Below are 57,671 nucleotides of genomic sequence, written 5' to 3'. Positions count from 1 at the left end.
ACATCATTCAATTCTTGAGATTGAGGGTGAGTGGTACCTGTTCTATCATGACTGTGAATTGTCAGGAGGAATCAACCACAGAAGGTGTGTTAAGTATACAAAGCTTAACATCGCAGAGGATGGAACTATAGAGACAATCCATCCCTATGATCATAAAAAATAATTATCCTTGAATAACCGGATGATATGAAAATGTAATAATTTTAAAAAACAGCCCGGGGATTTAAGTATATAGATTTCAAGCGATTATGCGTAAGCAACGAGATTGAAATCTATATACTTAAATCCCCGGGCGTCATTTTATCAGTTTTCTACATTTGTCATATCGAGTCCGGACATTTGATCCAGAAGTTTCATCTTGGTGTCATACAAACGACGGGACAGATCCACATGTACCTCGTGAGGATTGAAGAGACGTCTTGTCTCCTCCCAGAGTGTATCCTGCTCCTTGAGGCAGTAATCACGAATTTCCATCGTCTTAGGTGAAGTGTAGACACATTCGCCGTTTTTGAATATAGGAACCATGATCTCTCTTAAAGTGAAGCTTCCTGCGGGAAGAAGAGTCTTCTTCCAGGGCTCTAAGGGATCGAAGAGCAGAAGCTGTTTATCCTCAGTAAAGGTCTCGTTTTCGAGACAGATGAGGTCGGCCTTAACCTTGCCGCTTGCCTTTTCATAAACTCTGTAGATCTTCTTGTTTCCGGGGTTGGTGACCTTCTCGGAATTCTCGGAGAGCTTGATCTTGGGAATAAACTCACCGTCTTCGCCCATAACCGCTGCGAGCTTGTAAACGCCTCCGAAGGACGGATTGTCCTTGGCTGTGATGAGGTGTGTACCAACGCCCCAGGAAGTGATGGCAGCGCCCTGTGACTTAAGGGATGAGATAAGGTACTCATCAAGATCGTTGGAAGCTGAAATAATAGCATCCGGGAATCCGGCGTCATCGAGCATCTTGCGGGCCTCTTTTGAAAGATAAGCAAGGTCGCCGCTGTCGAGACGGATGCCGAAGAAGCTAAGGTCGATGCCTTCTTCCTTCATCTCCTTGAAAACACGGATTGCATTTGGTACACCTGACTTAAGGGTGTCATAGGTGTCGACAAGAAGGATGCATGCGGAAGGATACAATTTTGCATAGGTCTTAAAAGCTGTGTACTCATCCGGGAAACTCATGATCCAGCTGTGAGCATGTGTGCCCTTTACAGGGATATCGAAGAGCTGTCCGCAGAGAACATTACTGGTGCCGACACATCCGCCGATAACTGCGGCTCTTGCACCGTAGGTTCCGGCATCAGGACCCTGAGCACGGCGAAGACCGAACTCCATAATTCCGTCGCCCTCAGCGGCATAGCAGATTCTTGCTGCCTTGGTTGCGATAAGCGACTGATGGTTGATGATATTTAAAATCGCGGTTTCAATAAGCTGAGCTTCCATGATGGGTGCGATGACCTTAACAAGGGGCTCTCTGGGGAAAATGAGTGTTCCTTCGGGGATGGAATAGATGTCCCCGCTGAATTTGAAGTCGCGAAGATAATCAAGGAAATCCTCGTCAAAGATACCAATGCTTCTGAGATAATCGATATCTTCCTCGTCAAAATGCAGCTCTTTAATATAGTTGATAAGCTGCTCAAGTCCGGCCATAATCGAGTAGCCGCCGCCAAACGGATTATTTCTGAAAAAAGCATCAAAAATTACGGTCTCGTTCTGGGACTTGTTCTTGAAGTAGCCCTGCATCATCGTAAGTTCATACAGGTCTGTCAGCAGTGTCAGATTTTGTCTGTCCATACAATTTTACCTTCTTATAATATAAAGTTTTTGGAAAAAAGTAACTCCACGGTCAATAATAACACAATTTTTCACTTTAAGGTACCAAAGTAAACCAATTAAAGCCCTTGAATTTACGCGGTCTGAGATTGTTTTTTGATGGATAATATTATAAAATGGAAAAGATTTCAATCAGTTGTTTTATTGAGGATGGAAGAGTTATGGGAGATTACGATAACATCTATAACGCTGGTAACAAGATATTAAAAGAGGTTACCAAGGCGGTCGAGACAGGAAATTATGATAATCTTAGTGTTTCACTGAAGGTTTCAATAGAGGATGCGGTCAGGGCAGCAAAAGCTAATCCCTCACAGAATTTCAGAGGCAAGGCTTCGACAGGCAGGACCGTAAATTATGCAAGCGGCGCCAAAAGGATACCGTTTTTTACAAGAAAAGTCAGCATGAATCACGGAATGGGCAAGGTAGTTGGAGGCATAGTAGGTGCTGCAATTTTCGGACTTGCAACCCTTGGGGCCATATCAACCGGTGTGTGGGCGCAAGCCGTTACTTATCTCGCAATCACAGCATTATTCGGCATTCTTATTAAGGTAGGATCCGATGATAAAAAGCTGGCAAAAGCTTTTAATAAATACGGAAGAATCTTGGGGAATTCCGAATTTTTCGCAGTCGGTGATCTTGCGATGGCAGCAGGAGAGCGTTCCGATACGGTTCTGAAAAACATCAAGAAGATGATAAATAAGGACTTTCTTCCTACCGCAAGGTTTGACAGGAATGAGACTACGGTAATGCTTTCCGAGAGAGCCTTCGCACAGTATATGAGAGCTGAGAAGGCAAGACAGGACAGAGAACTGGCTGAGGCACAGCAGATGAGCCAGGATCGCTTCAGTGCCGAGAGCACAGAGGGTGTAACAAACCAGGGCGTTAAGTCTATCATTGATGAGGGTAATGCTTATCTTGCAACTATCCGCAGAATTAATGATGAGATTCCCGGTGATGAGATGTCGGAGAAGCTCTATCAGCTTGAAAATATCATGAGGAAGATTTTCACCCAGGTGGAGAATGAGCCCGAATGTGCGGACGAACTCAAGAAGTTCATGAATTACTATCTGCCCACAACAACCAAGCTTTTGAATGCTTATGTTGATCTCGATAAGCAGCCTGAGGTTGGTGAGAACATCACGAGAACCAAGAAAGAGATTGAGGGTGCTATCGATGTAATAAACGATGCCTTTGAAAATCTTCTGGACAGCTTGTTCCAGGATATGGCATGGGATATTTCTTCAGATATATCGGTTATGAAAACCATGATGGCGCAGGACGGTCTTACACCCGATGGGCTTATGTCCGGACAGCCTATGCCCGAGCCGGTTCCTGTTCCGGCAAGAACTACTCCGCAGCCGGCACCGCTTTCGTTTGAGGGATCTGCATATCAGGTAGCCCCCGAATTGCAGCAGGCCGCAGGTGCGCAGGCCCAGGCCGCTGAGGATGAAAAGGTACAGCTTAAGTTTTAACCCGAAGAATAACAGTAATCATTTTTAGTCGTAAATGTTTGTTTTTTGAAACATTATGAAAAGAAAAATTTAGTTGGAGGAAGTAAAATGGGAGACGAGTTTAAAGAGTTTGAGAATTCAGCACCGACATTGTCATTTGACGCACCGGTAGCCGAGGCAGTTGCACCTGCGCCGGCAGCTACAGCACCGCAGACACCTGAGGCAGCTGCAGCAGAGGCACAGCTGACTGAGGAGGAGATGAAGCAGGTTGATGCTTTCGTTCAGCAGATTGATATTACCAACTCTCAGGGAATCATGAACTACGGTGCAGGCACACAGAAGAAGATGGCAGATTTTTCGGAAAAAGCCATTGATAACGTGCGCACAAAGGATATGGGACAGGTCGGCGACATGATCACAGGCCTTGTTACAGAGCTCAAGAACTTTGAGGTTGAAGAGGACGAGAAGGGACTTAAAGCACTTTTCAAAAAGAGTGCCAATAAGGTTACTGCATTAAAGGCAAGATATACAAGCGTTGAGAAAAACGTTGAGGCTATCAGCAATGAGCTTGAGAGACATCAGATGACTCTTATGAAGGATGTTGCCACACTCGACAACATGTACAAGCTCAACCTCAATTACTACAAAGAGCTTTCAATGTACATCATTGCAGGTAAGAAGAAGCTTGAGCAGGTTAGAGCAAACGAGCTTGTTGCAGCTCAGAAGAAGGCAGAGCAGTCAGGACTTCCTGAGGATGCACAGGCAGCTAAGGATATGGCAGCTCTCTGCGACAGATTCGAGAAGAAGATCTACGATCTTGAGCTTACACGTACAATCGCTATGCAGACAGGCCCTCAGATCCGTATGGTTCAGAGTGCTGACACAGCAATGGCTGAGAAGATCCAGTCCACAATCGTTAACACTATTCCGCTTTGGAAGAACCAGATGGTTATCGCAATCGGAATCGAGCACTCCGCACAGGCAGCTAAGGCTGAGCGCGAGGTTAACGACATGACCAACGCACTTCTTAAGAAGAACGCAGACATGCTGAAGGTTGCTACCGTTGAGGCTGCTAAGGAATCAGAGCGAGGCATAGTTGACATGGAGACACTTAAGCACACCAACGAGACACTTATCACAACTCTTGACGAAGTTATGAGAATACAGACTGAAGGTAAGGAAAAGCGTAAGAACGCAGAAGCAGAGCTTGCACAGATCGAAGGCCAGCTCCGCGAGAAGCTCCTTCAGGCAGCGAAGAACTAAAGCCATCCCCCTTGGGGGGCGCTCAACGTCCGGGGGACGTTGGTTTAGCGCGGACCGAAGCGGAGCGAAGACAGGTGGCACGAAGTGCCGGATGAGGGGCTAGGAAGGACAGAATATGGAACAGAAAATGAAAGACGCAGTACTTAAGGGATTCGAAGAGCAGTATGGCAAAAACGACAGCGTTAAAGCATACTTTGCTCCCGGCCGTGTTAATCTTATTGGTGAACACACAGATTACAACGGCGGACATGTATTTCCCTGCGCACTGACAATAGGAACCTACGGAGCTGCAGCGAAGAGAAACGACAGAAAAATGCGCTTCTTTTCAATGAATTTTGACAATGGAAAAATTATCGAGGCTTCACTTGATGATCTTGAAAAATCCAGAACAGCAGGCTGGACAGCATATCCGGTTGGTGTTGTATGGGCTTTTGAGAAAAGAGGACTTAAGCTCGATACGGGCTTTGACATGATAATCTACGGCAATATTCCGAACGGTTCAGGCCTTTCATCTTCTGCATCCCTTGAGGTTCTGACAGGATTCATCTTAAGAGACCTCTACGGATTTGATGTTACCAATCAGGATCTTGCACTTATCGGACAGTACTCCGAGAACAATTTCAACGGCTGCAACTGCGGAATTATGGATCAGTTTGCATCCGCGATGGGAAAAGAGGAGAATGCAATTTTCCTCGATACTGCGGATCTGTCCTTTGAATATGCACCCATAAAGCTTGACGGTGCGAAGATCATCATCAGTAATACAAATAAAAAGCACAAGCTTACAGATTCTGCTTACAATGCCAGAAGAAGCGCTTGTGAAAAGGCTCTTTCCGAGCTTCAGACAGTTGTTGATATTAAGACACTGGGTGATCTTACTGAAGAGGAATTTGAGGCTCATAAGGACGCCATCAAGGATGATGACAGACGCATCAAGGCTAAGCACGCCGTGTATGAGAACCAGAGAACGATCGAAGCAGTTGCTGCTTTAAAGGCAGGAGATCTTGAGAAATTCGGCGAGCTCATGAAGCAGTCTCACATTTCACTTCGAGATGACTATGATGTAACAGGTATTGAGCTTGATACTCTTGCCGAGGAAGCCTGGAAGATTCCGGGAGTTATCGGCTCCAGAATGACAGGCGGCGGCTTCGGAGGCTGCACTGTCTCAATAGTTAAGGACGAGGCAGTTGAGGAATTCAAGGAGAAGGTAGGAAAGGCTTATCGCGAAAAGATAGGTTATGACGCAACCTTCTACACTGTATCCATCGGCGGCGGCCCTGCAGTAATTTGAAATAAATAAAGCCTTCCCCCTGGGGGGAAGGTGTCGGCGAAGCCGACGGATGAGGGGATCCTTCACCCGACTATTTCACTGACATCTTCCTTCGTTGGAGGAAGGCTATTTTTTGAATTATCACCAAGCTGCGAATTCAGAATACTGATTATATTACTCTTACTTAATGAATTCAGGCTTTCGGCGATGGGAAGAAGCTTTTCTATCTTAGAATCAGCCTCAGTCTGGGACAGCGACAGCTTGTTTTTATAAAGATCACACAGAAGCTTATAAGTTGCGGTCACGTCGGTTTTGGTAGATACTGCAAATTCAAGGACGGAGACAGCTTCCTTATATAATGAAGCGTCATACAGCTCTTTTGCCCACTTTTGAAGGTTTGTGACCAGTGTTGTGTAGTTCTGGTCGTAGGCTGTGAGCTCCGTAATGTTGGGAGCACCGTATTCAAGCTTGAGATCGGTGTTGGTAATTCCGGTCAGATTGACGATCCTCTGCTCAGCGAGCCGACGGATGCTTTTTTCACAAAAATCGATCTCATCGTTCCCGGTTACAGCGCCAAAGGGGAGCTTGTCCATAGGGATTGTGACATAGTCCAAATGCTCGAGACTTTTTCGTCTCGTGCTGTTGGCTCGAAGTTCTTTATCCCAGAAGTCTTCTTCCTTTTTGCGTATTTTCTCATTGTTCCTGTGTATCGCTATGTTGGTCATCAGGACGAAGAGGATAAAGGTTGTCAAAAAAGGTAATTTCATTTATAATTTCCTTTCAGAAAATTTAGGAGTATAATACTATGTTGAAGTTTTTTAATTCCGGCAAAAACAGAAAAGTCATTTCTGCAATAATCATTATCGTATTGATTCTTGCACTGGTAATTCCGCTCGCAAGCAGTCTTTCCTTCTGATTATATAACACCGGTATTTGCCAGGAAAGTGGCGAAATGGAGAGATTATGAAAAAATTTATGTTCCTTTGTCTGATGGCGCTTACGCTTGCACTTGTAATTCCGGCAGGTAGCGCTAACGCCGCTTCAGATACTATTCACCAGGGAGTTTTCATTGGTGATGTTGATGTTTCGGGCATGACAACTGAGCAGGCTACAGAGGCTGTAGGCCAGTACATCGAGCAGCTTCGTGCCAAGAATGTGACACTCAGAGGAAAAGGAGAGGGACAGAGCGTAGCAGTAACAGTGGCCGATTTCGGTCTCGGCTGGGCTAATCCCGAAGTAGTTGATGAAGCTTTTGCTCTTTGCAGAAAGGGCAACATTATTCAGCGATACAAGGCGATCAAGGACCTTGAGCACAGTACACAACGTTATAACATCGAGTATTCCTTTAATGACGATGCAATCTACCAGATCCTGGAAGTAAACTGCGCACCCTTTAATGCTTCCAAGGCTAATTACACTCTGAAGAAAACCGGTGATGGATTCACTATTTCAGAGGGACAGACAGGCTATATTCTTGATGAACAGGCTTCTCTTACCGCTATTAAGGATTATATCCAGGAAAGCTGGGATCACAACGATTGTGCAATTGATGTTGTGATTGAGGAGGATTTGCCTGAGGGTAGTTACGAGGAGCTTAGTCAAGTCAAGGATGTTCTCGGAACCTATACTACAAGCTATTCTTCATCAGGTGCTGCCAGAAGTGCCAATGTAGCAAACGGCTGTAGCCTTATCAACGGTACAACTGTTTATCCCGGAGAGGAGTTCTCAGTTCTTGAGACTATAACTCCTTTTACGGAGGCTAACGGTTATTTTCCCGCAGGTTCGTACCTTAACGGAATAGTTGTTGAAAGTGTTGGCGGTGGTATCTGCCAGGTTTCAAGTACACTTTACAATGCTGTTTTGAAGGCAGAGCTTCAGGTTACCGAGCGTCACAACCACTCAATGATCATCAATTATGTTAAACCGTCTATGGATGCTGCGATTGCAGAGACCGGCGGTAAGAACTTCAAGTTTGTAAACAGCACAGAGCACCCTATTTATATAGAGGGTGTAACTACTACAGATAAGCATATAACCTTCACTATCTACGGCGTGGAGACAAGACCTTCCACACATAAGGTTGAGTACCAGAGTGAAGTTTTAGAGGAAACACCGGCAGGTGCTGACCAGATAGTTGCAGACGGCGGATCACCGATAGGTACAGTAAGTACCCAGTCTGCACACATCGGATATAAGGCACAGCTTTGGAAGATTACTTATGAAAACGGCTCCGAGACAAATCGTGAGGTAATCAATACCAGTACTTATAAGATGGTTCCCAGAATTATCACAGTAGGAACCGCAACATCAGATCCGACTGCTGCAGCACAGATTGCAACAGCAATTGCAACCGGTGACATCAACCAGATAAAAGCAGTGGCAGGCGCAATCGCCGCTGTTCAACAGGTTGCCGCACAGGGCGGTGATGTGGAGGCCGCACAGGCAGCAGCTGCAGCTCAGGCTGCATCGGCAGAAGCACAGCTTGCAGCTCAGCAGGCAGCACAGAATCCTGAAGCAGCTCCGGCAACGGAAGCAGCACCCGCGGAACAGACAGCTCCGGCAGAGCAGACAGCTCCCGCAGAGCAGACAGCTCCCGCAGAACAGGCAACTCCTGCGGAGACACCTGCACCCGCAGCGGATGATACACCTGCACCGATAGATCCCGTGCAGGAGGAAGTACCACCGCCGGCTGACTGATAGATGCGGTGAATCGGAACCCGAGATATTGCCGATATTGGCAGAGTATTCACGGAGAAAATGAATAAATGAGAATCGGAAAAGTAACTGAGAGCGTTTTAAATCGCTCGGTACTTAAACTTATTAAAAGTGATTCCAATAAGAAAAGCGCAGCTGGAAGGTCAGACTGCGCTTATTCTTTAGATGAAAAAGGAAGCACAATTATGACAGCTGTGTCCACATTTACAGCTATTTCGGAGGAGGCGGCTTATTATGCTGTCCACAATGCGGCAAACAACATATTCTGCGACGGCGGAAAACCTCTGATGGCAGTGCTTAACGTAATGCTTCCTGTGGATACAGAGGAAGCAGAGCTTAAGGTTATTATGAGAAGAGCCATCGCTGCCACGAATGAGCTTGGAATTGCCGTAGAAGGCGGACATACTGAGGTGACGGATGCGGTTTCAAGGCCTATGATAACCGCGGTTGTTACCGGAGAAAAAAGTAGCCAGTTTTCAGAAAAGAAATCCTACGCAGGACTCGATATTGTCATGACCAAGTGGGCTGCTGTAGAAGGAACAGCTATCCTTGCCAGTGAATGCGCAGAGAAGCTGTCTGAACGCCTTCCTGACTACATGATTCGCGAGGCACAGGATTTCAAAAAGCTTGTTTCTGTTAGAAGGGATGCGGAGATCGCGCTGGAGAACAGATTAGAGCAACCGGGTTGCAATTCCTGTGAAGAAACGTCAGCTTGTAGGGAGACATCCGGCGTTGTATTTTTACATGATATCTCATCGGGTGGCGTCTTTGCTGCCCTCTGGGACATTGCCGCCAGAGCTCGCTGCGGCATAGAAGTGTACCTAAAAAAGATTCCAATCCGCCAGGAAACTATTGAGATTACAAATCATCTTGGCCTCAATCCCTACCAGATGATCTCAGGCGGTTCGCTCCTGATTCTCACTGACGACGGTAAGGGCCTTGTCAGAGCCTATGAAGAAGCCGGAATAAATGCTGAAATAATTGGTGTTACGACCGACAGTAATGATAAGAAGATCATCAACGACGATGAAGTCCGCTACCTCGATAAACCCCAGCCGGATGAGATCCTTAAGCTTGCAGGTATAACAAGTGCTGATTTTATGGTACAATAATGAGAATATGTGCAGGGCAAAGTATGCCATTTTACCCGTCTATTTAAATGTTTGGAGGAGAATACCATGGTAAACAGAGATGAATTACTTCGCGCAATTGATAAGAACAGCCGTATAGGCGTTGAGGAACTGGCGGTGATTCTGGCCGCGCCGGAGATCGAAGTCGCGAATGAACTCAGAGCTCTTGAGGATGAGGGAATCATCTGTGGTTATCATACGATGATTGACTGGTCCAAAACCAACATAGAGAAGGTAATGGCTCTCATCGAGGTTAAGGTTACACCTCAGAGAGGTATTGGCTTTGATTCCATTGCTGAGAGAATTTATAAATATCCGGAAGTTACAAGTGTATATCTGATGTCAGGCGGTTTTGACCTCATGGTAATGCTTGAGGGCAAGAGCCTTAAGGAAGTGGCAACCTTTGTTACAAACAAACTGTCACCGCTTGATACTGTCCTTAGCTGCTCTACGCACTTCATACTTCAGAAGTACAAAGAGCACGGAACAATTTTGACAAAAAAATATGAAGATACAAGGGAGATAGTCACACCATGAGGAATCCGCTTTCTGAGAAAATCGTTGAAATCAAGCCCTCGGGAATCCGCAAATTCTTTGATGTTGTGAAGTCTATTGATGGCGCAATATCACTTGGTGTGGGTGAACCCGATTTTGATACACCCTGGCATATCAGGGATGAGGGCATTTATTCATTGGAAAAAGGACGCACTTTCTACACGTCCAATTCCGGTTTGAGAGAACTTAAGGTAGAAGTCTGCAATTACTTAAAACGCAGACAGAACATACAATATGATCCCGACGACCAGGTGCTTGTCACCGTCGGAGGTTCCGAAGCGATTGACCTTGCACTCAGGGCAATGGTTGATCCCGGAGATGAGGTTTTAATACCGCAGCCCAGCTACGTTTCCTATGAGCCCTGCGCAATCCTTGCGGGAGCAAAGCCGGTTATGATCGAGCTTAAGGAAGAAAATGAATTCAGACTTACAGCTGAAGAGATACTAGAGCATGTAACGGACAAGACCAAGATACTTGTTCTGCCTTTCCCCAACAACCCGACAGGGGCAATTATGGAAAAGAAGGACCTCGAGGCCATTGCAAAGGTTATAGAGGAGAAGGACCTCTTCGTAATATCCGATGAGATCTACTCAGAACTGACCTATACCGACAAACATGTGTCAATTGTAGAGATTCCCGGAATGTACGAGAGAACCGTTCTTATCAACGGTTTTTCGAAATCCTATGCGATGACCGGATGGAGACTGGGATACGCGTGCGGACCGAAGGACATCATAGCTCAGATGACCAAAATCCATCAGTTCGCTATCATGTGCGCACCCACGACCAGCCAGTATGCTGCTGTGGAGGCACTGAAAAATGGCGATGAAGACGTTGCCATGATGCGTGAGCAGTATAACCAGAGGAGAAGATATCTTGTAAAGGAGCTCAGAGACCTTGGACTTCCGTGCTTTGAGCCCTTCGGAGCTTTTTACATATTCCCGTGCATCAAGGAATTCGGGATGAGCAGCGATGAGTTTGCAACTAAGCTTCTCCAGGAGGAAAAACTGGCAGTGGTACCCGGAAACGCATTCGGAGACTGCGGCGAGGGCTTCATAAGAATATCCTATGCATATTCACTAGATGACCTTAAAAAGGCAATGGAGAGATTAAAGCGGTTCATAGATAACCACAGATAATCAAGAGGCAGTTATGGAAGATAACAGGGAAAACGTGGACGACGTAAAGCTTGATCCTGAGAAAAGCCCGATAGCCAGGGCAGATTTCCTAAGAGAAAAAATCAAGCAGCGCCCCATAAACAAGAAAAAGCTTCTTAGAAGAACTCTTATAACTATGACATTGGCAGTGGTATTTGGCGCGGTGGCGTGCCTGACATTCGTTTTTCTGGCGCCCGTTATAAACAACAGGCTATATCCGGAGGAGACCCCCACACCCGTGGCACTCACAGAGGAGACGGTTGCGGATGAGATGCAGCCTGAGGATATGTACGCTGATGACAATGCCATTGCGGCCGAGGCTGCCAGCGTTGCCATAGACATGGCATCATCCGAGCTCTCCAAGATGAAGAGCGAGATGACTTCGCACCAGGCAGATCAGACCGATTACATGGATATGTACGCTTCTTTAAAAAGTGTTGCCACAAGTGCTGAGAAGAGCCTTGTGACAGTGACGTCAAAAACCTCGGACACCAACTGGATCAACGATCCCTACGAGAGTGAAGGACAGACCTGCGGCGTGATTGTGGCGGACAACGGGGCTGAGTATCTGATCCTGGTTCAGACTTCGGCAATCAGCGATGCTGAATCGATTCAGGTCACTTTCTGCGATGAAACCGTGGGCAGCGCATATTTGAAGCAGAGCGATGCGGTTACGGGGCTTGGTATTGTTGCGGTAAAATACAAGGATATTTCGGAAAACACCAGGGCGGCAATAGGCGTAGCGCCTCTTGGAAGCTCCAAGACCGGCGGAGTGATCGGAACCCCTGTAATTGCAGTGGGAAGACCCATGGGCACCAGAGGATCCATGTGCTACGGCTTTGTCACATCTGCTAACTCGGATCTTGATCTTGCTGATTCAAATTACAAGCTCCTTACAACGGACATGAACGGAAGCACCAACGCAAGCGGTGCCATCATTAATCTTTCCGGCTCCGTTGTGGGATTCATCGACATGAAGTACAACACGCAGGCTATGCCTAACGTCCTTTCGGCTGTGGGAATTACAGAGCTTCGGGCACTTATCGAGGATCTGTCCAACGGAAAAGGGAGAACCTTTGTGGGCATACATGGACAGACTGTCCCAAAGGACCTTCAGGAGGGAGAGAACATCCCTGCAGGTGCCTATGTAATACGTACGGAAATGGATTCACCGGCGATGCTTTCGGGAGTTCAGAGCGGAGATATAATAACCGCAGTGAACGGAGAGGAAGTGGCAGGATTTGACACCTTCGTATCAAGAATCAGAGATGTCAAGCCCGGAACTCAGGTGACACTTACATTAATGAGACAGGCAGCCGAGGGCTACGCCGAACTCACAATTGATATATCATCGGACAACTCAACCGATAATGCGGAATAGAACATTTAGCCTTCTCCCTCTGGGAGAAGGTGGCGCGAAGCGCCGGATGAGGGACCTAGAAACAACAGGAGAACTAAATGAAATTCATCAAAGATTTAAACAACGGCGACAGGGTTGCCGACATCTACTTTTGCAAACACATGCAGGCAGCAACAACAAAAAACGGAAAGACCTACTATTCCGTTACCTTGCAGGATAAGACAGGAACTGTCGACGCAAAGGTCTGGGAGCCCAACAGCGAGGGAATTGACGACTTCGATTCCCTGGATTATATAGACGTTTTCGGTGAGGTGACAACCTTCAACAACGCGCTTCAGATCAACATCAAGAGAGCGCGCCTTTGTCATGAGGGCGAGTACGATGAGTCGCTCTATCTGCCGGTATCTTCGAAGAACAACGACGAAATGTACAAGGACCTTCTGGCCATCATTAATACTGTTGGCAACCAGTATCTGAAGGCGCTTCTTGAAGCACTTTTCATTAAGGATGAGGAATTTGTGAAGGCATTTCGCAAGTCTTCTGCGGCAAAATCGGTTCACCACGGCTTTGTGGGCGGACTTTTGGAGCACACCCTGAGCGTTACCAGAATGTGCGACTATTTTTCCAAGGCATATCCTGCCATAAACAGAGATCTTCTTATAACAGCCGCAATCTGCCATGATATAGGAAAAACGAGAGAACTCTCACTTTTCCCTGAGAATGATTACACGAACGAGGGCCAGTTCCTGGGGCACATCGTCATGGGCAGTGAGATGGTTGCAGAGAAGATTAAAGACATTAATGATTTCCCTGTGCTCTTAAAGCAGGAGCTTCAGCACTGCATTTTATCGCACCACGGGAAATATGAGTATGGCTCACCCAAGATGCCCGCTATCATTGAAGCCATGGCGCTTCACCTTGCGGACAACACGGATGCCAAACTCGAGACATTTACTGAGATACTTAATAACACGAATGAAGTGGGTTGGCTCGGGTACAACAAGCTTCTCGAGAGCAACCTGTTTGACACCAGGGTTGAATCATAATGAATGAAAAAGTTTTACACGTATTAGAATACGACAAAATAATTGAAGAATTGAGTAACCATGCGACCTCTGAGCCCGGAAAAAGGGCCTGCAGGGAGCTGTTACCATCCTCTGATCTTCGTGAGATTCAGAAGAATCTGAAGAAAACCGACGCCGGTATCTCCAGAATTTTCAAGAAGGGATCCGTTTCCTTCGGAAGCAACAAAGACATAAGCGGGTATCTGAAGGCTCTGAAAATAGGGAGCAGCCTTGATGCACCGCAGCTCCTTAATATTGCGAGCTTTTTGGATAATGTAAACAGAGTGAAGAGCTACGGAAGATCAGATAAGGAAGAGGATAACAGAGATGTCCTTTCTGATCTTTTTGACGGACTTGAACCGCTGACTCCGGTTGCAGGTGAGATCAGACGCTGTATTATTTCAGAGGATGAGATATCTTCGGATGCAAGCCCTGCACTTCGCCATATAAGGCGCGACATCCAGATCACAGGCGACAGAATTCACGACCAGCTTGGAAAAATGGTTAACGGATCTTTAAGATCCTACCTGCAGGAGGCTGTTGTCACCATGAGAGGCGACCGCTACTGCATCCCGATCAAGGCCGAGTACAAAAGCCAGGTAAACGGTATCGTCCACGACCAGTCCTCTACAGGTTCCACACTTTTCATAGAACCTGCGGTTATCGTTGAGCTTAACAACAAGCTTCGCGAGCTGGCTGCAATGGAGAAGGCTGAAATTGAGGTCATACTTGCAAGACTTTCCGCTGAAGTAGGCGGTTATCTTACTGCGCTTTCCGATAACGCGGCTATCATGACGGAGCTTGACTTTGTGTTTGCGAAGGCTTCACTTGCTCTTTCGCAGAATGCCATCACTCCGATTTTCAATGAGAGACACTATTTCAATATCATAAAGGGGCGTCATCCGCTTCTTGATAAGAAAAAAGCCGTGCCGATAGACGTCTATGCGGGCAAGGATTTCGATATGATAATAATCACCGGTCCAAATACCGGAGGTAAGACGGTTACGCTTAAAACTGTGGGCCTTCTTACATTAATGGGACAGGCCGGACTAGCTATTCCGGCGGCCGACAGATCGGAGCTTTCCGTATTTAATGAGATTTATGCCGACATTGGTGATGAGCAGAGTATTGAGCAGAGCTTGTCCACTTTTTCCTCGCACATGACAAACACCGTGCGCATTCTTGAGAATGCCGATGAAAACTCGCTGTGCCTCTTCGATGAGCTCGGAGCCGGAACCGACCCCACTGAGGGTGCTGCTCTTGCTATATCTATTCTGGATCACCTCCATAAGCGCGGCATCAGAACCATGGCGACGACTCACTACAGTGAGTTAAAGGTTTACGCGCTCACGACTGAGGGCATACAGAATGCCAGCTGCGAGTTTGATGTGGAGTCGCTGAGACCGACCTACAGACTTTTGATTGGAGTTCCGGGAAAAAGTAATGCCTTTGCAATATCGAAAAGACTCGGGCTTTCCGATGAAATCATAGAGGCAGCAGGCGCACAGATTAGTCAGGATAACCGCAAATTCGAGGATCTATTGACTGACCTTGAAAACAGCAGAGTTACAATTGAGAACGAGCGCATCGAGATCGAGCGCTATAAGAAGGAAGTTGAACAGCTTAAGGAAGAGCTCCAGGGCAAGCAGACTAAGCTCGATGAATCAAGGGACAAGATATTAAGACAGGCCCATGAGGAAGCCAGGGAGATTCTGCAGGAAGCCAAGGACGCAGCTGATGAGACCATCAGAACAATGCGCAAGGCTGAGGCGGGAGTTCCCATGCAGGAGCTTGAGAGAGCGCGTCAGAGCGTCAACAAGAAGATCTCCGATAAGAACCAGAAGCTTTCTATAAAGAATAAGCCGCAGACTCCCGGTCACAAGAAGCTTAAACCCACACAGATTAAGCTTGGTGATTCGGTGCGAATTATTTCCATGGGGCTCAAGGGAACAATCAGCTCCAAGCCCGATAAAGATGGGAATGTCATGGTTCAATGTGGTATTATGAAATCAAGAGCGCACATTGACGACCTTGAGCTTATCAAGGAAGAGGGCGGCAAGGAGCAGATGAAGAAGTTCTACGGACAGCATAAAATGGACCTGTCCGGGGCAAAGAACATCAGAACCGAGCTCAATCTCATAGGATTAAACAGCGCGGATGCTATCGCCGAGCTCGATAAATATCTCGACAGCGCCTATGTATCGCACCTTCCTTCAGTTAGAATCGTACACGGCAAGGGCTCCGGAGTCCTCAGACAGGCCGTACACGATCACCTTAAGGCCGCACCTTACGTCAAGTCCTTTAAACTTGGCGAGTTCGGTGAGGGAGACTCAGGTGTGACAATCGTGACATTTATAAAATAAGAGCCTTTCCTGTGGAGGACGATAAAAATATAATGCCTTCTCCCGCTGGGAGAAGGTGCCCCGAAGGGGCGGATGAGGGCAAATATGGTAACGAAACAGAAAATCTTAATAGTCGACGACGACAGCAATATCGCAGAGCTTATCTCACTTTACCTCGTTAAGGAGTGTTTTGACACCCTTATCGTAGGGGATGGTGAGTCAGCTCTTGCTGCATTTGATACATTTGAGCCGAATCTCGTGCTCCTGGATCTCATGCTTCCCGGAATTGACGGATATCAGGTCTGCAGAGAGCTTAGGACCAGATCTCAGACACCGATAATCATGCTCTCCGCTAAGGGAGAAGTTTTTGATAAGGTGCTCGGACTCGAGATGGGCGCCGATGATTATATGGAAAAACCGTTTGATTCCAAGGAACTGGTTGCGAGAGTCAAGGCTGTTCTCAGAAGATACAAGCCCATCGTGACAGAGACAGAGCCTTCCGACGACAAGGTTGTAAAATATCAGGATCTTGAGATTAACATGACAAACTATTCTGTTAACTATCAGGGTTCAAGGCTGGATATGCCTCCTAAGGAGCTGGAGCTTTTATACTTCCTGGCATCCTCTCCGAACAGAGTTTTCACAAGAGAGCAGCTTCTTGATCAGATTTGGGGATACGAATATGTCGGAGACACTAGAACTGTAGATGTTCACATCAAGAGACTCAGAGAAAAGATCAAAGATCATGAGACCTGGAGAATCGCAACAATCTGGGGAATCGGTTACAAGTTTGAGGTTTCATAAACTTAAATGAAACGAACACTATATCTAAAATTCTTAATTGCATATCTTCTCTTTGCCATTTTCGGTTTCATAATGGTGGCGACCTTCGTGTCAAACATGACGCTGGAGCACTGCCGCCGGAAAAAGGCAGAGAGTCTCTATGCTGAGGCAACGCAGATTGCGAATACCTACGCTGCGGACCTTTATAACAGCGAAACCTCGCTTGAAACGGTTCAGCAGCAGCTCGTTGCCCTCTCAAAATACATGGACGGAGCGAGGATTTGGATAGTCAACCCCTCGGGACGTCTGGTTCTGGATTCTTCCAACGTCATCGAACAGGGCGAGGAGATCAAGATTGAAGGCTTTGATCCCACCGCAACAGGCGGAACCTACTACACCATAGGTGATTTCTGGGGGAATTTCCAAGAGAGCGTACTTTCCGTTTTTGCCCCTATCACAGCCAATTACAAGGTTCAGGCCTATGTTATCATCCATACGCCCATGAGCCAGCTTAGGAAAACTGCGGATGAATTCCTGAATATTTCCTACCTGATGCTCATCGTCATGTTTTTGCTGTCACTGATAATACTCATCTTTTTCACAGAGCTTGTATACATTCCGCTTCGAAGAATTACGCAGGCGACAGAGGAGTATGCTGCCGGCAACATGAACTATGAATTCTCGGTGGAGTCCGAGGACGAGATGGGCTATCTTGCGGCATCCCTGTCATATATGGCGGGCGAGATTGCAAGGCAGGAGGAGGATCAGAAAAAATTCGTGGCGAACGTCTCCCACGATTTCCGTTCACCTCTTACCTCAATTCGCGGATATATCGAAGCAATGCTGGATGGTACCATACCGCAGGAGATGCATGAAAAATACCTCGGCATAGTATTGAATGAAACCGAGCGACTTACCAAGCTTACCAACGGCCTTCTTACGCTCAACAATCTGAACGCCAAAGGAATGCTCCTTGAAAAGGCCGATTTTGACATAAACCAGGTAATACGCAACACCGCGGCCAGTTTTGAGATGACCTGCCTTGAGAAGAAAATTGCGATAGAGCTGGTGCTGACTGATGATAAGATGATAGTTAACGCCGACATGAGTAAGATTCAGCAGGTTCTCTATAACCTTCTGGACAATGCCATAAAGTTCAGCCACCACGATTCGGTTATCAAGATCGAGACCACCGAGAAAAGAAGCAAAGTATTCGTCTCGGTTAAGGATAGCGGAATCGGAATTCCCAAGGAAGACCAGAAGATGGTCTTCGAAAGATTCTATAAATCCGATGCGTCCCGCGGTAAGGACAAAAAGGGAACCGGACTCGGCCTTTCAATCGTAAAAGAAATAATCAAGGCTCACGGAGAAAATATTAATTGCATTTCAACCGTCGGAGTCGGAACAGAGTTCATATTCTCAGTACCTAAGGCCGCTTCAATGGACAGCGACGAGGAGGGACTGTAATGCACATAGTACTTCATCAGCCGGAGATTCCGCAGAATACCGGCAATATCGGGAGAACCTGCGTTGCAACGGGCAGCTCCCTGCATCTTATCGAGCCCCTTGGCTTCGCACTTCACGGAAAAGATATAAAGCGCGCGGGCATGGACTACTGGGATAAGCTCGATTACACTCGCTACATTAATTACGAAGAATTCAAGGAAAAGCATCCGGGTGCCAAGGTCTGGCTTGCGACCACAAAAGCAAAGCGCTCCTATACAGAGGTTAGCTACGGCATGGATGATTTCATCATGTTTGGTAAGGAGAGTGCCGGAATTCCAGAGGAAATCCTCGTGGATAATGAAGAGGACTGCATTAGAATCCCCATGGGACACGACATCAGGTCCCTCAATCTCTCCAATTCCGTTGCGATCGTTTTGTACGAAGCCTTAAGACAGAACGGCTTCCCCGGAATGGAAGAGGAGGGCGAACTCCACAGACTACAGTGGAATCAGTAAAGCCTTCCCATTGGGGAAAGTGAAATCTAATATGCCTTCCCCTTGGGGGGAAGGTGTCAGCGAAGCTGACGGATGAGGGGAAAGGAGCCCGCATGACAAAGAAAATCAATTCCCCCTACAACAAGGGAGATATCCTCACGGTGAGGATTGAAGATATAGGAAACGACGGAGAGGGTATTGGCAAGGTTGACGGCTATACCCTTTTTGTAAAGGACGCAGTTATAGGCGATCTTGTAAAAGTTTCCATTATGAAAAGTAAGAAGAACTACGCCTATGCTCATCTTGATGAGATCCTCGAGCCATCAGAGTTTAGGATTAAGCCCCAGTGTCCTGTATCAAAGGCCTGCGGCGGGTGCCAGATTCAGAATCTTCATTACAAAAAGCAGCTCGAATTCAAAACCGAAAAAGTCAGAAACAATATCATAAGGCTGGGCTGTTTCGAGCCTGAGTTTATAGACTCAGTCATGGAACCGATCATCGGGATGGAGGAAGATAAGGAAGGTCTTCCGGCTTATTTCAGATACAGAAACAAAGCGCAGTTCCCCATAGGAACGGACAAGAACGGGAAAACCATTGCCGGTTTTTATGCGGGAAGAACACACGCGATAATCCCTGTGGAGGACTGCCTTCTTGGAGTGGAGGAAAACCGCGAAATCTTGAGTATAGTCCTTGATCACATGGAGAAAAACCGCATCCCTGCCTATGAGGAAACTACCGGCAAGGGAGTTGTGCGCCATGTACTTATCAGGAAGGGCTTCACCAGTAAAGAAATCATGGTGTGCCTTGTTATTAAGTATGTTACGAAGAGCGGCACAAACGCAAAGATAAAGTCAGACAATCATTTTTCAAATGAAGAAAAAATCGAGTACATCAGAAATCAGGAAAAACTGATTGAGAAACTTCGCTCGGTAAATGGCGTTAAGAGCATAACTGTAAACATCAATAATGAAAAGACCAACGTAATTCTTGGCCGTGAAATCCATACTCTTTGGGGAGAGGATTCCATAAAAGATACACTCTGCGGAATTGAATTTCGAATTTCACCGCTCTCTTTTTATCAGGTGAATCCGATTCAGACAGAGAAACTATATAACACGGCGGTCTCTTATGCCGGTCTTACAGGAAATGAGACTGTCTGGGATCTCTATTGCGGAATCGGCACAATCAGCCTGTCCATGGCGAAGAAAGCAGGCCATGTCTACGGCGTGGAGGTTATACCACAGGCTATAGAAAATGCCAGGGAGAATGCACGCTCCAATAATATAGAAAATGCTACATTTTATGTTGGAAAAGCAGAGGAAGTCCTTCCTGCTTTCTATGAAGGGAAAATACCGGCTGATAGGGAGAAGGCTCTCCACCCCGATGTCATCGTTGTGGATCCGCCCCGCAAGGGCTGCGACAAAGACTGTCTTGATACCATGCTCAAGATGAGTCCCGACCGCATTGTCTATGTCAGCTGCGACTCCGCCACCCTTGCCAGAGACCTCCGAATCCTTGTGGACGGCGGCTATGAGCTAAAACGCGTCCGCCCATGCGACATGTTCCCGAACACAGTGCATGTTGAGACAGTAGTCCTTTTGACTAGGACCGCAGGGACGACGTCGAAAGGCTAACGCTGTCCATGCGATAGCTGTCCACGATTGAAAAGTATTAGGAGGATAATTTCATGGATAAAATATGGGAAGAAATGTATAACGCAGCCAAGTCAGTACTTGGAGAAGTAACAATCTCCGATTATGTAACGGCAGGAGGAGTTTCTGCGGCGGTTCGTTCAAAATCCGGTTGAAAAAATATTTTCAATGAGTATACTTGTATACAAACGAAGGCGTTTTGAATCACACAGTGTTTCAAGGCGCCTTTTTTTCATAGGCAGATTTCTGTGGATGTCAGAAAATAGTATGGATTTAATTGTAAATGACACTTTAATGGTTTAAAATGGTAAAGAGTTCTTTAATTTTGTACTATTGTATCCAATAGTAGTTCCGCTTATGTAATTAAAAATTTAATTAGTGAGGAGGAATTAAAAATGGTAATGAAAAAGTTTCTTGCAATGGCAATGGCGGGAGTAATGGCGCTTGGTCTTGTTGCCTGCGGCTCATCTGGCGGTGGAGCAGCAAACGGCGGAGGATCATCCTCAGGCGATACCATCAAGATCGGTATCTTTGAGCCTTCAACAGGTGACTCTGCTTCCGGCGGAAAGAAAGAGATTCTTGGAATGCAGTACGCTAACTCCGAGACTCCCACAGTTGAAGTGGGTGGAAAGACCTACAACATCGAGCTTGTAATAGCTGATAACGGATCATCGGCAGACAAGGCTCCTTCAGCAGCCTCCGAACTGGTAGGTAAGGATGTATCTCTTGTTCTTGGATCCTATGGTTCAGGCGTTTCAATGGCGGGCGGACCTAAATTCGAGGAGGCAGGACTTGCCGCAATCGGCGTAACCTGCACAAACCCCAACGTAACAGCAGGAAATGATTACTACTTCAGAATTTGTTTCCTTGATAACTTCCAGGCAGACGTTCTTGCAAACTTTGCTATGGATAAGTTCTCAGCTAAGAAGGCATACTGCCTCGGTGAGAACGGAAACGAGTATGATCAGGGACTTATCGCATTCTTCAAGCAGGTATTTGAGGGAGCAGGCGGTGAGGTAATTGCCGATTCTTTCCCTACAAACAACTCTGACTTTACTTCATATCTGAACAAGGCAAAGAGCGAAGGTGCAGATGTAATCTTCACACCTGTATCAATCGCTTATGCAAAGCAGATCATGGAGCAGGCAGCTTCACTTGATATCGGAATTCCTTTCCTTGGATCCGATACACTTGATGACAACATGGTTCTTGAAGCAACCAAGGGCACAAACCTTCAGCTCTTCGTATCAACCTTCTATCAGGAGGGTGGTTCCGAGACCTTCGATAAAGGTATCAAGGATTACATTAACAATAACTCAAGTGCACTTACAGCAAACGGCGGAAACGACACAATTTCAGCAGTTACAGCAATGGGCTATGATGCATACTATGTAGCTCTTGAAGCTATCAAGGCAGCAGGCTCAGGCGACAAGGCAGCCATCAAATCAGCAATCCCCGGTGTTAAGTGGGACGGCGTATCAGGCTCCATCGCTTTTGATGATATTGGAGATGCAGTTCGTGACACAGCTTACATCAAGACTGCTGATACAGCTACAGGAACATGGGCATTCGAGAAAGTACAGACAGGTTCAGCATCAAAATAAAACACAATAAGTAAAAGGAAAATAGTTTTATGGAATACGTCATTTCAGTATTGCTCTCGGGAATATCGGTTGGCGGGCAATATGCTCTTATCGCAATCGGCTATACACTTGTATACGGAATACTTCGCCTCATCAACTTTGCTCACGGCGATGTATTCATGGTGGCAGGACTAATGGGAATATACTTCACGGCAACTTTGCCGATAGGAGAGTCACTGCCCCTGGTTATACTGCTTACGGTATTCTTAGGATTTACGATTGAGAGGGCTGCGTACAAGCCCCTTAGAGATGCGCCGAGAATGTCGGTTATGATCTCTGCGATAGGTGTGAGCTATCTTCTTCAAAATACCGCAACCTATGTTACCGGTGGACAGCCGATGACTTATCCCACAATACCGTTCTTATCTGACACGGTTAACGTTGCGGGAACCCAGACTAAATGGGTAGTTATAATAACACCATTCCTGGTACTCATCCTGGTTTATGCTCTTACACAGCTCATAAACCGCACAAAGGTCGGAATGGCCATGAGAGCTGTCTCAAAAGATTTTGAAACTTCAAGACTCATGGGAATCAAGATAAATAACGTTATCTCCGCAACTTTCATAATCGGTTCCGCTCTTGCGGCAATCGGTTCCATACTGTTTTTCACAAACTATCCTGCAATTACGCCTACGGCCGGTGCAATGCCCGGCCTCAAGGCGTTTGTGGCGGCAGTTTTCGGAGGCATTGGTTCAATTCCCGGAGCTGTCATCGGAGCATTCCTTATCGGAATCTGTGAGACCATCATCAAGGGTCTTCCCTCAGCATGGGACGTCTCAGTATTCTCCGATGCATTCACCTTTGCACTCCTTATCATCATTCTAGTATTCAAACCGCAGGGACTCTTTGGAGAAGCTGCCACAGACAAGGTATAAATTATGAAACAGAAACAATCTAATCTTAAAGCATACATATTCATAGCAGTACTTCTGCTGCTTGTAATACTGCTGGAGAACATAAGCGCTATGATTCCGGGACTCCCGCAGGTATTCCAGCCCACCAGCCCGCTGTTTACGGTTTTGAAAAAAGCGGCCGTTTACTCACTGGTGGCAGTATCAATGAACCTTCTTAACGGATTTACAGGACTGTTCTCACTTGGACAGGCAGGCTTCATGCTCCTTGGTGCATACACCTACGCAATACTTACAGTTCCTGCAGACCAGAAAGAGCAGGTTTACTACCTTTTCGGAGGCTGCGCATTAAAATCCTCTATAATTGACGGACTTGGTGCCATCTTCGGAACGACCGGAGCCGGCGGTGCGATCAGCATGATACTTGGCTGCTTCATAGCACTTATCCTTGCGGGATGCGTTGCTGCATTCTTCGCATATCTTATAGGAATCCCGGTTCTCAGACTTAAGAGCGACTACCTCGCAATAGCTACACTTGGCTTTGCTGAGATACTTCGTGCAATATTCCAGTGGCAAAAGCTTGGAAGAATCACAAACGGAGCCAACATGATTAAGGGCTTCCCGACCTTCTCAAGCTTCAACATCACCGATGCATCGGGGAACGTACTGGTCAGACTTTCAACCTTTATCCCGTTCCTTATTTCATCCATATGCATCGCAATCATAGTTCTTCTGATCCACAGCTCCTACGGACGCGCCTTTAAATCAATTCGCGACGACGAAGTTGCTGCAGAAGCTATGGGTATCAATCTTTTCAAACACAAGATGCTCTCGTTCGTCATCTCCAGCTTCTTTGCGGGAGTGGGCGGCGCGCTGTTTGCAATGTACGTTGCAAATGCACAGGCAAAAGCGTTTACCTCAGTAATGACTTACGAGATTCTTCTTATTGTAGTTATCGGCGGAATTGGTTCAGTAAGCGGAAGCATTCTCGCAACCTTCCTTTATGTTGCGTGCTCCGAGTGGTGGCTGAGATTCCTCGACAGCGAACAGTATATTGGCGGCTTCAAAGTGCCGCTTCTTAGAAACGGTTTCAGAATGGTGGTATTTTCCATAGTAATCATGGTAATAGTGCTGTTCTTCTCACAGGGCATAATGGGAAACAACGAGCTGAGCCTCAGCGGACTCATGAAAGTATTGTCCGGAAAAAGAGAAAGGAAACACTAGGATATGGGAAATGCTTTACGACTTGAAAATGTAACAATGCAGTTCGGAGGCGTTGTTTCGGTAAATAACCTGACGCTGGAGGTTCCGGAGCATAAGATAATTGCTCTGATCGGACCTAACGGAGCAGGAAAAACCACAGCATTTAACTGTATTACCGGAGTATATCAGCCTACGAACGGCCTTATAGAATTCATGGGAAAGCCCATGGTCAGAAATCATCCGACAGGAAAAGCGGCTAAGACCTATAAGGGTGAAAATGCCGACAAATATGCAAAGGAAGCAGTGCTTGCACCCACACCCGACCAGATAACCGGACTCGGAATCGCAAGAACTTTCCAGAACATCCGTCTCTGGAAGAGCATGACAGTTTTCGACAACGTGCTCATAGCGAAGCACCAGCATGCAAAGCAGAACGTATTCTCCGCAATTTTCAGGGGAAATCTCGCAGAAGAAAAGCGCATGAGAGAAGAGACCATGGAACTGCTGGTGGAGCAGGGACTTGATGCTTACAAGGACGAGCTTGCAGTGAGCCTTCCTTACGGACTTCAGAGACGTCTTGAGATAGCAAGAGCGCTTGCCACAAAACCGAAGCTCCTTCTTCTGGATGAGCCTGCAGCGGGCATGAATCCGCAGGAGACTAACGAACTGGCTGATTTTGTGCGTCAGATCCGTGATAAATACGACCTGACAGTATTTCTTATCGAGCACCATATGGACCTCGTTATGAATATTTCGGATTACATCTATGTTATCGATTTCGGCAGCGAGATCGCGCAGGGTGTACCCGAGGAGGTTCAGAAGAATCAGCGCGTAATAGAGGCATATCTGGGAGTTGCAGACGAGGACGAGAAATGAGTGAAAAAGTTTTACAGATAGATAATTTGCAGGTAAGCTATGGGGGCATCGAGGCTGTTCGAGGTATCAGCTTTGATGTAAATGAAGGTGAGATAGTTACACTTATCGGCGCGAACGGCGCAGGTAAGAGCTCAACACTTCGAACCATATCGGGACTTGTTAAACCCAAGGGCGGAAATATAGTTTTTGAAGGTGATGACATCACCGGAAAGGATCCGACAAGCATCGTATCAAAGGGCATCATGATGGTACCTGAGGGACGAAGGATTTTCCCTAACCTTACTGTTTTAGAGAATTTAAAAATCGGGGCTTATCTTAGAAAAGATGACCTCGAGGAGGATATCGAGAGAGTTTACGGATTTTTCCCGAGACTTAAGGAGCGCTCCTGGCAGGAAGGCGGTACGCTTTCAGGAGGAGAGCAGCAGATGCTTGCTGTAGGAAGAGCCCTTATGGGTAAGCCCAAGCTCCTTATGATGGATGAGCCATCCCTGGGACTTGCACCCATCGTAGTGCAGGAGATTTTCGAGATCATCCGTCAGATACATGAGGCCGGAACAACAGTCCTGCTAATCGAGCAGAACGCTAACATGGCTCTCCACGTTGCAGACAGAGCCTACGTCATAGAAAACGGTAAAATTTCCATGGAAGGTACCGGAACCGAGCTCCTGGAAGATGAAAAGGTACGCGCAGCATACCTTGGCAGCGCTTAACTAATCTGCTACAATTCTTCGTATGGGGACACAGGAAAAAACTGATAAAACATCAGACCAACTTAATAATCAAAAGTATTTACTTATAACAACTGTGCTCTTTACCATAATGACTCTTGTGGTAGGAGCACTTGTTTTTCGCTTTTATCTGGAAGATTACAGGAAATCTTCGGATGCAGAAGAGTATGATAAATACTATGTCATGATCACCGACAATTACAAGAGCGACTTCTGGCAGGCGATTTATAAAGGCGCTTTTGACGCAGCGAAGAGACAGAATATCTATGTGGATTTGCTTGGCCAGAACATCCAGGGACAGTACACCTGCGAGCAGCTTATGAAAATTGCCATCGCATCCAGGGTTGACGGAATCATCGTCTTTGCCAGTGAAAATGAGGAGATGACACAGCTCATTAACGAAGCAAATGAGAAGAAGATTCCGGTAGTCACGCTCTACAGTGACAGCACGCACTCGGACAGACTAAGCTTCGTTGGTGTCGGCAGTTACAACATCGGACGAGAGTATGGCAGACAGATTTTCAATCTTATTAAGGAAAAAAGAAGTGACGATTTTGCCAATTCTCAGGCCGCAATAAGGCGCACTACCACGGACGTAGCGGTGCTTGTTAATACGGATACCAGGGATTCGGGTCAGAACATCATCATCTCTGCGCTTCAGGAGACACTTGAGCAGGAGAACGCCACAGACTCCGAGTTTTCAATATTCCTCGTACCGGTGGACAACAAAAACATATTCTCGGTCGAGGAGTCTATTCGTGATATTTTCATGAATGATGACATCCCGGACGTTATCGTGTGCCTGAACGAGCTGAACACAGTCTGCGCATATCAGGCGGTTGTCGACTTTAACAAGGTTGGAGACGTGAATATTCTGGGATATTACAACTCGGAAGAAATCATGACTGCGATTTCCAAGAATATCGTCTACGCCACAATTTCCATAGATACAGAGCAGATGGGAAGATACTGCATCGATGCGTTGTCGGATTACTACCACTTCGGCAATACCAGCCAGTATTTCACCGCTGACGTAACCCTCATCAACAATCAGAATGTTGATGCATTCATGAAGAGGGAGAAAAGCGATGAATAAATTCTATAACCTCCCCCTGCAGAAAAAAATCGTCAGCATTTACATGCTTGCAAACTTCCTGATTTTTATAGTAAACATCTTCCTAATCTTCGGCATCAACAGCATGTCCAAGGAGATGGAGATGGTCTACCAGGACAACAGACAGCTGAATGAGCTGAATGAGGCGCTGACCGGAGTTCAGGACAGCATGACCGGATATCTGAGTTCTAAGACCACGGACTCTCTGGAAAATTACTACCGAAATGCACAGACTCTGCAGACACTTTCGGAAGAGCTTGGCGGAAAAGTGACAGACCTTTCCTTTAGCAGAATGAGGCGCAACATCAAAAACATGACCGAGAACTATCTTGATCAGGTGTCTCAGACAATCGAAGCAAAGCGTGGACGAAATGTAGAAAAATACAGAAACTTCTATGAAAAATCCACCGAGCTTTACGATTTTATAAGTGCGTATATTGAAAGTCTGAACAACGAACAGTTTATCAGTAACTCAGAAAACTACACCGAGCTGATCGCGGCGTTCAGAACCTTCGAGAGACTTAGCGTCCTGGTACTGTCGCTAGTGATGATGGGAAATATCATAAGTATCACCATCATCGTCGGAATGATGATAAGACCTCTCAAGAAGCTTGCCGCTTCCGCAAACGAAGTGGCGGCCGGAAATTTTGACACCAAGCTTCCCGAGACTCCATATCACGACGAAATCGGTATAGTTACAGATGCCTTCGGACAGATGGTCATCAGTATCAAGGAGTACATCATAAGGCTCCGCGACAGTATGGAAAATGAGCGAAAGATGCAGGAAAAAGAGCTCACCATGGAAGCACATCTTAAGGATGCACAGCTAAAATACCTGCAGGCTCAGATCAATCCGCACTTTTTGTTTAACACCTTAAATGCCGGTGCCCAGCTCGCAATGATGGAGGGCGCTGACAGAACCTACGAATATGTCCAGACAGTTGCCGACTTTTTCAGATATAATGTTAAAAACCACGGCACGGAGGTTACCGTAAAAGAAGAGGTAACCCTGGTTGATAACTACATACAAATTCTGAATGTTCGCTTTTCGGGAGACATACAGTACAACAAACAGATTGATGAGAGACTTCTCGGAATTCACATGCCGAATATGATACTGCAGCCGATTGTTGAAAATGCGGTAAACCATGGCATCCGGGAAATGGGGGACAAGGGCGTGATAAGCCTTCGCGTCTACCGCGAGGACGACAATGCCTGCATAAGCATAGCCGATAACGGAAAGGGAATCGAACCTGAGGACATCGACAAAATACTCAGCGGAAGCTGGCACAGAAAAGAGCATCAGTACGACAACAACGGAATCGGCATGGATAACGTAATATCCAGACTTCGCATCTTCACGGAAAATGACGACGCTTTTTCCATTAAAAGTGAGGGGAAGGACAAGGGCTGCGAGGTAATCATAAGACTACCATTAGAGAAGGTATAAAACATGTACAGAATCATGCTTGCTGACGATGAGGGTATCGTCATTGATTCAATGAAATTCATAATTGAGAAGGAATTCGGCGCAGACTGTGACATCGAGTTTGCCAAGACCGGACGCAGCGTCATAGAGCTTGCGGAGCGCTTCAGGCCCGACATCGCCGTGATGGACATCCATATGCCCGGAATCAACGGCATCGAAGCTATGAAGGAAATCAAGAAATTTTCCGCAAACACAATTTTTATCATCATGACTGCGTACGACAAGTTTGACTATGCGAAAGAGGCCATAAAGCTTGGCGTTCTCGACTACATCAACAAACCCGTTGATAGGATGAAAGTCATCGAAGTTTTGAAAAAAGCGATGGCACAGATAGATCGTGAGCGCGAAAAGAGAAGCAACGATCTTCTTATTAAAGAAAAGCTCGAGACGGTCGAGCCCATCATCGAGAACGGGCTTATTTACGACATTCTGCTCCAGGAGCACTTTGACGAGGATATCGACAGCTATAAGACGATACTTGGAATTGATGAGAACTACGGATATATGCTTGCAATTGTCTGCGGTGACTCCCAGGAGGGAAACCACATGACAAACGCAATCGGAAGTTCCGTAAAGCTCTCCGGAAAATATCAGGAAATCAGAGACTGCGTAAAGGAATTTTTTGACTGCAAAATCGGAAACGTAATGGCCAACAAAATCGCAGTGCTGGTGCCGCATCCGGATAATAAACTCGAGTATGCTGAGAGAACAGAGGCGGTGGATAAGGCGAGGGACCTTGCAAGGTATCTCAGGAAGAAAACTGACATCAAGTTCCGCGTTGGAATAGGAAAAGTAAAGCCTCTGCGTGAACTCGGCGACTCCTATCACGAAGCTCTGAACGCTCTTATTGCGACCACAGGAACTGTCGCCCATGCCGATGATCTTCCTATCAGCTGCGACTATGACGAGGGATATCCCATTGATCTTGAAAAGCAGCTGTTTGAAGCTGTTTCCAAGGGAGCCGTGGATGAGGCAGTCGTTATAGCCAACAAATATGCGGACTGGATGAGCCAGGCGGTTGTAAACGGCGACGTCATGGCCATGAGACTAAAGGTCCTGGAATTTTCATTATATGCGGAACGACTCATGTACTTAAATGGTGGACAGACCTACCATTATCAGGGAAGAAATAACTACCTTCCGGAGATCATGGCTCTGGAGACACCGCAGCAACTGCGGGAATGGTTTGTTGATAAGATTTCCTCCGCCTGCAAGAATGTATTAATTAAAAAAGAGGAAAAGTCCAACGACGCGATACAAACCGCAAAGCGTTACATCGAGGACAACTACGCTAAGGACATCTCCCTTGATGATGTTTCAAGAATAGTAAATATCTCGCCCTATTACTTCAGTAAGATTTTCAAGGACGAGAGTGGGTATAACTTTATCGAATATCTGACAAACGTCAGAATGGAGAGGGCCAAGGAGCTTCTGGACAATTCCGATATGTCCATGAAGGAAATTTGTGCGATGTGCGGATACACAGACCCCAACTACTTTAGCAGAAGCTTTAAGAAAAATGTGGGAGTTACTCCTACGGAATATAAGGATGGTAAGACTCCGGTAAGAAACTGATGACCGGGAAGACTGATTATGAAGACTACAAGATTATCTACTATATTAAGAAGAAACTGTGCGGTGCTGCTTACGATGTGCCTTCTTGCCTGCACACTCTGCGGGTGTACCGGAGAAGAGTCCGGTGGAAACGTTACCAAGAAAAAGGACAACAATAAAATACAGATCGGAATGACCTTCGATTCCTTCGTAATCGAGAGGTGGCAGAGAGACCGTGATGTATTCGTTTCGATGGCGAAGGAACTTGGCGCCGAGGTTAACATCCAGAATGCCAACGGCGACATCTCGGAGCAGAAAAAACAGATTGAATATTTTATAAAGAAGGGAATGGACGTAATCGTTATCGTATGCATAGATTCCATGGCTGTAAAGGCTAACATCCAGAAGGCCAAAGAGTCCGGAATCAAGGTAATTGCCTACGACAGACTGATCAGCGATTCCAATGTCGATTTTTATATATCCTTCGATAATGAAAAGGTCGGGCAGATGATGGGACAAGCGCTTGTTGATCAAGGCCTTACCAATGGAAAGGTCCTCATGGTATGCGGCCCTCACAGCGACAACAACGTTCCGATGGTTGGCAAGGGCTTCAAGGAAATCATGCAGGAGAACGGAAACGAAATCATCGACACCTTCTATGCAGACGGCTGGAAAGCAGAGCTTGCAACCGATTACATGGAGAAAAACATGTCGAGTGTCATAGAGTGCGACGCGATAATGTGCGGCAACGACGACCTTGCAAGCAGGGTGGTTACAGTACTTTCGGAGAAGAGACTTGCCGGTAAGAAGCTGGTTGTAGGACAGGATGCGGACCTCGAAGCATGCCAGAGAATCGTTGAAGGAACCCAGCTCATGACAGTGTACAAGCCCATTGAGAAACTCGCTCAGGCAGCAGCCGAGATAGCGGTAAAGATGGCTAAGGGTGAGGAAGTTACCACCCAGAGCGGACAGATTAGCACAATTTCGGACGGAACCTATGAGATTCCGTGTGTGAAAATAGACCCTGTGAGCGTCACGGCGGAGAACATGGATGAAGTCATAATTAAGAGTGGCTTCCACCTCAAGGAAGACGTGTACTTAAACGTTCACGAATAGCACAAATTAAAAATGTGAGACCCGTATAGCAAAAAAATGCTAGACGGGTCTTTTTGTGCGCCTTTTTAATTATAAAAATTTGAAGAATATCGTAAATCATTGCTATTCCTTTTATGTTAGAGTAATACTCGTAAACGACGGGGAACAAATCCCCGCAAGATAATTTCTCAATAGGGAGGGAAACAAAAATGAAGAGAAAACTTGTTAGTACTTTTCTTTCAGTAGCAATGGCTGCATCACTGCTTGTTGGATGCGGCGGCGGAAACACATCTGCTCCTGCTACTACTGACACAGCTACAGAGACTGAGGCTCCTGCAGCAGAGGAGACCACAGAGGCTGAGGCTCCTGCAGAAGAGGCAACTGAAGAAGCAGCTGCTGATACAACTGCAGCAGGCGGCGGCAAGGTTGGCGTTGCAATGCCTACAAAGGATCTCCAGAGATGGAACCAGGACGGCGCAAACATGGAAGCTCAGCTCAAGGACGCTGGCTATGAAGTAGACCTTCAGTATGCTTCAAACGACATCGCAACTCAGGTTTCTCAGATCGAGAACATGATCAGCTCAGGCGCACAGGTTCTGGTTATCGCATCTATCGATGGTGATTCACTTGGAACAGTTCTTGCACAGGCTAAGGAAGCAAACATTCCTGTTATCGCTTATGACCGTCTTATCATGAACTCAGACGCTGTTAGCTACTATGCAACATTCGATAACTACATGGTAGGTACAAAGCAGGGTGAGTACATCAGAGATCAGCTTGATCTTGAAAACGCTGATGGTCCTTTCAACCTTGAGATCTTCACAGGAGATCCCGGTGACAACAACGCTAAGTTCTTCTACAACGGTGCTATAGACGTTCTTAAGCCTTTCATCGACGAGGGTAAGCTCGTTGTTAAGTCTGGTCAGGTTGACTTCGATAACGTTGCAACAGCTAACTGGGCAACAGAGACAGCACAGTCCAGAATGGATGCTATCATCTCTGCTAACTATGCAGATGGCACAAAGCTTGACGCAGTTCTTTGCTCTAACGACTCTACAGCACTCGGTGTTACAAACTCACTCGAGGCTAACTACACAGGCGATTGGCCGATCATCACTGGTCAGGACTGTGACGTAGCAAACGTTAAGAACATGATCGCTGGTAAGCAGTCAATGTCTATCTTCAAGGATACTCGTGACCTCGCAGCTAAGACAGTTGAGATGGTTGACGCTATCATGAAGGGCACAGAAGCACCTGTTAACGATACAAAGACATACGACAACGGCACAGGAGTTATTCCTTCATACCTTTGCGAGCCTGTATTTGCAGACGTTAACAACTACAAAGAGCTTCTTATCGACTCTGGTTACTACACAGAGGACGACCTCAAGTAATTTGAACTGAATTATCTTTCGGGCGGGTTCGAACAGGACCCGCCCAAATATTGAGAAATTCACTGGCGAGCAGTTTTAGTCCGGTGAACTACTTATGTAATAAGCAAGGCAACAAACAATAGAAGAATGGAATTAGGGTGTTTTTAACAATGAAGAATATAATTTGGAAAAGGAGGGGTTAACTTGGCGAAGATATTACTGGAAATGAAAAATATCACCAAAACCTTCCCCGGTGTGAAAGCCCTGGACAATGTAAATCTCCAGGTTGAAGAAGGCGAAATTCACGCACTGGTAGGTGAAAATGGAGCAGGAAAATCTACACTGATGAATGTTCTTAGTGGCATATATCCGTACGGAACCTACGAGGGCGATATTATATATGACGGAAATGTGTGCCAGTTTAACGACATTAAGGACAGTGAAGGAAAAGGAATAGTTATTATCCATCAGGAGCTTGCACTTATTCCTTACATGACAATTGCGGAGAACATGTTCCTCGGAAACGAGAGAGGAACTAAGTTCAAGATCAACTGGAATGAGACCAGCGATCTTGCACGCAAATATCTTGATATCGTTGGATTACCGGATAGCGCACAGACACAGATTAAGGATATAGGTGTTGGTAAACAGCAGCTTGTTGAGATTGCAAAAGCACTTTCAAAGAATGCAAGACTTCTTATTCTCGACGAGCCTACATCATCACTTAATGAGACAGATTCCAAGGCTCTGCTTGATCTTATGCTTAAGCTCAAGAAGGAGCAGGGACTTACATCAATCATCATCTCACATAAGCTCAACGAGGTATCTTACGTTGCAGACAAGATCACGGTTATCCGTGACGGTTCTACAATCGAGACACTGACTAAGGGCGTTGATGACTTCTCAGAAGACAGAATCATCAAGGGCATGGTTGGTCGTGAAATAGCAGACCGTTTCCCGAAGAGAGAACACCATGTCGGCGACGAAGTCATGATGGAAGTAAAGAACTGGAATGTTTACCATCCTTTATATAGCGATAGAAAAGTTGTTAAAGATGTCAGCATTCACGTTAAGAAGGGTGAAGTACTCGGCATATCAGGACTCATGGGTGCAGGCCGTACCGAGCTTGCAATGAGCCTATTCGGAAAGAGTTATGGAGACAACATCTCCGGACAGCTTTTCATAAAAGGACAGGAAGTTCACCTCAATACAGTACAGGATGCAATAAAGCACAAGCTTGCATATGTTACTGAGGACAGAAAGGGTAACGGACTTATCCTGACAAACCCGATCAAGATTAACACAACACTTGCTAATCTCGATGCGGTAAGTAAGAAGACAGTAATTGATAAAGATAAGGAATACAGTGTAGCAGTAGACTACAAGGAGAAGCTTAAGACTAAGGCTCCTTCAGTAGAACAGAACGTAGGAAACCTCTCCGGTGGTAACCAGCAGAAGGTACTTCTTGCAAAGTGGATGTTCGCAGACCCTGATATTCTTATACTCGATGAGCCTACAAGAGGTATCGACGTAGGTGCTAAATACGAAATCTACTGCATCATCAACCAGCTGGTAGCTGAGGGCAAATCAGTAATCATGATTTCTTCAGAGCTTCCCGAGATCCTTGGTATGTGTGACAGAATTTATGTCATGAACGAAGGCAGAATGGTAGGAGAGCTTGATGGAAAAGAAGCTACTCAGGAAAAGATTATGGCTAAGATTTTACAGTCATCCGGAAATAAGGAGGTTAAATAATGAATAAGGACCAGGTTCTTGGCTTTTTAAAGAAAAATACTATGATCATCGTACTCATCATAGTAGTTGCATTCTTCTCATGGAGAACAGGCGGAGCAATTCTGCTTCCCATGAACGTTAGTAACTTGATTTCACAGAACGCTTACGTGTTCGTACTTGCAACAGGTATGCTCCTGTGTATCTTAACCGGTGGTAACATCGATCTTTCAGTTGGATCGGTTGTCTGCTTCGTAGGTGCGGTTGGTGCGACTCTCATGGTTAACATGAACATCCCGATCCCGCTTGCAATTCTTATCATGATTGCTCTTGGTACAGCAATCGGTGCTTTCCAGGGATTCTGGATCGCATTTGTTAGAATTCCTCCTTTCATCGTAACACTTGCAGGAATGCTTGTTTTCAGAGGACTTTCAAACGTAGTACTTAACGGACTTACAGTTTCCATCAAGGATAAGACAACATTCGTTAACCTCTTCGGTGGCGGTGCTGACTGCTATATCCACGACATCTTCGGAAACGGAACACTTAACCTTACATGTCTCTTTGGCGGACTTGTTGCAACAGCAGTATTCATCGTTCTTCAGGTTTCATCACGTATTCAGAGATCCAAGAAGAACTATGACGTAGAGCACTTCGGAGCATTCGTTGGAAAGCTTGTTGTTATCTCAGCTGTAATCGTTCTCTTCGCTTACAAGCTTGCACAGCACAAGGGTATTCCTACAGTTCTCATCTGGGTTCTCATCGTAGTACTTGTTTATGGTTACATCACAAACAACACAACTGTTGGACGTTACTTCTACGCAGTAGGTGGTAACGAGAAGGCTACAAAGCTTTCAGGTATCAATACAAACAGAGTTTACTTCCTTGCATACACAAACATGGGATTCCTTGCAGCACTTGCAGGAATGATCACAATAGCTCGTCTTACATCAGCTCAGCCTACATACGGCCAGAACTACGAGATGGACGCTATCGGATCCTGCTTCATCGGTGGTGCATCTGCATACGGCGGAATTGGTACTGTTCCCGGAGTTATCGTCGGTGCGGTTCTTATGGGTGTTATCAACCTTGGTATGTCACTTATGGGTGTTGATGCCAACATGCAGAAGGTGGTTAAGGGTGTCGTTCTTCTTGCAGCCGTTATCTTCGACGTTGTATCAAAGCGTGGCGGTAAGATGATCGTTAAGAACTGATTTTGATATTGGAAAATGCCCGATTTTTCAAATAAATGAAATGAATTTCAAGGCCTCTCCCTTTAAACGGGGAGAGGCTTGTTTATGATTATTTAACTATTTCTCGTTAAAAAGTATGGTAAAATAATCATAACTACGAGGATAGGAGGTATCCTGATGAATCCGGCATGCAGCACATATGATAAGTACAAGATTATAGCTGAATCTGTTGAGAATCCGTGTGCAATTTTGGCAGTTACAAGAGACGAGGATGGAACTGCAAAGGATGTCCAGATTTTTGCTGCTAATGATAAGTTCAGCATGACCGGAGAAAACGTGGAGGGAGATTCCTATACCAAATATCTTCCCAAGGAGCCTGAATTTGAAAATATGTGCATCAAGGCTGCTTTTGAGGGAGAAAAATTCCATAATTATGTAGATACCACAAAGTCCCTGGGAGTCTGGACAGACAATATAATTCTACCGCTAAAGCAGGAGGAGGACGGAAGCGTTGGATATTGCCAGTATATCTATGAGCTTACAAAGGAAATGGATGCCGGCAAGTTTTCATCTCTGTCGCCGATAATTGCGGGATTTGTGATAAAGAGCTGCCTTGAGCTTCGTACGGATCACGATTTTAAGACCAATCTGGGACAGGTAATTAAGGATATTCGCGAGTTTACGGATGCTTCTTCCGCATGCGTAATTTCCCTGAATAAAGAAAAGAAAAAGGCTGAGATAATCAGTCAGGACCATAAGGAAGGAATTCTTTGGGCTGCGCAGATTTACATGAAGGTTCCTTATGACATAGCGGAATCCTGGGGTGAGATCGTCGGTGAGAGTGACTGCTTTATCATGAGAAATAAAGCGGAGATAGAAAGAATCGAAGAGATTGCTCCCGGGTGGGCGAAGGCTTTAAAGAGCGAAAACGCTGAAAGTCTCTGCCTTGTGCCTTTAAAGCAAAGGCTTGAGACCGTGGGATATATTCTTCTTACAAACTTTAACGTTGATAATGCAAACATGATAAAGGATACGCTGGAGATTCTCTCGGTTTTCCTGTCATCGGAGATGGCTAACAGCCAGTTCTTAAAGCGCCTTGAGTGGCTGACAAGCGTTGATATGCTCACGGGCGTACGAAACAGAGCGGCTATGAATCGCACAGTGGACGAATTTGCCGAGCTCCTTAAGTGGAAAAAAGAGCCCTTTGGCGTTGCATTTTGCATGATGAACGGCCTTCAGTATCTGAATGAGAAAAACGGACATGACGCCGGAAATCAGGCTCTTGAAAAAGCTGGCCAGATACTCAGAGAGACCTTCGATGAAACAGAGGTCTTCAGATCAAGCGGCGAGGAATTTTCCATTGTCTGCGAGAACATAGATAAGACTGAATTTACAGAAAAAATTGAGAAGCTGCGTGAGAGATGCAGCGATCCGGATGGCGTCTATTTTGCCATTGGCTATGAGTATGACGACACCGAGGGAGATATCAGACGCTCTCTCCGCCATGCGAATAAACAGATGCTTCGCGAGAAGGAAGCATTCTACGAGAAGTATCCGGAGAAGAAGTATTGAACAATATGAAGCCTTCCCCTTGGGGGGCGCTCGACGTCCGGGGGACGTCGGTTCAGCGCGGACCGAAGCGGAGCGAAGACAAGTGACACGAAGTGCCGGATGAGGGGTAAAACAGGAGGACAACAATATTATGAAAAATAAATTGGTAAGTATTATGATGGTGGCAGCACTTATGGTATCGATGATATCAGGCTGTTCTTCAGGTAATACAAACAATGAGACAGCAGGAACAGAGCAGACTTCTACTGAGAACACCACTACAACATCTACAGGCGGTAACGACGCCAAAGCAGCCAGCCTTCTTGATAAGAAGGTCGGAATTTGCATCTATCAGTTCGACGATGATTTTATGTCTCTTTTCAGAAATGAGCTTAAAAGCTACATGGTTGCACAGGGATTTTCCGCTGACAACGTAAGCATAGTTGATAGCGAGGGTAATCAGGCAGTGCAGACAGCACAGATTCAGGATTTCATAAAGGATGGAGTGGATGTACTCATCGTGAATCCGGTAAATACTTCATCTGCTTCAGATATAACTGATCTTGTAGTCGGTGCCAATATCCCGCTTGTGTACATCAACCGTGAGCCCGATAACAAAGAAGAACAGAGATGGAGAGATAACAACTGGAAGGTATGCTATGTTGGCTGCGATGCCCGCCAGTCCGGAACATATCAAGGCGAGATCATCTCAGATCTTGGTATGGATACCATTGACATGAACAAGAATGGTAAAGTCGACTATATCATGATACAGGGCGATCCTGAGAATATCGACGCACAGTATCGCACAGACTTTTCAATAAAGGCACTTCAGGACGCAGGAATGGATGTTAACTGCCTTACAAGCGGAGTCGGCAACTGGGATAAGCAGCAGGCAAAGAATCTTGTTGCTGATGCACTTGAGGCTCATCCCGAGACCGAAGTTGTATTCTGCAACAACGATGCAATGGCCCTCGGGGCCCTTGAATCCATCGAAGGTGCCGGCAGAACAGTCGGAACCGACATCTATCTTGTAGGTGTGGATGCCCTTGTGGAAGCCCTTGAAGATGTTATCGACGGCAAGATGACAGGAACAGTCTTTAACGATCATTTCTCACAGGCTCACAGTGCTGCCGACGCAGCTATCAACTACATCAAAGGCCAGAGCAACGAGAACTACATCGGCTGCGACTACGTGAAGATCACAAGTGATAATGCACAGAAGATATTGGATGCAGTGAAGTGATTGGATTTGGATGATTAGTGATATGAATATTATTGAAAGGGCTGGAAAATCCAGCCCTTTCAGATTATAAATAAATGGAGTAATACAAGCATAATATGAACATACCAATTACAGATGATTTCGACCTAAAGAAAATACAGCTCAGCGGACAATGCTTCCGCGTAAAAGAAACAGCTCCCGGAGTATTCAGATTTATAACCGGGGATAATGTGGTGTACATAAAGAAACTTGATGATAAGAAGAACACAACAGAGAAAAGTCCTAAGGATACCGATAGAAAAAAGAATAGCGGAAACACCTACGAAGTTTCCTGCTCCGAAGAAGAGTGGAAATCCATCTGGGAACCATACTTTGATTTCGAAAGAAATTATGCAGACATATGCAAGAAAGAGTGTGGGAAATACGCATTTTCAGATAAGGCCATCGACTTTGGCAGAGGGCTCAGAATTCTAAAACAAGATAAGTGGGAGATGCTGATATCCTTCATAATTTCACAGAGAAAGAGCATTCCGGCTATATCGAGAGCGGTAGAGGCTGTTTCCAGAAAATTTGGAACAAGAATAACTACAGCAGTTCAGACCCAGCAAGACGATACCGAAATCTATGCCTTCCCCACCGCTTATCAGATGGCAACGGCGACATTGGAGGATCTGAAGGAGTGCGGGCTTGGTTACAGGGCTCCCTACGTGCTCGATGCAATCAGAAAAGTCTGTAACGGCGAACTTGATCTTGACGCAATAGATGCTCTAGATGATGAAGATCTTTTTGAGAAACTCATGGAAGTTCACGGAGTAGGAAAAAAGGTGTCCAATTGCATCTGCCTTTTTGCATATGCCAGAATGGGCAGAGCCCCGGTGGATGTCTGGATTGAACGTGCTATCAATGAAGAGTTTGACGGAGTCAATCCGTTTCCGGAATATGGTGAAAACGCCGGCATCATACAGCAGTACATATTTTACTATCAGAAAAATGCATGAGAGAGGCAATAATTGAGAAGAGTTTTTATGAAAGATTTGATAAGTTTAATTAAACATATAAAAAGTGCCTTGGTAAGCATGCCGGTACGGATGGCAGCAGGTGTATTCATAGCCATTTTCATCGCAATCCCGCAGATTGCCCATGCCGGCTACGTGGTGGACATTGACTCTCCCGATGGACCAAGGGGCTATGGGGTGTACATTGGCGCGAGCGCGGAGCAGCTCCACAAGAAGCTCGACGGCGACACCAACATTGGCCTTGCGGTAGTTGATGCGCAGTACCTTACGGCAGAGGATATAGGCTCTTTGAAAAAAGCCGGCAGGCGGATTTACACCTATCTGAATGTAGGCTCTATTGAAGATTTCAGGGATTACTACAAGACTTTTTCAGATATAACACTTGCTGAGTATGAAAACTGGCCCGGAGAATACTGGGTTGATGTATCAGAAGAGTCCTGGCAGGATTTTATTTGTGATACTCTTGCTGCACAGTATGTGGCAAAGGGAGTTGATGGATTTTTCATAGATAATCTGGACGTATATTATATGTATCCGCATTCCTGGATCTACAAAGGAATTGTGAAAATACTTCAGAGGCTTGACGACAAGTACCATCTTCCGATCATTGTGAACGGCGGAGATACGTTTGTGTCGCAGCTCATGGATGAGAACAAACAGGACATTATCGCCGGAATCAACCAGGAGTCGGTTTTCAGTACGATCCTGGATTATGAAAAGGGCGAGTTTGGCGAGCAGACCGCATTTGACAGAAAATATTACACGGAGTATCTGGCCCGTGCGAAAAAAGAAGGCCTCGTGGTATTCATGATCGAGTACACCAACGACATGAGGCTTGTGGATAAAATCAGTGAATTCTGCACGCAGAATGGTTACAAATGCTATGTCACGGATTCGCTGAAACTCGATGGAAACGTGGAATGAAAAGTTGTGGGGGATTTATGAAAAGATGTGTTGTAGTTGGGGGATCACCAATTGAAAACTATGAGTTTGTCCGCGGGCGCCTCAGTGATGATGATTTTTTCATCTACTGCGACTGCGGACTTTCTCACATGGAAGGGCTTGGATTTGAGCCTTCTTTAATTGTGGGGGACTTCGATTCCCATGAAAATCCCGAATTAGATGTAGAAACCATAGTGCTGCCCACAGAAAAGGATGACACAGACACCGTTTACGCCGTAAAGGAAGCAATAAACCGCGGTTTTACTAAGTTTGTGCTAGTTGGCGCGCTTGGAAAAAGATTTGACCATACACTTGGAAACCTCGCAATTTTGCTAATGCTGGATTCTAAGGGGCTATCGGGAATCATCTTAGATGATTACTCTGAGATCAGAGTAGTGTCGGGAAAATTCACGATATCCGAAAAGTGCAAGTATTTCTCAGTGCTGGCAGCAGGCGGCGACGCTCACGGCGTAACAATAAAAAATGCAAAATACAACATTGAAGATGCTGACATTATCTCGGATTTTCCGCTTGGAGTTTCCAATGAAATTCCGGATGGCAATATCGCCGAAATCAGCGTGCGAGAAGGCAGGCTGTTTGTTATTAAGATATTTAATGAATAAAGAACTGTTCAATAAAAATTGAATGGCAAAAATTAGAAAGAGTTTTCAGTACGAGGGAGGAAAGACATGATATTTCTTGAAAAAGAAGGAGCACTTATAGCAAAAAGACAGGGGGAAACATTGAGAATAGAGCCCTGGGGCAAGAATTCACTGAGAGTTCGAAGCACGATGTATCCGGAGTTCACCGGAAGAAACTGGGCGCTGACAGTTGATGACAATTGCAAAAGCGATAAAACCGCTGAAATCTCCATAACAGAGCGCGAAGATGGTCCTTTTGCGAGCATTGAAAACGGCAAGATCAAGGCAACCGTGAACTTTGCGGGGGTAATCACTTTTTATAAAGATGAAAAGAAGATCCTTCGCGAGTACTTCCGCTGCTACGGCGGAACTGAGTCGAAGGAGTCTAGGTGCCTTAAATACATCAACCGAGACTACAAGCCCCATGTGGGCGGCGACTACCGCATCACGCTCAAATTCGAGAGTAACGACGGCGAGAAAATATTCGGAATGGGACAGTACCAGCAGCCCTACACGGACCTGAAGGGATGCATCCTCGATCTTGAACAGAGAAACTCCCAGGTGTCCGTACCCTTCGCAGTATCCAGTATTGGCTATGGATTTTTATGGAACAATCCGGCCGTAGGCCGCGTAACCTTCGGAAACAACTACACCGAGTGGGTGACTGAGGCCTCAAAGGAGCTTGACTACTGGATTACAGCTGAGGACACACCAAGACAGATTATTGAAAATTACACCGAAGTGACCGGCCGCGCGCCGCAAATGCCTGACGAGCTGCTGGGACTCTGGCAGTGCAAACTCAGATACCGCACGCAGGAGGAAGTCCTCACCGTAGCCCGTACCTGCAAGGAGAAGGGCGTGCCGATCGACTGCATCGTTATAGACTTCTTCCACTGGACCGTCCAGGGTGATTGGAAATTTGACGAGACCTATTGGCCCGATCCCAAGGCGATGGTGGACGAGCTCCACAGCATGGGCATCAAGGTCATGGTTTCCGTATGGCCTTCAGTCGACAAGCGCAGCGAGCACTTTTACGACATGTTGGAAAAAGGACTCCTTGTGAAAAACGAAAGAGGCGGACTTCAAAACTATGATTATCAGGGTGATTGCACAGTTTTCGATGCGACCAATCCCGAGGCCAGAGACTATGTATGGCAGGTCTGCAAGAAGAACTATTATGATCTCGGAATCGACATGTTCTGGCTCGATAACTCTGAGCCTGACCTTATCAAGTATGACTTCGACGCCCTGAGATACTACATGGGCCCCGCGCTGGAAGTCAGCAATATTTATCCGCAGTGCTATAGCCGCACTTTTTATGACAATATGAAAAAGGAGCAGAAATTACCGGTAGTCAACCTTCTCCGCTCAGCCTGGGCCGGAAGCCAGAAGTACGGAAATGTTGTCTGGTCCGGAGATGTACCGAGTACCTTTGAAGCATTAAGGGACCAGATTGCAGCAGGCCTGAACATGGGACTTGCCGGGATTTCATGGTGGACAACCGACATCGGCGGCTTCATGACCGACGATGTGAATGATCCCGATTTCAGACAGCTCCTTATCAGATGGTTTGAATTTGCGGTATTTTCACCGATCCTCCGAATCCACGGAGACAGAGGCCCCTATGACATTCCTCCGCTTGATAACAGAGATTTCGGCGGCGGATATCTTCACACCGGCCAGGACAATGAACTCTGGAGTTACGGCGAAGACAATTTCAAGATAATGAAGGATCAGCTGAATTTAAGACATGAGCTGAAGCCCTATATAAAATCACTTTTTGAAGAAACAAGCAAGAACGGCTCGCCTATAATCAGGACACTTTTCTACGAGTTCCCGAATGATGAAAAGTGCTGGGAAACCTACGATGAGTACATGTTCGGAAGCGACTACCTGGTTGCTCCGATCCTTGAACTGAATCAGTTTGAGAGGCAGGTATACCTTCCTCAAGGAAAGTGGGAAGACATAAGAGACGGCAAGATTTATGACGGCGCGCAGACAATTACTGTAAAAGCTCCGATTGAATCAATTCCTGTTTTTAGGAAAAAGTAAGGAGAGACACAATGCGAGACAAGAAAAAACTATTCACAGAATGTATTGACAGAATCATAGACTCAGGAGAGCTGGTGGGTTTAAATGCTCTTGTCCTGAAGGATGGTGAGGAAAAAATGTACGCAGAGGCGGGCTTTGCGGATCTTGAAGCAAAAAAGCCGTTTAAGCGTGATACCATCGTAAGGCTCTACTCCCAGAGTAAGCCAATAACTGCGGCTGCAGCGATGCTCCTCATTCAGGACGGAATAATTGAGCCCTACGAGCCTGTCGGAAACTACATCGAGAGTTTCAAAAATCAGGAAATAGTTGAAGGCGGAGTAAGAAGGCCCGTGAGATGGGATCGCCCGATGTTCATAAAGGACCTTCTCGACATGACCTCAGGGCTTGTTTATCCCTTCGACAACACGGCGGCGGAGATCACAACAGGGCAGCTTTATAACGAGCTGATCGACAGACTTCCCACCGATAACATGATGAGCACCATGGAGTTCGCTGAGCGCCTGGGCAGGCTCCCGCTTGAATTCCAGCCCGGTGACCACTTCCGCTACGGCACAAGCGCCGACGTACTTGGCGCTGTAATAGAGAAGGCTTCCGGAATGAAGTTCGGAGACTTCCTGAAGGAGCGCATCTTTGAGCCGCTTAACATGAAGGACACAGGATTCTATGTGCCTGAGGAAAAAATGGACCGGTTCGCAACTGCCTATGATTGCTATGGAGAAGCTCCTGTAAGATACAGCGGCAACAACCTGGGTATCCGAGATGATGGAAAAAAGAATGCCTTCGAATCAGGCGGCGCGGGCATCTTCTCAACAATTGACGACTACGCGAACTTTGCAAGAATGCTCATGAACGGCGGAATTTTTGAAGGAAAAGAAATCCTCACAAAGAATACCGTGCGCTTTATGACAGGAGCTCAGCTCACAGATGAGCAGCAAAACGACATGAAAACCTGGAGCGCCCTCGGCGGATTTTCTTACGGCAATCTTATGCGCATAATGAAGAATCCCGGAAGAGCCGGAATAATCGCAGGCGAAGGCGAGTACGGCTGGGATGGCTGGCTTGGCCCCTATTTCTGCAATGATCCCGAGAGTGGCACAACCTTCCTTATGCTGACTCAGAGAGTTGATTACGGCACCGGAGTTGCCACGAGAAAACTGAGGAATATAATCTTTTCATAAACGGAAAAACGCTACTTTTTTATAGTTATTTAACGAATACTTCAGCGCCGGTGTGCTAAGATTATTATGGATAAAACCGTAATTTGTGATTATTATAATCGGAAGGGCATATTATGGAAGGAAGCATTCAAACTTTAAAATACCGCGCGGAAGAAATTTTAGAGGCGATGACCCTTGATGAAAAAATCGGGATGATCCACGGAAATGAACTCTTCAAAACGAAGGGAATACCGAGACTTGGGATACCGCCGCTTGTAATGTCCGACGGCCCCATGGGAGTTCGCGCGGAGTTTGAAAAAGACGACTGGATTCCGATAGGAAACACCGACGATTATGTTACCTATCTTCCCTGCAACAGCGCGGTTGCAGCGACCTGGAACAGAAACCTTGCAAGCAGAACCGGAAGCGTTCTCGGCGAGGAGACCAGAGGCCGCGGCAAAGATATAATCCTTGCGCCCGGCATGAACCTCAAAAGGTCGCCGCTTTGCGGAAGAAACTTTGAATATTTCAGCGAGGATCCTTTCCTGACCTCCGAGATGGCATCGGAGTATGTAAAAGGCGTCCAGAGCTGGGATGTTTCCGCATGCCCGAAGCACTTCGCCCTGAATCACCAGGAAACTGCAAGGCTTGAAGTCGATGAAGAAATCGACGACGATGTTCTTGATGAGCTGTATCTCCAGGTGTTCAAGGACGTCATAGACGCTGCAAATCCTTACTGCATCATGGCTGCCTACAACAAGCTTCGCGGCGAGTACTGCTGCGAGAGCAAGCTCCTTTTGAACAAGATTCTCAGGGAAAAATGGGGATTCCAGGGACTCGTGATCTCCGATTGGGGCGGCATCCACAATACCAAAGAAGCTGCCGAAGCGGAAATTGACCTGGATATGTCCGTCACAAGCGATTTTGATAATTACAAATTCGCGAAGCCGCTAAAGGACATGGTTCTAAGCGGCGAAATCGACGAGGAAATAATCGATCGTAAGGTAATTCGCATTCTGATCCTGATGCTTCGCCTCAACATGCTTGATGAGGACGTGATGATCAGGAAAGATGCGCCCTACAACTCATTTGCAGCAAGACAGGATTGCCTTGACATCGCAAGGGGAAGCATCGTACTTTTGAAAAATGAAGATAAGCACCTTCCTCTTTCACGATATGAAATAAAGAATAAGAGAATTCTTATAATTGGCGAAAATGCAAACCGCACCCATTCAAACGGCGGCGGAAGCGCAGAAATCAAGGCCCTTTACGAAATCACTCCGCTTCTTGGAATTAAGGGAAGAATCGGCGGAGCGGCAAAGGTCGACTACCTGCGGGGTTACGCCAGCGCTCAGGAAGCGATTTTCAGCTATGAGGGCACAAACTGGCAGGCTACAAGCCTTGATGACATTGAGGAAACCAAGGACTCTGCGGAAGATGCAAAAGAAAAAGAAGAGCTTTCAAAGCTTCGTAAAAAGCTAAGGGACGAAGCTCTGGCTGCCTGCAATGACTATGATTATGTAATTTTCGTAGGCGGATTAAATCACGATATCGACCTCGAGGGTAAGGACAAAGAGAATATAAAGCTCCCTTACGAGCAGGATGAACTTCTTGAAGAACTTTTGGAAAAACGTCCGGATACCATAGTTTGTATGATAGGCGGCGGCGCCGTTGATATGACAAGATGGCTTGATAAGTGTAAAGCAATTGTGTGGATGTATTATAATGGCATGGAGGGCGGAAACGCGCTCGCAGAGGTTATCCTTGGGGACATCAATCCCTGCGGACACCTGCCGGAGACATTTTATAAATCAGAAAAAGACTGCTCAGCCCACAGTATAGGCAATTTTGGGGACACTGAGATGGTTCATTACAAAGAGCGTTTCCACATCGGATATCGCCACATTTACAAGGAAAATATTCCAGTGCAGTTCCCTTTCGGATACGGACTGACCTACTCCGATTTTGAGATATCGAAGCTGTCCTTCAACACCGGACGGCGCATGGTCTGCGGTAAGCTTACCAACAAATCCGATGAGGACGGCGCAGAGATAATCCAGGTCTACAGACTGCCCGACGAAGCGCACGACTACCTTGAACTTGTCGGCTTCGAAAAAGTATACACCAGGGCAAACGGAGAAATAGAATTTGAAATTCCTGTTCGTGACAGAGTCGGAATCGGCAAGTACGCCGTCGGCTTCAACAGCGGAGAACTAACGACGATAGAATAAAACAATAATATGCCTTCTATGCCTTCCCCTTGGGGGGCGTCGGTTCAGCGCGGACCGAAGCGGAGCGAAGACAGGTGGCACGAAGTGCCGGATGAGGAGAAAATGCTAACCATAAAATGCGACCTGCACACCCACACATTATACTCGGCGCACGCCTACTCAACCATCGAGGAGAACGTGCGGGAGGCCGAGTCCATAGGACTGGAGCTTCTTGCCAGCACCGACCATTTCAGTTCCATGGTCGTTGCAGAGGACGAGGATCTGCGCTCCTACCAGTTTTTCACCAATCAGGGGTGCTGGAAACGCTTTTGGCATGGCGTTAAACTCCTTCGCGGATGCGAGGTGGACATAGTCAATCCCGAGGGCTACCTCTTTGGAATGGGACTTCCTATAAAAAGATCAATTGTAGGCGATCCCTATAAGGAAGACAAAGACCTCTTTCACAGAGCGACAGAGAACCTGGACTTTATCATAGCAAGTGTGCACGGAAAATGGGGACTTCAGGGCATCACTAAAAACCAGGCGACTCAGATGTACATCACCGTTCTAGAAGATCCGCAAATACTGATGCTCGGACACATAGGCCGCGCCGGAATACCTTTTGAAACCGACGAAGTCCTAAACAGGGCAAAAGAACTACACAAACCGATCGAGATAAATGAGCACAGTGTTATCTGGAGCGGCGACGTTATGGACAGATGCAAGGAAATCGCCATAAGATGCGCAGAGCTTGGGGTAAGCATCTGCGTCAACACCGACGCTCATATCGCGACAGATGTCGGAAGATTTCCCACAGCGATATCAATGCTTGAGGAAATCCATTTCCCGCAGGAACTCATCATGAACCGCGACAGCGAAAGCTTCCTTTTGCAGTACTACGCGGCCGGGTTCCCGGAAATCAAATTCGACGTGGAATAAATTGGGGGAAGGTATGAAAATAGTTTTAGAAAATCTAACAAAAAAATTCCCAAACAGAAACAAAAAAATTAAGGGCGACGTCATCGCCGTAAATAACTTCGACCACGAAATCCCGGACGGGAAGCTCATTGGGCTCCTCGGTCCTTCGGGCTGCGGAAAAAGTACGGTCCTTAACCTTATAAGCGGCCTTGAAAAACCGACTTCCGGCAAGATTTTCTTCGGAGATGATGACGTGACAGAGCTTCCGGCTGAAAATCGCGGAGTGGGGCTTGTTTTCCAGAATTATGCGCTGTACCCACATCTTAACGTGCGTGAAAACATAAGGTTCCCGCTTGAGAACCTGCGTGGAAAGGATAAGCTTACAAAGGACGAGATGAACAGCAAAGTTCTTAAGACCGCAAAGCTTGTGCAGATTGAGAGCCTTCTTGACCGCAAACCCTCCGAGATGTCGGGCGGACAGCAGCAGAGAGTTGCGATAGCGAGAGCACTTGTTAAGCAGCCAAGAGTCCTCCTTCTGGATGAGCCCTTGTCAAATCTTGACGCAAGACTCCGCCTTCAGACAAGAGAGGAGCTCAAGAGAATTCAGATAGAGACCGGAATTACCACAATTTTCGTAACCCATGATCAGGAAGAGGCGATGAGCATCTGTGACTCCATCGTAGTTATGAAGGACGGCTGCATCATGCAGTACGGCGCGCCTCAGGATGTCTACGACTATCCGGACAACCTCTTTGTTGCGAAATTCCTGGGGTCTCCCCAGATCAACGTCTTTAAGGGCAAGATCAGAGGCAGTTCACTTTTCATAGGAAAAGACTATGTGATGGATGTGAAGGACCTCTGCGGGCATGCCGGAAGAAATTGTGAGAAGGGAGAAATATCCCAAAATGCCAATGGTGCCGGAAGCTCGGAAATCAGACCGTGCTACGTCGCTATAAGACCTGAGGGTTTCGAAGCCCTGTCCGAGAATGATACAGATAATTCTTTTGGAACCCTTCGCTGCGAATTCAGAAAAATGGAAGTAATGGGGCGTGATACAAGCATCATCTGTACACACGAGGCTTTTGAAGGAACCGTGATAAGAGCGATAATCCCTTCGGAGACACGTCCTCAGTTCATCGGAGGCGAAGTCTGCCTCAGACTAAAGCCCACGAAGGTCCACATTTTTGACGCTGAAACGGAGGAAGTAATCCGGTGAGCAATAAGAAACAGAACTTAACCGCCTGGCTGTGCCTTCTGCCGGCGATCATATTCCTGGGAGCCTTCCTCGTCTATCCGATGATAGACGTATTTGTGTACTCCTTTGAGGAGGGCTACAACTTTGCGTCGCAAAGCTATTTCGGGCTCGGAACCTACAACTATTCCTACGTTCTGCACGACCCGTATTTCATACAGGCTCTGAAAAACACCTTCATCATTGTGATTATAACAGTGCCGCTTTCCACAGGTATTGCGCTGATTATTTCGATAGCCCTCAGCTCAATTGACAAACTGAGGGAGCTTTTCCAGACAATCTATTTTCTTCCCTACGTCACTAACACTCTGGCGGTGGGACTTGTTTTCATGATCCTTTTCCAGAAAACCGCTTACACCGATGGCATGGTGAACGTGCTCATAAACGCGTTCGGCGGCGAAAGCATCGATTTCATCGACGGCCCCTACTGGGCAAAAATGTTCGTCATGTGCTTCTACACCATCTGGTGCGTGCTGCCCTTTAAGATCCTGATTCTGACGAGCAATCTCGCTTCCGTCGATCCCATCTACTACAAAGCGGCTAAGATAGATGCAACTCCCAAGTGGAGAATTTTCACGAAAATCACGCTCCCGATGATCTCGCCCATGATCTTTTACCTGGTTATCACCGGATTTATCGGGGCTTTCAAAGCATACAGCGACGAGGTTGCGCTTTTTGGAACCGACCTCAACGCGGCAGGCATGAACACAATCGTAGGCTACATCTACGACATGCTCTACGGCAACAGCGGCGGCTACCCGTCCTATGCCTCGGCAGCAGCGATCATCCTGTTCGCCATAGTATTCACCATCACCGTCATTAACCTGCTCGTCAGCGAGAAGACGGTATATTACCAGTAAATTAAAAATCGCCTCCCCCTTGGGGACGAAGAAAAAATAGAAAGCCTTCCCCTTGGGGGGAAGAAAAATAGAAAGCCTTCCCCTCTGGGGGAAGGTGTCAGCGAAGCTGACGGATGAGGGTTCAAATATGCCTGACAACGTTAATTACGAAAAAATCGAAGCCCGCGACCGGGCCGCCACAATAGCCCAGGGAATTGTGAAATACCTTTTCCTGACCTTCTGGGCCCTAATTGTTCTGTTCCCTTTTTACTGGATGATTCTCACATCCTTTAAAAGCTACAGTTCCTACAACAGCGAGTACGTTCCGAGACTCATCGTTACATCGCCCACTTTCCAAAACTATGTGAGCGCGTTCACGGAAGTTTCTCTGGGAAGATACCTGATAAACACCTTCATTTTCACGGTGGTTACCACGGGCATAATGCTTGTAATCGTGGTTCTTTCCGCATTCGCGTTTTCAAGACTCGAATTCCCCGGAAAAAACCTGGTATTCGCGCTGTTTTTATCACTGATGATGATTCCAAACGAACTCGTCATCATCACAAACTATGTCACAATTACCGACCTGAATATGCGCAACTCCTTCCCCGGACTGGTGCTGCCGTCCGTCATCTCGGTTTTTTACATATATCTTCTTAAGGAAAACTTCGAGCAGATTCCGGACGAACTCTACAAAGCAGCAAAGGTCGACGGGACTAGCGACATGCGCTATCTATGGCGTGTCATGATTCCGATTGCAAAGCCCACACTCATCACCATCACAATCCTGAAGGTCATCGAGTGCTGGAATTCTTACATCTGGCCGAGACTCATCACTGACGACTCCAACTATTTCCTCGTCTCCAACGGAATTCAGGAGATACGTGAAAATGGCTTTGGCCGTGAAAATATTCCCGCCATGATGGCAGCAGTGGTGGCAATTTCCGTACCGCTGATGATTTTGTTCCTTGTATTTCGAAGGAAAATCATGGCCGGAGTTGCAAGAGGAGGTACGAAGGGATGATGCCGAATTTTTGCAACAAAAAATCCATAAAGAAAATTGCGCTTGCAGCCACTATGGTACTTACGGTCGCCATAAACGGACTTGCATTATCCGCCTGCCACGGAAGTAAAGAAGCCCGCGGATTCGAGATACCGGAATCTTTTGATGAGAACAAGAAAATTGAAATCACCTTTTGGGCAAAGAATGATACCAACAAAACCCAGACAAGAATATACGAAAAAGCGATCAAGAATTTTGAGGGACTTTATCCGAATATGGATGTAACAATCCGTCTATACACGGATTATGGCAAAATATATAATGACGTAATTACAAATATCGCGACAGATACCACGCCCAATGTCTGCATAACCTACCCCGATCATATCGCGACTTACATGACCGGCGCGGACACAGTTGAGCCATTGGACGATCTTTTCGCAGATGAAAAATATGGACTTGGCGGCAGCGAGCTGAAATACGACGCTCCGACCATTGACGAGATTGTTCCCGAGTTTTTATCAGAGTGCAAGATTGGAGGCAGCCACTACGCGATCCCGTATATGCGCTCAACCGAGGCCTGCTATGTAAATAAAGACTATGTTGAACAGCTTGGATTCGAGATGCCTGAGGTCCTCACCTGGGATTTTGTCTGGGAAGTTTCCGAGGCAGCCCTTGCGAAAAACGAGGATGGCACCTACAAGCTAAACGGCCAGAAGGTCATGATACCTTTTATATATAAATCCACCGATAACATGATGATACAGATGCTGAAACAGCAGGGGGCAGGATACTCAAACGATAAGGGGGACATCGAGCTTTTCAGTGATGATACCAAGGCTTCCCTCATGACAATAGCAGAGCATTCAAAGACGGGCGCATTCTCTACCTTCAAGATCTCCGGATATCCGGCAAACTTTCTGAATGCAGGACAGTGCATTTTTGCAGTCGACTCAACCGCCGGCTCCACCTGGATGGGCTCCAAGGCACCACTCCGCGACATCGCGGAAGACAAAGTGGTGGACTTTGAAACCGTAGTATATCCCATTCCACAGTACTACTCGAAAGATGGAGAGCTTCTGGATGACAGTATTAAGGCAGCGGGTGGCCGCTATGCCATGATTTCTCAGGGACCGTCTATCTGTATCTTCAATAAAGAGGATCCGCAGGTTGTGCTTGCATCCTGGCTTTTTGCGCAGTACATGCTGACGAATGATGTCCAAATGGCTTATGCCGAGACCGAAGGCTATGTTCCTGTCACCACTAAAGCTCAGGAATCTGCTGAATATAAGGACTACCTGAATAGAGCAGGTGAGGATAACAGCACATATTATGATGTGAAAATTGCTGCTACAAAGCTTCTTCTTGATAACCAGCGCTATACCTTTGTTACCAGTGTATTCAACGGCTCTACCTCGCTTCGAGATGCAGCGGGTGCGCTAATCGAGAATGTCACCAAGTCGGTTCGCAGAAAGAAAGAAGTGGACGACGACTTCATTGCCAAGCTCTACGATGACACCAGAAGCCTCTACCACCTTGATTCCGGCAGCGCAGTAAACGCCGGCAAAGCAGACCTCGGCGAACTTCCCGAGGAATCCAAGTGGCTCATCAGGATATTGATTGGCGCCTGGGTACTGATCGGCGCGTACTTCTTCTATTCGAGGAAAAGTGGCAAGATTTCGAAAGAATAGTTTTTTCACCAATAGAGTGATATAATAGTCGGCGATAACAGATAACGGCAGTGAGCCAAGTGCGCATACAACAGCACAAACCCGGCAGCTGACCATTACAGGAGGAAAAAAATTATGAAAAAGAAGACTATCGCAACATTATTAACACTTGCATTTGCTGTAAGCATGATCGGATGCGGACAGGCTAAGACAGAAGCTCCCGCAGAGACAGCTACAGAGGCTGAGAGCACAGAAGCAGCTGATGCAGCTGAGACAGAAGAGAGTGTAGAAGAGACAACAGAAGCAACAGAAGAAACAGCAGAAGAGACAACAGAAGAAGCAGCTGAAGAGACAACAGACGACGCAGCAGAAGAAAGTGATGCAGCAGAAGACACAGAAGCAGCAGATGACGCAGATGCTGCAACAGGCGATGTTATGAGCCATGACGATTTCGCTGCTGCTGATCTTGATGCAGAGGTTACAGTTGAGACCTATGTACAGGCTAAGCAGGGCTGGTGGGAGAAAGACGGCGTAGGCGTTGCTACTTTCTACACACAGGCTGAGGATGGTGCTTACTTCCTTTACAACATGCCTTGCTCTGAGGAAGACTACGCTAAGCTTGAGCAGGGAACCAAGATCAAGGTTACCGGTTACAAGACAGAGTGGGAAGGCGAAGTTGAGATCATCGATGCAACTTACGAGATCGAGGACGGAAACTTTGTTGCTGAGGCAGAAGATGTAACAGCTGACCTTGCAAGCGATTCTATCATCGACCACCAGAACGAGTTCGTATCTTTCACAGACATGACTGTAGAAGCAAGCAAAGATGCTGACGGCAACGAAGTTGCTTTCCTTTACAATTATGACGGATCAGGCTCTCAGGGCGACGACCTTTACTTCAACGTATCTGCTGATGGAAATACCTACACCTTCACAGTTGAGTCTTACCTTTGCGACAAAGATTCCGACGTTTACAAGGCTGTTGAGGCACTTAACGTTGGCGACAAGGTTGACATGGAGGGCTTCCTCTACTGGTACCAGGGCGTTAACCCCCACATCACCAAGGTTACTGTTAAGTAATAAAAATTCGAGGCCTGAAAAATCCTCAGACTTTGCAGTATTTTGAGGAATTTTTAATAGAAATTAAATAGTATTAACATATACAAGGCGCTATCATAATATTGGTAGCGTCTTTATTTTTTTGCGATATATATGAGTTTGTGAAAAGACGCCATGAGGGGAATCACAAATGGATGCAAAAGTTGTCCAATTCAGCGACTATGTAAAAAAGAGAAAAAGTACGCCGATCAGAAGACTTCTGAGCTATTTCAAAAAACTGAAAAAGTCAGGCGCATTCACAGGCAGAAGCATCGCGTTTCTGATATTTTTTGTTGCGATGGCGTGCCTTATTTCAGGCTGTAAAGCGCCCAAAGGAAGGGGAGACAAGCTCCTTGGCAGCGAGATCACAGTGGGCTTCGCGCAAGTTGGTCACGAATCCGATTGGCGAATAGCGTCCACCAATTCGGTGAAACAGGCACTTTCTGAGGAAAATGGCATAAAGCTCGACTTCATTGACTGCGACAACGACACCGATGTTCAGATAAAAGCCGTTTCCGGCTTCGTTGACAAAAAAGTTGACTACATCGTCATTGATCCCATAGTTTCCACAGGCTGGGAAGACGTCCTTACAAAAGCAGAAGAGGCCGGGATCCCGGTGATTGTAATCGACAGAACCATTGATGATTCCGAGAAATACGTCACCTGGCTCGGGTCTGAATTCACAGATGAGGGCCTGGCCGCCGGCGAGTGGCTTAAAAACTATGCAGCAAAAAAAGGCCTCAAGGAGATAAATATTATAGAGGTTACGGGAAATGAGGGCTCTTCAGCGGAAAACGGGCGCTCAGCCGGTTTTCACAAGTATATCGAGTACGAGGCCTGGAACATCATTGACTCCCGGGACGGCGAATTCACCGAGGAGGGCGGAAAACGCGTCATGGATGAATTCTGCGAGGAATATAAGGGCGAGTTCAACGTGATCGTGGCCCAGAATGACAACATGGCCTTTGGGATCATGAAGAGCCTCGACGAGCACGGTATCAGCTACGGAGTTGGCGGCGACATGATAATAATTTCTTTCGACGCCTGCAAGAACGGACTTAAAAATGTACTCGATGGTAATATCAATGCAGACTTTGAGTGCAATCCACTCCAGGGCCCTGCTTGCCTTAAACTCATTTATGACCTGGAAAAACAGGCCAAAATTCAGAAGGAAACCTTCATGTCAGAGACCTGGTACGCCGCCGAGGACATCGTCCCCGAGATAACTTATTTCAACAGCATGGGTGAAGAAGTGACCGAACCGATCGTGGTTGTGGACAAGGCGGCAGTTGAGGCTGCTTACTAATTTGGTCTCCGATTTTTTTAAAAAAACCAAAATTTCATCAACCACAAAAACCATATTTGTGGTATAATACATTCATGGCAAACACAATATCTTGTGTTTTTGGGGAAAGCCAGATAATCTGCAATCTTGTTGGTAAAAAGTCACTTTTCTATTTGAAAAAAGTTTTTTGGGGGAGTCATGGACTACGATTATCTATCTTCAATTGTTTCAAATTACAGTAATCTGACATCGCTTAATTCCATGTCCGGAGGATTGCTCGGAGGCAGTTCGGCTCTTGGAAGTGCGTCTGCACTGGCGAGCATCGGAAGCTCACTTGATACAGCGGATGCCACAAGCGCCCTTGCAAGTGCAAACTCTTTTTCAAGCATACTTGGAATGGTTATGAAGTCGGATCTTCTTGGACAGACAGCTTCTTCCGAAGATTCTGCAGAGGCCATTGTTAGTGACCTTTCGAAGGAGGCAGAGGATAGGTTGATAGGTATCGCCGGTGCCGCATCTGACGGCACAGCAGAGGGCGAAGCCAGAAGCAACCTGATTCTCCAGAATTACCTCTACACTGCGATGATGAAGGATTCTATCGACAACTCCCTTACAGATAAGGCGGATTTCACATCGGGACTCTTTTCTAATCTAGCTGTCGGATCCGAGGATGATGAGGGCAATTCAGCACTCAGCGCGCTCACGGATACAGCACTTTCCGCAATCGGCAATTACTCAGGCTACAAGAGTTTACTTGATAACTCGTCAGAAGACCTGCAGAGCATAGTGTCATCAGTGGCATCCGGCTCGAACAATAGAAGCTCAGCAAATGCGATAAGTTCATCGCTTGGCTCAGATGTAGCATCTCTTGATACTTCTGATGAAGACAGCATCATCTCTTCCTACACCGGACAGGGATCACTTCTTCGCGAGATGCTAAACAGCCTCTCAAGTGATCTCATGAGCACCTCGGTTGCAAGCTCAGAGACCAGGACTTCAGACAGGAGCATCGACTCACACCTTAGAAGCGCCGACAATCCGAATACACACCTGAGACTTCGCTCAGCTTACGGCAGAGCATGATCAGGAATAGCATGCGACCTAGCGGCCTGATGAATTAAAATCGAGTCATACAAATTCTAAAAGAATGGCGTAGAAAACCGGTAACCACCTGATTTTATTAGGCGATTACCGGTTTATTAGTTTTTTACCTATATTTCTTTATGAAGAAGCAAACGATATTTTAAAATTCACCTTAAATGCTGCGAAGCATTTCTTGTATGTTATCTTTTTATTACAGATTCTCAAAAATACTTGTACTCTGATTCAGTCTCTCTGTAACCTTGTTATTCTCAATCATCGCATTATCGATACCCTGGATTTCACCAACAATCTCAGTAGAGTTCGTAGCGGAAAGACCGATGGCCTCTGTACTCTGCTTAACCGACTCAGTGATGGACTCAACGGAATCAGCCATGCGATCCATGATGGTATTGAGGTTGTCTGCCTTGTTCGAGAACTTCTCAAGCATGTCATCCATCATAATAGCAGCCTGCTCGTACTTGTCTCCGGTTTCCACGAAAGAATCATAGTCAGCGATAACGGTATTATTGATGAAATCGATAACTTCCAGAGCATTGTTGGAAAGACTCTTAACAGCGGTTGTCACCTCATTACTGATAACCTGAATGTTACCGGCTGTCTGGCGGCTATTTTCAGCAAGGGCACTGATTTCTTCAGCAACAACGGCGAAACCTTTTCCTGCTTCACCTGCTCTTGCAGCCTCAATAGAAGCATTCAGAGCAAGGAGGTTTGTCTGAGAAGCGATGTCGAGAATGACATTGGTAAGCTCGTTGATCTGGGAAACCTTCTCACTATCCTTAACGGAAATCTGGAGAACCTCGCCAAGTTCTGTAATCTTCGCGCCGGTATTCTCTTTCTTCTGAGTTGCAGCGGTCTTGATCTCGTCTGCCTCATTCTTGATTGTGATAGCGGTCTGAGCACCTTCTGCAGCTTCTTTTCTGATCTCGTCCGCAGCGTCCTTAACTTCTTCAAGACGTCCGTTGATCTGATCAGCTGTTGAAGAAACAGTATCCATACTTGCAGACAGCTCTTCCAAAGCAGCTGAAGTATTTGTGATGTTATCACTTGCCTTCTGAATCTGGTCAGTCATCTCATCGGCAGAAGTACGAAGTACAACAGTACCGTCTTTTACATCCTTAATAATATCCTGAAGAGTGCCTATAAACTGGTTGATTCCATCCACAATTGACCAAAGCTCTGTCTTGGTCTGTGTTCTTACACGAGTGGTAAGATCACCTTTTCCTGCATTGATGTTGTCGATGATACCAACAACTTCATTAGAGATGGCACTGATCTTGTTACTGATTCTGACAATGCTAAGTACAAGACCTGCAACTATGCAGAGAATGATAATTATAATTCCGATAACAGCCTTTTTGGTACCATCGTTGAGAGTCAGCTGAAGGTAGGCACCTAAACCAACTGACAGCCCCTGTATTGATGCCTCGGCAGTATCGAAAGCAGCGTTCATGCTGGTCATATTTGGATAATAAGATGAAGAAAGAACAGCGAAAGCAGGCTCCATGTCCCTTGCCATGCAGCTTTCCATTATAGAGTTTGCATCAGCAAGAAATGCGTTAAGGGAGTTTTCAAGAGCTGCATATTGCTCAGCGCCATCAGCAACCTGAGTAACCCAAAGGCTGGTGCTGAGATACTCGGTGAGCTCAGGTATCTGTGCTTCTGCAGCCTTAAGAGTATCTGCGTATCCCTGCAAAGTTTCATCATCTACACTCTCCATAGAAGCTGCACCTATAAGTGCACTAAGACTACCGTCTATCTGAAGAGTAGCTTGTTTGAGTTTTCCTTCTGCAATAAGAGTGTCAACTTCATTTGTGCTGGCCGTAACCGCAGTATTCATCATGCCTTTCATACTGTTAACCAGAATGATGGTAACAATCACAACTGCTAACAGAATCACCAGGTTTACTGCAAGATTCTGAAATGCAATCGTCTGGAAAATGGCACCCTTTGTAGTGGCCTTTGTGCCTGTTGCACCTTCATTGATATTATTTTCGTTTGCCATTTCTTCGCCTCCCCATAAGGTAAAGTGATTACATGAATAATCTAACTAGCACAAGAGGATTTGCCTCTTGCGCATAGTGGTTGCTATATACAATTATTATAGCGCGTTATGGGGATTCAAATCATTAAATAAGAATAAAATAAGCGTGAAATCGTTAATAAAATAGAGGAAACTGTTGGAGAGATTCGTGTGATTGGTCAAGGATAAATCCAGATAGGGAAAGCTTTCCAAAAGTTTTATCCGCGGGAGCTCTGTGCTGGCCAGAGATAACACCAATCGCGAACAATTGTTGTTCAGATTTACGCAAGGAAGCAAGTAAAAATAAAAAGATAAATCCGGCAAGAGATAATCAT

General features: G+C 46.3%; 46 protein-coding genes (1 of these 46 running past the window's edge). 43 read left to right on the top strand and 3 right to left on the bottom strand.

The features are described 5' to 3' along the window. Nucleotides 1-163, top strand: partial view of a glycoside hydrolase family 43 protein gene (locus G630_RS0111965; RefSeq protein ID WP_026498699.1) — the final stretch only. It extends 818 nt beyond the left edge of the window; only the last 163 of its 981 coding nucleotides appear in the window; the start codon falls outside the window, past its left edge; it ends in the stop codon at nucleotides 161-163. Nucleotides 164-303: 140 nt separating this feature from the next. On the opposite strand, the gene G630_RS0111960 is transcribed toward G630_RS0111965, so the two are convergent. Further along, nucleotides 304-1,779: a nicotinate phosphoribosyltransferase gene (locus G630_RS0111960; RefSeq protein ID WP_022760969.1), complete on the bottom strand. Its 1,476-nt coding sequence runs from the start codon at nucleotides 1,777-1,779 to the stop codon at nucleotides 304-306. Nucleotides 1,780-1,934: 155 nt separating this feature from the next. Here G630_RS0111960 and G630_RS21725 point away from each other — a divergent pair, with 155 nt between their 5' ends. The 3 genes from G630_RS21725 to G630_RS0111945 all read left to right on the top strand — a co-directional run bounded on the left by G630_RS21725 (nucleotide 1,935) and on the right by G630_RS0111945 (nucleotide 5,823). Continuing rightward, nucleotides 1,935-3,290 carry a 5-bromo-4-chloroindolyl phosphate hydrolysis family protein gene (locus G630_RS21725; RefSeq protein WP_049946195.1) on the top strand — a complete coding sequence of 452 codons (1,356 nt, stop codon included), beginning with the start codon at nucleotides 1,935-1,937 and terminating at the stop codon, nucleotides 3,288-3,290. Between the two features lie 87 nt (nucleotides 3,291-3,377). Next, nucleotides 3,378-4,532 carry a toxic anion resistance protein gene (locus G630_RS0111950; protein WP_022760971.1) on the top strand — a complete coding sequence of 385 codons (1,155 nt, stop codon included), beginning with the start codon at nucleotides 3,378-3,380 and terminating at the stop codon, nucleotides 4,530-4,532. A gap of 127 nt (nucleotides 4,533-4,659) precedes the next feature. Beyond that, complete coding sequence (locus G630_RS0111945; RefSeq protein ID WP_026498698.1) at nucleotides 4,660-5,823, top strand: galactokinase; 1,164 nt, start codon at nucleotides 4,660-4,662, stop codon at nucleotides 5,821-5,823. Between the two features lie 62 nt (nucleotides 5,824-5,885). On the opposite strand, the gene G630_RS21720 is transcribed toward G630_RS0111945, so the two are convergent. Then, nucleotides 5,886-6,569 carry a hypothetical protein gene (locus tag G630_RS21720; protein WP_049946194.1) on the bottom strand — a complete coding sequence of 228 codons (684 nt, stop codon included), beginning with the start codon at nucleotides 6,567-6,569 and terminating at the stop codon, nucleotides 5,886-5,888. 196 nt (nucleotides 6,570-6,765) lie between these two features. On the opposite strand from G630_RS21720, the gene G630_RS21715 reads away from it, so the two are divergent. From G630_RS21715 to G630_RS0111730, 39 genes are all read left to right on the top strand, one after another. Continuing rightward, nucleotides 6,766-8,499, top strand: coding sequence for a VanW family protein (locus tag G630_RS21715; RefSeq protein WP_081667901.1), 1,734 nt, complete (start codon nucleotides 6,766-6,768; stop codon nucleotides 8,497-8,499). Between the two features lie 68 nt (nucleotides 8,500-8,567). Continuing rightward, a complete protein-coding gene (locus G630_RS23645; protein ID WP_026498697.1) occupies nucleotides 8,568-9,629 on the top strand; it encodes an AIR synthase related protein in 1,062 nt (353 codons plus the stop codon). A 66-nt stretch (nucleotides 9,630-9,695) separates the two neighbouring features. Then, nucleotides 9,696-10,184, top strand: coding sequence for an Lrp/AsnC family transcriptional regulator (locus tag G630_RS0111915; RefSeq protein WP_022760977.1), 489 nt, complete (start codon nucleotides 9,696-9,698; stop codon nucleotides 10,182-10,184). Then, nucleotides 10,181-11,341, top strand: a complete 1,161-nt coding sequence (locus G630_RS0111910; protein WP_022760978.1) for an aminotransferase class I/II-fold pyridoxal phosphate-dependent enzyme — start codon at nucleotides 10,181-10,183, stop codon at nucleotides 11,339-11,341. Before G630_RS0111915 ends, G630_RS0111910 begins: the two co-directional genes overlap by 4 nt. 13 nt (nucleotides 11,342-11,354) lie before the next feature. Beyond that, nucleotides 11,355-12,740, top strand: coding sequence for a S1C family serine protease (locus tag G630_RS21700; protein ID WP_022760979.1), 1,386 nt, complete (start codon nucleotides 11,355-11,357; stop codon nucleotides 12,738-12,740). 77 nt (nucleotides 12,741-12,817) lie between these two features. Further along, entirely contained in the window at nucleotides 12,818-13,765 is a 948-nt protein-coding gene (locus G630_RS0111900; protein WP_022760980.1) for a 3'-5' exoribonuclease YhaM family protein, read from the top strand. Continuing rightward, nucleotides 13,765-16,146, top strand: coding sequence for an endonuclease MutS2 (locus G630_RS0111895; RefSeq protein WP_026498696.1), 2,382 nt, complete (start codon nucleotides 13,765-13,767; stop codon nucleotides 16,144-16,146). The genes G630_RS0111900 and G630_RS0111895 overlap by 1 nt, the downstream gene beginning before the upstream one ends. An 84-nt stretch (nucleotides 16,147-16,230) precedes the next feature. Beyond that, nucleotides 16,231-16,929, top strand: a complete 699-nt coding sequence (locus G630_RS0111890; RefSeq protein WP_026498695.1) for a response regulator transcription factor — start codon at nucleotides 16,231-16,233, stop codon at nucleotides 16,927-16,929. A gap of 6 nt (nucleotides 16,930-16,935) precedes the next feature. Continuing rightward, on the top strand, nucleotides 16,936-18,375 hold the full coding sequence (locus G630_RS0111885) for a sensor histidine kinase (RefSeq protein ID WP_022760983.1): 1,440 nt from the start codon (nucleotides 16,936-16,938) through the stop codon (nucleotides 18,373-18,375). Further along, on the top strand, nucleotides 18,375-18,869 hold the full coding sequence (locus G630_RS0111880) for a tRNA (cytidine(34)-2'-O)-methyltransferase (protein ID WP_022760984.1): 495 nt from the start codon (nucleotides 18,375-18,377) through the stop codon (nucleotides 18,867-18,869). Before G630_RS0111885 ends, G630_RS0111880 begins: the two co-directional genes overlap by 1 nt. A 92-nt stretch (nucleotides 18,870-18,961) precedes the next feature. Then, the gene (rlmD, locus tag G630_RS0111875) at nucleotides 18,962-20,482 is read left to right on the top strand and encodes a 23S rRNA (uracil(1939)-C(5))-methyltransferase RlmD (protein ID WP_044959244.1); all 1,521 of its coding nucleotides are present in this window, start codon (nucleotides 18,962-18,964) and stop codon (nucleotides 20,480-20,482) included. 413 nt (nucleotides 20,483-20,895) lie between these two features. Next, nucleotides 20,896-22,104, top strand: a complete 1,209-nt coding sequence (locus tag G630_RS0111865; protein ID WP_242829932.1) for an ABC transporter substrate-binding protein — start codon at nucleotides 20,896-20,898, stop codon at nucleotides 22,102-22,104. 29 nt (nucleotides 22,105-22,133) lie between these two features. Then, on the top strand, nucleotides 22,134-23,021 hold the full coding sequence (locus G630_RS0111860) for a branched-chain amino acid ABC transporter permease (RefSeq protein ID WP_022760990.1): 888 nt from the start codon (nucleotides 22,134-22,136) through the stop codon (nucleotides 23,019-23,021). Nucleotides 23,022-23,024: 3 nt separating this feature from the next. After that, on the top strand, nucleotides 23,025-24,221 hold the full coding sequence (locus tag G630_RS0111855; RefSeq protein ID WP_044959220.1) for a branched-chain amino acid ABC transporter permease: 1,197 nt from the start codon (nucleotides 23,025-23,027) through the stop codon (nucleotides 24,219-24,221). A 3-nt stretch (nucleotides 24,222-24,224) separates the two neighbouring features. Next, nucleotides 24,225-25,076, top strand: coding sequence for an ABC transporter ATP-binding protein (locus tag G630_RS0111850; protein WP_022760992.1), 852 nt, complete (start codon nucleotides 24,225-24,227; stop codon nucleotides 25,074-25,076). After that, the gene (locus G630_RS0111845) at nucleotides 25,073-25,786 is read left to right on the top strand and encodes an ABC transporter ATP-binding protein (protein WP_022760993.1); all 714 of its coding nucleotides are present in this window, start codon (nucleotides 25,073-25,075) and stop codon (nucleotides 25,784-25,786) included. Before G630_RS0111850 ends, G630_RS0111845 begins: the two co-directional genes overlap by 4 nt. A gap of 22 nt (nucleotides 25,787-25,808) precedes the next feature. Then, nucleotides 25,809-26,900, top strand: a complete 1,092-nt coding sequence (locus G630_RS0111840) for a substrate-binding domain-containing protein (RefSeq protein ID WP_026498691.1) — start codon at nucleotides 25,809-25,811, stop codon at nucleotides 26,898-26,900. Next, nucleotides 26,893-28,368 (top strand): histidine kinase, encoded by a 1,476-nt coding sequence (locus tag G630_RS0111835; RefSeq protein WP_026498690.1) that lies wholly within the window; start codon nucleotides 26,893-26,895, stop codon nucleotides 28,366-28,368. Before G630_RS0111840 ends, G630_RS0111835 begins: the two co-directional genes overlap by 8 nt. Nucleotides 28,369-28,371: 3 nt before the next feature. After that, on the top strand, nucleotides 28,372-29,982 hold the full coding sequence (locus G630_RS0111830) for a helix-turn-helix domain-containing protein (RefSeq protein ID WP_022760996.1): 1,611 nt from the start codon (nucleotides 28,372-28,374) through the stop codon (nucleotides 29,980-29,982). A gap of 18 nt (nucleotides 29,983-30,000) precedes the next feature. Next, nucleotides 30,001-31,077, top strand: coding sequence for a sugar ABC transporter substrate-binding protein (locus G630_RS0111825; RefSeq protein WP_049946193.1), 1,077 nt, complete (start codon nucleotides 30,001-30,003; stop codon nucleotides 31,075-31,077). 188 nt (nucleotides 31,078-31,265) lie between these two features. Next, a complete protein-coding gene (gene chvE, locus G630_RS0111820) occupies nucleotides 31,266-32,450 on the top strand; it encodes a multiple monosaccharide ABC transporter substrate-binding protein (RefSeq protein ID WP_022760998.1) in 1,185 nt (394 codons plus the stop codon). A 183-nt stretch (nucleotides 32,451-32,633) separates the two neighbouring features. Next, nucleotides 32,634-34,184, top strand: coding sequence for a multiple monosaccharide ABC transporter ATP-binding protein (mmsA, locus tag G630_RS0111815; protein WP_022760999.1), 1,551 nt, complete (start codon nucleotides 32,634-32,636; stop codon nucleotides 34,182-34,184). Next, complete coding sequence (gene mmsB / locus G630_RS0111810) at nucleotides 34,181-35,374, top strand: multiple monosaccharide ABC transporter permease (RefSeq protein WP_044928065.1); 1,194 nt, start codon at nucleotides 34,181-34,183, stop codon at nucleotides 35,372-35,374. The genes mmsA and mmsB overlap by 4 nt, the downstream gene beginning before the upstream one ends. Before the next feature lie 156 nt (nucleotides 35,375-35,530). Continuing rightward, nucleotides 35,531-36,925, top strand: coding sequence for a GGDEF domain-containing protein (locus G630_RS0111805; RefSeq protein ID WP_022761001.1), 1,395 nt, complete (start codon nucleotides 35,531-35,533; stop codon nucleotides 36,923-36,925). 130 nt (nucleotides 36,926-37,055) lie between these two features. Next, a complete protein-coding gene (locus G630_RS0111800) occupies nucleotides 37,056-38,150 on the top strand; it encodes a substrate-binding domain-containing protein (protein ID WP_026498688.1) in 1,095 nt (364 codons plus the stop codon). 95 nt (nucleotides 38,151-38,245) lie between these two features. After that, nucleotides 38,246-39,127: a DNA glycosylase gene (locus G630_RS0111795; protein WP_026498687.1), complete on the top strand. Its 882-nt coding sequence runs from the start codon at nucleotides 38,246-38,248 to the stop codon at nucleotides 39,125-39,127. Between the two features lie 27 nt (nucleotides 39,128-39,154). Beyond that, the gene (locus G630_RS0111790) at nucleotides 39,155-40,069 is read left to right on the top strand and encodes an endo alpha-1,4 polygalactosaminidase (protein WP_049946192.1); all 915 of its coding nucleotides are present in this window, start codon (nucleotides 39,155-39,157) and stop codon (nucleotides 40,067-40,069) included. A 17-nt stretch (nucleotides 40,070-40,086) separates the two neighbouring features. After that, the gene (locus G630_RS0111785; protein WP_026498685.1) at nucleotides 40,087-40,710 is read left to right on the top strand and encodes a thiamine diphosphokinase; all 624 of its coding nucleotides are present in this window, start codon (nucleotides 40,087-40,089) and stop codon (nucleotides 40,708-40,710) included. A 66-nt stretch (nucleotides 40,711-40,776) separates the two neighbouring features. Further along, complete coding sequence (locus G630_RS0111780) at nucleotides 40,777-42,780, top strand: glycoside hydrolase family 31 protein (protein WP_026498684.1); 2,004 nt, start codon at nucleotides 40,777-40,779, stop codon at nucleotides 42,778-42,780. 11 nt (nucleotides 42,781-42,791) lie between these two features. Beyond that, nucleotides 42,792-43,958 carry a serine hydrolase domain-containing protein gene (locus G630_RS0111775; protein ID WP_026498683.1) on the top strand — a complete coding sequence of 389 codons (1,167 nt, stop codon included), beginning with the start codon at nucleotides 42,792-42,794 and terminating at the stop codon, nucleotides 43,956-43,958. 113 nt (nucleotides 43,959-44,071) lie between these two features. Continuing rightward, on the top strand, nucleotides 44,072-46,168 hold the full coding sequence (locus G630_RS21695; RefSeq protein ID WP_049946191.1) for a glycoside hydrolase family 3 protein: 2,097 nt from the start codon (nucleotides 44,072-44,074) through the stop codon (nucleotides 46,166-46,168). 102 nt (nucleotides 46,169-46,270) lie between these two features. After that, on the top strand, nucleotides 46,271-47,086 hold the full coding sequence (locus G630_RS21690; protein WP_044959231.1) for a PHP domain-containing protein: 816 nt from the start codon (nucleotides 46,271-46,273) through the stop codon (nucleotides 47,084-47,086). Between the two features lie 13 nt (nucleotides 47,087-47,099). Then, nucleotides 47,100-48,281 (top strand): ABC transporter ATP-binding protein, encoded by a 1,182-nt coding sequence (locus tag G630_RS0111760; protein WP_026498682.1) that lies wholly within the window; start codon nucleotides 47,100-47,102, stop codon nucleotides 48,279-48,281. Then, nucleotides 48,278-49,177, top strand: a complete 900-nt coding sequence (locus tag G630_RS0111755) for a carbohydrate ABC transporter permease (protein WP_026498681.1) — start codon at nucleotides 48,278-48,280, stop codon at nucleotides 49,175-49,177. Before G630_RS0111760 ends, G630_RS0111755 begins: the two co-directional genes overlap by 4 nt. 94 nt (nucleotides 49,178-49,271) lie before the next feature. Then, complete coding sequence (locus tag G630_RS0111750; RefSeq protein ID WP_330363803.1) at nucleotides 49,272-50,180, top strand: carbohydrate ABC transporter permease; 909 nt, start codon at nucleotides 49,272-49,274, stop codon at nucleotides 50,178-50,180. Then, nucleotides 50,177-51,850, top strand: a complete 1,674-nt coding sequence (locus G630_RS0111745) for an ABC transporter substrate-binding protein (protein ID WP_330363802.1) — start codon at nucleotides 50,177-50,179, stop codon at nucleotides 51,848-51,850. Before G630_RS0111750 ends, G630_RS0111745 begins: the two co-directional genes overlap by 4 nt. A 114-nt stretch (nucleotides 51,851-51,964) precedes the next feature. Further along, nucleotides 51,965-52,909 (top strand): hypothetical protein, encoded by a 945-nt coding sequence (locus G630_RS0111740; protein WP_026498678.1) that lies wholly within the window; start codon nucleotides 51,965-51,967, stop codon nucleotides 52,907-52,909. Nucleotides 52,910-53,078: 169 nt separating this feature from the next. Continuing rightward, nucleotides 53,079-54,233, top strand: coding sequence for an ABC transporter substrate-binding protein (locus tag G630_RS21685; RefSeq protein WP_049946189.1), 1,155 nt, complete (start codon nucleotides 53,079-53,081; stop codon nucleotides 54,231-54,233). A gap of 177 nt (nucleotides 54,234-54,410) precedes the next feature. Next, nucleotides 54,411-55,295 (top strand): hypothetical protein, encoded by an 885-nt coding sequence (locus G630_RS0111730; protein WP_026498677.1) that lies wholly within the window; start codon nucleotides 54,411-54,413, stop codon nucleotides 55,293-55,295. Between the two features lie 211 nt (nucleotides 55,296-55,506). Here G630_RS0111730 and G630_RS0111725 read toward each other — a convergent pair whose 3' ends face one another. Further along, nucleotides 55,507-57,318, bottom strand: a complete 1,812-nt coding sequence (locus G630_RS0111725) for a methyl-accepting chemotaxis protein (RefSeq protein WP_026498676.1) — start codon at nucleotides 57,316-57,318, stop codon at nucleotides 55,507-55,509. Nucleotides 57,319-57,671 lie beyond the last annotated feature (353 nt).

Source organism: Butyrivibrio sp. WCD2001 (genome assembly GCF_000424485.1).
GTDB lineage: Bacteria > Bacillota > Clostridia > Lachnospirales > Lachnospiraceae > Butyrivibrio.
Note: the sequence above shows the minus strand (reverse complement) of the source record. Positions and strands in the feature narration are given on the sequence as shown.

What these genes read in the sequence shown, in the direction of transcription:
- G630_RS0111960 (WP_022760969.1), bottom strand. Translation starts at nt 1,779, where the DNA reads ATGGACAGACAAAATCTGACACTGCTGACAGACCTGTATGAACTTACG.
- G630_RS21725 (WP_049946195.1), top strand. Translation starts at nt 1,935, where the DNA reads ATGGAAAAGATTTCAATCAGTTGTTTTATTGAGGATGGAAGAGTTATG.
- G630_RS0111950 (WP_022760971.1), top strand. Translation starts at nt 3,378, where the DNA reads ATGGGAGACGAGTTTAAAGAGTTTGAGAATTCAGCACCGACATTGTCA.
- G630_RS0111945 (WP_026498698.1), top strand. Translation starts at nt 4,660, where the DNA reads ATGAAAGACGCAGTACTTAAGGGATTCGAAGAGCAGTATGGCAAAAAC.
- G630_RS21720 (WP_049946194.1), bottom strand. Translation starts at nt 6,569, where the DNA reads ATGAAATTACCTTTTTTGACAACCTTTATCCTCTTCGTCCTGATGACC.
- G630_RS21715 (WP_081667901.1), top strand. Translation starts at nt 6,766, where the DNA reads ATGAAAAAATTTATGTTCCTTTGTCTGATGGCGCTTACGCTTGCACTT.
- G630_RS23645 (WP_026498697.1), top strand. Translation starts at nt 8,568, where the DNA reads ATGAGAATCGGAAAAGTAACTGAGAGCGTTTTAAATCGCTCGGTACTT.
- G630_RS0111915 (WP_022760977.1), top strand. Translation starts at nt 9,696, where the DNA reads ATGGTAAACAGAGATGAATTACTTCGCGCAATTGATAAGAACAGCCGT.
- G630_RS0111910 (WP_022760978.1), top strand. Translation starts at nt 10,181, where the DNA reads ATGAGGAATCCGCTTTCTGAGAAAATCGTTGAAATCAAGCCCTCGGGA.
- G630_RS21700 (WP_022760979.1), top strand. Translation starts at nt 11,355, where the DNA reads ATGGAAGATAACAGGGAAAACGTGGACGACGTAAAGCTTGATCCTGAG.
- G630_RS0111900 (WP_022760980.1), top strand. Translation starts at nt 12,818, where the DNA reads ATGAAATTCATCAAAGATTTAAACAACGGCGACAGGGTTGCCGACATC.
- G630_RS0111895 (WP_026498696.1), top strand. Translation starts at nt 13,765, where the DNA reads ATGAATGAAAAAGTTTTACACGTATTAGAATACGACAAAATAATTGAA.
- G630_RS0111890 (WP_026498695.1), top strand. Translation starts at nt 16,231, where the DNA reads ATGGTAACGAAACAGAAAATCTTAATAGTCGACGACGACAGCAATATC.
- G630_RS0111885 (WP_022760983.1), top strand. Translation starts at nt 16,936, where the DNA reads ATGAAACGAACACTATATCTAAAATTCTTAATTGCATATCTTCTCTTT.
- G630_RS0111880 (WP_022760984.1), top strand. Translation starts at nt 18,375, where the DNA reads ATGCACATAGTACTTCATCAGCCGGAGATTCCGCAGAATACCGGCAAT.
- rlmD (WP_044959244.1), top strand. Translation starts at nt 18,962, where the DNA reads ATGACAAAGAAAATCAATTCCCCCTACAACAAGGGAGATATCCTCACG.
- G630_RS0111865 (WP_242829932.1), top strand. Translation starts at nt 20,896, where the DNA reads ATGGTAATGAAAAAGTTTCTTGCAATGGCAATGGCGGGAGTAATGGCG.
- G630_RS0111860 (WP_022760990.1), top strand. Translation starts at nt 22,134, where the DNA reads ATGGAATACGTCATTTCAGTATTGCTCTCGGGAATATCGGTTGGCGGG.
- G630_RS0111855 (WP_044959220.1), top strand. Translation starts at nt 23,025, where the DNA reads ATGAAACAGAAACAATCTAATCTTAAAGCATACATATTCATAGCAGTA.
- G630_RS0111850 (WP_022760992.1), top strand. Translation starts at nt 24,225, where the DNA reads ATGGGAAATGCTTTACGACTTGAAAATGTAACAATGCAGTTCGGAGGC.
- G630_RS0111845 (WP_022760993.1), top strand. Translation starts at nt 25,073, where the DNA reads ATGAGTGAAAAAGTTTTACAGATAGATAATTTGCAGGTAAGCTATGGG.
- G630_RS0111840 (WP_026498691.1), top strand. Translation starts at nt 25,809, where the DNA reads ATGGGGACACAGGAAAAAACTGATAAAACATCAGACCAACTTAATAAT.
- G630_RS0111835 (WP_026498690.1), top strand. Translation starts at nt 26,893, where the DNA reads ATGAATAAATTCTATAACCTCCCCCTGCAGAAAAAAATCGTCAGCATT.
- G630_RS0111830 (WP_022760996.1), top strand. Translation starts at nt 28,372, where the DNA reads ATGTACAGAATCATGCTTGCTGACGATGAGGGTATCGTCATTGATTCA.
- G630_RS0111825 (WP_049946193.1), top strand. Translation starts at nt 30,001, where the DNA reads ATGAAGACTACAAGATTATCTACTATATTAAGAAGAAACTGTGCGGTG.
- chvE (WP_022760998.1), top strand. Translation starts at nt 31,266, where the DNA reads ATGAAGAGAAAACTTGTTAGTACTTTTCTTTCAGTAGCAATGGCTGCA.
- G630_RS0111805 (WP_022761001.1), top strand. Translation starts at nt 35,531, where the DNA reads ATGAATCCGGCATGCAGCACATATGATAAGTACAAGATTATAGCTGAA.
- G630_RS0111800 (WP_026498688.1), top strand. Translation starts at nt 37,056, where the DNA reads ATGAAAAATAAATTGGTAAGTATTATGATGGTGGCAGCACTTATGGTA.
- G630_RS0111795 (WP_026498687.1), top strand. Translation starts at nt 38,246, where the DNA reads ATGAACATACCAATTACAGATGATTTCGACCTAAAGAAAATACAGCTC.
- G630_RS0111790 (WP_049946192.1), top strand. Translation starts at nt 39,155, where the DNA reads ATGAAAGATTTGATAAGTTTAATTAAACATATAAAAAGTGCCTTGGTA.
- G630_RS0111785 (WP_026498685.1), top strand. Translation starts at nt 40,087, where the DNA reads ATGAAAAGATGTGTTGTAGTTGGGGGATCACCAATTGAAAACTATGAG.
- G630_RS0111780 (WP_026498684.1), top strand. Translation starts at nt 40,777, where the DNA reads ATGATATTTCTTGAAAAAGAAGGAGCACTTATAGCAAAAAGACAGGGG.
- G630_RS0111775 (WP_026498683.1), top strand. Translation starts at nt 42,792, where the DNA reads ATGCGAGACAAGAAAAAACTATTCACAGAATGTATTGACAGAATCATA.
- G630_RS21695 (WP_049946191.1), top strand. Translation starts at nt 44,072, where the DNA reads ATGGAAGGAAGCATTCAAACTTTAAAATACCGCGCGGAAGAAATTTTA.
- G630_RS21690 (WP_044959231.1), top strand. Translation starts at nt 46,271, where the DNA reads ATGCTAACCATAAAATGCGACCTGCACACCCACACATTATACTCGGCG.
- G630_RS0111760 (WP_026498682.1), top strand. Translation starts at nt 47,100, where the DNA reads ATGAAAATAGTTTTAGAAAATCTAACAAAAAAATTCCCAAACAGAAAC.
- G630_RS0111745 (WP_330363802.1), top strand. Translation starts at nt 50,177, where the DNA reads ATGATGCCGAATTTTTGCAACAAAAAATCCATAAAGAAAATTGCGCTT.
- G630_RS0111740 (WP_026498678.1), top strand. Translation starts at nt 51,965, where the DNA reads ATGAAAAAGAAGACTATCGCAACATTATTAACACTTGCATTTGCTGTA.
- G630_RS21685 (WP_049946189.1), top strand. Translation starts at nt 53,079, where the DNA reads ATGGATGCAAAAGTTGTCCAATTCAGCGACTATGTAAAAAAGAGAAAA.
- G630_RS0111730 (WP_026498677.1), top strand. Translation starts at nt 54,411, where the DNA reads ATGGACTACGATTATCTATCTTCAATTGTTTCAAATTACAGTAATCTG.
- G630_RS0111725 (WP_026498676.1), bottom strand. Translation starts at nt 57,318, where the DNA reads ATGGCAAACGAAAATAATATCAATGAAGGTGCAACAGGCACAAAGGCC.